55 protein-coding genes (1 of these 55 only partly in view) are annotated in these 56,958 nt (G+C 64.5%); 31 read left to right on the top strand and 24 right to left on the bottom strand.

The features are described from left to right. Positions 1-606, top strand: the 3' portion of a protein-coding gene (locus CXY70_RS04320) for an iron-siderophore ABC transporter substrate-binding protein (RefSeq protein WP_104191156.1). 402 nt of this gene lie to the left of the window's left edge; the window shows 606 of its 1,008 coding nt (coding positions 403-1,008); its start codon lies beyond the left edge, outside the window; the stop codon is at positions 604-606. Positions 607-753: 147 nt separating this feature from the next. Here CXY70_RS04320 and CXY70_RS04315 read toward each other — a convergent pair whose 3' ends face one another. Continuing rightward, positions 754-1,281 (bottom strand): GNAT family N-acetyltransferase, encoded by a 528-nt coding sequence (locus tag CXY70_RS04315; protein ID WP_233205732.1) that lies wholly within the window; start codon positions 1,279-1,281, stop codon positions 754-756. 161 nt (positions 1,282-1,442) lie between these two features. Here CXY70_RS04315 and CXY70_RS04310 point away from each other — a divergent pair, with 161 nt between their 5' ends. The 3 genes from CXY70_RS04310 to CXY70_RS04300 are packed head-to-tail and all read left to right on the top strand — an operon-like array spanning position 1,443 to position 4,120. Continuing rightward, entirely contained in the window at positions 1,443-2,336 is an 894-nt protein-coding gene (locus tag CXY70_RS04310) for an ABC transporter substrate-binding protein (protein WP_104191154.1), read from the top strand. Between the two features lie 21 nt (positions 2,337-2,357). After that, on the top strand, positions 2,358-3,353 hold the full coding sequence (locus CXY70_RS04305; protein ID WP_104191153.1) for an amino acid ABC transporter permease: 996 nt from the start codon (positions 2,358-2,360) through the stop codon (positions 3,351-3,353). Between the two features lie 14 nt (positions 3,354-3,367). Continuing rightward, entirely contained in the window at positions 3,368-4,120 is a 753-nt protein-coding gene (locus tag CXY70_RS04300; protein WP_158250908.1) for an amino acid ABC transporter ATP-binding protein, read from the top strand. A 108-nt stretch (positions 4,121-4,228) separates the two neighbouring features. Here the strand turns inward: CXY70_RS04300 and CXY70_RS18255 are convergent, their stop codons facing one another. Next, positions 4,229-8,341, bottom strand: coding sequence for a DUF3418 domain-containing protein (locus tag CXY70_RS18255; protein ID WP_104191151.1), 4,113 nt, complete (start codon positions 8,339-8,341; stop codon positions 4,229-4,231). 101 nt (positions 8,342-8,442) lie between these two features. Between CXY70_RS18255 and CXY70_RS04290 the strand changes: the two genes are divergently transcribed. The 4 genes from CXY70_RS04290 (at position 8,443) to CXY70_RS04275 (ending at position 14,245) form a co-directional block, all read left to right on the top strand. After that, positions 8,443-9,276, top strand: a complete 834-nt coding sequence (locus CXY70_RS04290; RefSeq protein ID WP_104191150.1) for an aldo/keto reductase — start codon at positions 8,443-8,445, stop codon at positions 9,274-9,276. A 120-nt stretch (positions 9,277-9,396) separates the two neighbouring features. Next, positions 9,397-10,062: a nicotinamide riboside transporter PnuC gene (gene pnuC / locus CXY70_RS04285; RefSeq protein ID WP_104191149.1), complete on the top strand. Its 666-nt coding sequence runs from the start codon at positions 9,397-9,399 to the stop codon at positions 10,060-10,062. Between the two features lie 47 nt (positions 10,063-10,109). Next, a complete protein-coding gene (locus CXY70_RS04280) occupies positions 10,110-12,092 on the top strand; it encodes a thioredoxin domain-containing protein (protein WP_104191148.1) in 1,983 nt (660 codons plus the stop codon). Positions 12,093-12,448: 356 nt separating this feature from the next. Continuing rightward, positions 12,449-14,245 carry a stealth family protein gene (locus CXY70_RS04275; RefSeq protein WP_104191147.1) on the top strand — a complete coding sequence of 599 codons (1,797 nt, stop codon included), beginning with the start codon at positions 12,449-12,451 and terminating at the stop codon, positions 14,243-14,245. On the opposite strand, the gene CXY70_RS04270 is transcribed toward CXY70_RS04275, so the two are convergent. After that, on the bottom strand, positions 14,175-15,113 hold the full coding sequence (locus CXY70_RS04270; protein ID WP_104191146.1) for a phosphodiesterase: 939 nt from the start codon (positions 15,111-15,113) through the stop codon (positions 14,175-14,177). The genes CXY70_RS04275 and CXY70_RS04270 overlap by 71 nt on opposite strands. 141 nt (positions 15,114-15,254) lie before the next feature. On the opposite strand from CXY70_RS04270, the gene CXY70_RS04265 reads away from it, so the two are divergent. From CXY70_RS04265 to CXY70_RS04235, 7 genes are all read left to right on the top strand, one after another. Next, positions 15,255-16,172, top strand: coding sequence for an NADP-dependent oxidoreductase (locus CXY70_RS04265; RefSeq protein ID WP_104191145.1), 918 nt, complete (start codon positions 15,255-15,257; stop codon positions 16,170-16,172). Positions 16,173-16,266: 94 nt separating this feature from the next. Next, positions 16,267-17,127 (top strand): phosphatase PAP2 family protein, encoded by an 861-nt coding sequence (locus tag CXY70_RS04260; RefSeq protein ID WP_233205731.1) that lies wholly within the window; start codon positions 16,267-16,269, stop codon positions 17,125-17,127. Positions 17,128-17,177: 50 nt separating this feature from the next. Further along, positions 17,178-18,392 carry a type III polyketide synthase gene (locus CXY70_RS04255; protein ID WP_104191144.1) on the top strand — a complete coding sequence of 405 codons (1,215 nt, stop codon included), beginning with the start codon at positions 17,178-17,180 and terminating at the stop codon, positions 18,390-18,392. Further along, positions 18,393-19,121, top strand: a complete 729-nt coding sequence (locus CXY70_RS04250; RefSeq protein WP_104191143.1) for a class I SAM-dependent methyltransferase — start codon at positions 18,393-18,395, stop codon at positions 19,119-19,121. Then, positions 19,114-20,346 carry an NAD(P)/FAD-dependent oxidoreductase gene (locus tag CXY70_RS04245; protein WP_104191142.1) on the top strand — a complete coding sequence of 411 codons (1,233 nt, stop codon included), beginning with the start codon at positions 19,114-19,116 and terminating at the stop codon, positions 20,344-20,346. The genes CXY70_RS04250 and CXY70_RS04245 overlap by 8 nt, the downstream gene beginning before the upstream one ends. Positions 20,347-20,386: 40 nt before the next feature. After that, positions 20,387-21,940, top strand: a complete 1,554-nt coding sequence (locus CXY70_RS04240; protein WP_104191141.1) for a methyltransferase — start codon at positions 20,387-20,389, stop codon at positions 21,938-21,940. Between the two features lie 29 nt (positions 21,941-21,969). Continuing rightward, positions 21,970-22,773 carry an SDR family NAD(P)-dependent oxidoreductase gene (locus CXY70_RS04235; RefSeq protein WP_104191140.1) on the top strand — a complete coding sequence of 268 codons (804 nt, stop codon included), beginning with the start codon at positions 21,970-21,972 and terminating at the stop codon, positions 22,771-22,773. Here CXY70_RS04235 and CXY70_RS04230 read toward each other — a convergent pair. From CXY70_RS04230 to CXY70_RS04220, 3 genes are read right to left on the bottom strand one after another with little or no spacing between them, the layout of a single operon-like run. After that, complete coding sequence (locus tag CXY70_RS04230) at positions 22,770-23,552, bottom strand: hypothetical protein (protein WP_104191139.1); 783 nt, start codon at positions 23,550-23,552, stop codon at positions 22,770-22,772. The two genes, CXY70_RS04235 and CXY70_RS04230, sit on opposite strands and share 4 nt — an antisense overlap. After that, complete coding sequence (locus CXY70_RS04225; protein WP_104191138.1) at positions 23,549-24,463, bottom strand: ABC transporter ATP-binding protein; 915 nt, start codon at positions 24,461-24,463, stop codon at positions 23,549-23,551. The genes CXY70_RS04230 and CXY70_RS04225 overlap by 4 nt, the downstream gene beginning before the upstream one ends. Continuing rightward, complete coding sequence (locus CXY70_RS04220; protein ID WP_104191137.1) at positions 24,463-24,831, bottom strand: GntR family transcriptional regulator; 369 nt, start codon at positions 24,829-24,831, stop codon at positions 24,463-24,465. The genes CXY70_RS04225 and CXY70_RS04220 overlap by 1 nt, the downstream gene beginning before the upstream one ends. Before the next feature lie 184 nt (positions 24,832-25,015). Between CXY70_RS04220 and CXY70_RS04215 the strand changes: the two genes are divergently transcribed. Next, positions 25,016-26,431 carry an NAD(P)/FAD-dependent oxidoreductase gene (locus CXY70_RS04215; RefSeq protein ID WP_104191136.1) on the top strand — a complete coding sequence of 472 codons (1,416 nt, stop codon included), beginning with the start codon at positions 25,016-25,018 and terminating at the stop codon, positions 26,429-26,431. On the opposite strand, the gene CXY70_RS04210 is transcribed toward CXY70_RS04215, so the two are convergent. The 3 genes from CXY70_RS04210 to CXY70_RS04200 form a co-directional block, all read right to left on the bottom strand. Next, a complete protein-coding gene (locus CXY70_RS04210; RefSeq protein WP_104191135.1) occupies positions 26,428-27,093 on the bottom strand; it encodes a Pr6Pr family membrane protein in 666 nt (221 codons plus the stop codon). The two genes, CXY70_RS04215 and CXY70_RS04210, sit on opposite strands and share 4 nt — an antisense overlap. Before the next feature lie 72 nt (positions 27,094-27,165). Next, positions 27,166-27,495, bottom strand: a complete 330-nt coding sequence (locus tag CXY70_RS04205) for an acylphosphatase (protein WP_233205729.1) — start codon at positions 27,493-27,495, stop codon at positions 27,166-27,168. 166 nt (positions 27,496-27,661) lie between these two features. Beyond that, on the bottom strand, positions 27,662-29,446 hold the full coding sequence (locus CXY70_RS04200; protein WP_104191133.1) for an HNH endonuclease signature motif containing protein: 1,785 nt from the start codon (positions 29,444-29,446) through the stop codon (positions 27,662-27,664). A 174-nt stretch (positions 29,447-29,620) separates the two neighbouring features. Between CXY70_RS04200 and rraA the strand changes: the two genes are divergently transcribed. Continuing rightward, positions 29,621-30,088, top strand: coding sequence for a ribonuclease E activity regulator RraA (gene rraA, locus CXY70_RS04195; RefSeq protein WP_104191132.1), 468 nt, complete (start codon positions 29,621-29,623; stop codon positions 30,086-30,088). Positions 30,089-30,148: 60 nt separating this feature from the next. On the opposite strand, the gene CXY70_RS04190 is transcribed toward rraA, so the two are convergent. Both CXY70_RS04190 and CXY70_RS04185 read right to left on the bottom strand, forming a co-directional pair. Then, a complete protein-coding gene (locus tag CXY70_RS04190) occupies positions 30,149-30,745 on the bottom strand; it encodes a PepSY domain-containing protein (protein ID WP_104191131.1) in 597 nt (198 codons plus the stop codon). A 160-nt stretch (positions 30,746-30,905) separates the two neighbouring features. After that, positions 30,906-31,784 carry a hypothetical protein gene (locus tag CXY70_RS04185; RefSeq protein WP_104191130.1) on the bottom strand — a complete coding sequence of 293 codons (879 nt, stop codon included), beginning with the start codon at positions 31,782-31,784 and terminating at the stop codon, positions 30,906-30,908. A gap of 264 nt (positions 31,785-32,048) precedes the next feature. On the opposite strand from CXY70_RS04185, the gene CXY70_RS04180 reads away from it, so the two are divergent. After that, complete coding sequence (locus CXY70_RS04180) at positions 32,049-32,849, top strand: nuclease-related domain-containing protein (RefSeq protein ID WP_146066050.1); 801 nt, start codon at positions 32,049-32,051, stop codon at positions 32,847-32,849. Positions 32,850-32,985: 136 nt separating this feature from the next. Here the strand turns inward: CXY70_RS04180 and CXY70_RS04175 are convergent, their stop codons facing one another. Continuing rightward, a complete protein-coding gene (locus CXY70_RS04175; protein ID WP_369851733.1) occupies positions 32,986-33,711 on the bottom strand; it encodes a DUF1524 domain-containing protein in 726 nt (241 codons plus the stop codon). A 75-nt stretch (positions 33,712-33,786) separates the two neighbouring features. Then, positions 33,787-33,930 carry a hypothetical protein gene (locus CXY70_RS17740; RefSeq protein ID WP_158250904.1) on the bottom strand — a complete coding sequence of 48 codons (144 nt, stop codon included), beginning with the start codon at positions 33,928-33,930 and terminating at the stop codon, positions 33,787-33,789. Positions 33,931-34,089: 159 nt separating this feature from the next. Here CXY70_RS17740 and CXY70_RS17490 point away from each other — a divergent pair, with 159 nt between their 5' ends. Beyond that, positions 34,090-34,782 carry a hypothetical protein gene (locus CXY70_RS17490; protein ID WP_146066049.1) on the top strand — a complete coding sequence of 231 codons (693 nt, stop codon included), beginning with the start codon at positions 34,090-34,092 and terminating at the stop codon, positions 34,780-34,782. A 52-nt stretch (positions 34,783-34,834) separates the two neighbouring features. Next, positions 34,835-35,305 (top strand): heme-degrading domain-containing protein, encoded by a 471-nt coding sequence (locus CXY70_RS04165; RefSeq protein ID WP_104191126.1) that lies wholly within the window; start codon positions 34,835-34,837, stop codon positions 35,303-35,305. Positions 35,306-35,309: 4 nt separating this feature from the next. Here CXY70_RS04165 and CXY70_RS04160 read toward each other — a convergent pair whose 3' ends face one another. Beyond that, complete coding sequence (locus tag CXY70_RS04160) at positions 35,310-35,519, bottom strand: hypothetical protein (protein ID WP_134526146.1); 210 nt, start codon at positions 35,517-35,519, stop codon at positions 35,310-35,312. 261 nt (positions 35,520-35,780) lie between these two features. On the opposite strand from CXY70_RS04160, the gene CXY70_RS04155 reads away from it, so the two are divergent. Continuing rightward, entirely contained in the window at positions 35,781-36,659 is an 879-nt protein-coding gene (locus CXY70_RS04155; protein WP_104191124.1) for a nuclease-related domain-containing protein, read from the top strand. Positions 36,660-36,668: 9 nt separating this feature from the next. Here the strand turns inward: CXY70_RS04155 and CXY70_RS04150 are convergent, their stop codons facing one another. Beyond that, on the bottom strand, positions 36,669-37,331 hold the full coding sequence (locus CXY70_RS04150; RefSeq protein ID WP_146066048.1) for a hypothetical protein: 663 nt from the start codon (positions 37,329-37,331) through the stop codon (positions 36,669-36,671). Between the two features lie 266 nt (positions 37,332-37,597). On the opposite strand from CXY70_RS04150, the gene CXY70_RS04145 reads away from it, so the two are divergent. Continuing rightward, the gene (locus tag CXY70_RS04145; RefSeq protein ID WP_104191122.1) at positions 37,598-37,915 is read left to right on the top strand and encodes a hypothetical protein; all 318 of its coding nucleotides are present in this window, start codon (positions 37,598-37,600) and stop codon (positions 37,913-37,915) included. A gap of 189 nt (positions 37,916-38,104) precedes the next feature. Here CXY70_RS04145 and CXY70_RS04140 read toward each other — a convergent pair whose 3' ends face one another. The 4 genes from CXY70_RS04140 to CXY70_RS04125 form a co-directional block, all read right to left on the bottom strand. After that, complete coding sequence (locus tag CXY70_RS04140) at positions 38,105-39,031, bottom strand: carbohydrate ABC transporter permease (RefSeq protein ID WP_104191121.1); 927 nt, start codon at positions 39,029-39,031, stop codon at positions 38,105-38,107. Continuing rightward, positions 39,028-39,918 carry a carbohydrate ABC transporter permease gene (locus CXY70_RS04135; protein ID WP_104191120.1) on the bottom strand — a complete coding sequence of 297 codons (891 nt, stop codon included), beginning with the start codon at positions 39,916-39,918 and terminating at the stop codon, positions 39,028-39,030. Before CXY70_RS04135 ends, CXY70_RS04140 begins: the two co-directional genes overlap by 4 nt. 81 nt (positions 39,919-39,999) lie before the next feature. Further along, on the bottom strand, positions 40,000-41,277 hold the full coding sequence (locus tag CXY70_RS04130; protein ID WP_104191119.1) for an ABC transporter substrate-binding protein: 1,278 nt from the start codon (positions 41,275-41,277) through the stop codon (positions 40,000-40,002). Positions 41,278-41,476: 199 nt separating this feature from the next. Then, positions 41,477-42,454 (bottom strand): NAD(P)H-quinone oxidoreductase, encoded by a 978-nt coding sequence (locus tag CXY70_RS04125; protein WP_104191118.1) that lies wholly within the window; start codon positions 42,452-42,454, stop codon positions 41,477-41,479. A 269-nt stretch (positions 42,455-42,723) separates the two neighbouring features. On the opposite strand from CXY70_RS04125, the gene CXY70_RS18470 reads away from it, so the two are divergent. Together CXY70_RS18470 and CXY70_RS04120 are read left to right on the top strand one after the other, a co-directional pair. Then, the gene (locus tag CXY70_RS18470; protein ID WP_255412010.1) at positions 42,724-42,846 is read left to right on the top strand and encodes a hypothetical protein; all 123 of its coding nucleotides are present in this window, start codon (positions 42,724-42,726) and stop codon (positions 42,844-42,846) included. A 41-nt stretch (positions 42,847-42,887) separates the two neighbouring features. Further along, a complete protein-coding gene (locus tag CXY70_RS04120; protein ID WP_158250903.1) occupies positions 42,888-44,030 on the top strand; it encodes an MFS transporter in 1,143 nt (380 codons plus the stop codon). Between the two features lie 119 nt (positions 44,031-44,149). Here the strand turns inward: CXY70_RS04120 and CXY70_RS04115 are convergent, their stop codons facing one another. Further along, positions 44,150-44,644: a DNA alkylation repair protein gene (locus tag CXY70_RS04115; protein WP_104191116.1), complete on the bottom strand. Its 495-nt coding sequence runs from the start codon at positions 44,642-44,644 to the stop codon at positions 44,150-44,152. A 249-nt stretch (positions 44,645-44,893) separates the two neighbouring features. Here CXY70_RS04115 and CXY70_RS04110 point away from each other — a divergent pair, with 249 nt between their 5' ends. The 5 genes from CXY70_RS04110 (at position 44,894) to CXY70_RS04090 (ending at position 50,776) form a co-directional block, all read left to right on the top strand. Continuing rightward, positions 44,894-45,874 carry a LacI family DNA-binding transcriptional regulator gene (locus tag CXY70_RS04110; RefSeq protein ID WP_104191115.1) on the top strand — a complete coding sequence of 327 codons (981 nt, stop codon included), beginning with the start codon at positions 44,894-44,896 and terminating at the stop codon, positions 45,872-45,874. 82 nt (positions 45,875-45,956) lie between these two features. After that, positions 45,957-47,261: an ABC transporter substrate-binding protein gene (locus CXY70_RS04105; RefSeq protein ID WP_104191114.1), complete on the top strand. Its 1,305-nt coding sequence runs from the start codon at positions 45,957-45,959 to the stop codon at positions 47,259-47,261. Between the two features lie 40 nt (positions 47,262-47,301). Beyond that, positions 47,302-48,276, top strand: coding sequence for a carbohydrate ABC transporter permease (locus CXY70_RS04100; RefSeq protein ID WP_233205728.1), 975 nt, complete (start codon positions 47,302-47,304; stop codon positions 48,274-48,276). Next, positions 48,273-49,169: a carbohydrate ABC transporter permease gene (locus tag CXY70_RS04095; protein WP_233205727.1), complete on the top strand. Its 897-nt coding sequence runs from the start codon at positions 48,273-48,275 to the stop codon at positions 49,167-49,169. Before CXY70_RS04100 ends, CXY70_RS04095 begins: the two co-directional genes overlap by 4 nt. Then, complete coding sequence (locus CXY70_RS04090; RefSeq protein ID WP_104191113.1) at positions 49,166-50,776, top strand: alpha-amylase family glycosyl hydrolase; 1,611 nt, start codon at positions 49,166-49,168, stop codon at positions 50,774-50,776. The genes CXY70_RS04095 and CXY70_RS04090 overlap by 4 nt, the downstream gene beginning before the upstream one ends. A 117-nt stretch (positions 50,777-50,893) precedes the next feature. Here the strand turns inward: CXY70_RS04090 and cycA are convergent, their stop codons facing one another. After that, positions 50,894-52,360 carry a D-serine/D-alanine/glycine transporter gene (cycA, locus tag CXY70_RS04085; RefSeq protein ID WP_104191112.1) on the bottom strand — a complete coding sequence of 489 codons (1,467 nt, stop codon included), beginning with the start codon at positions 52,358-52,360 and terminating at the stop codon, positions 50,894-50,896. Positions 52,361-52,664: 304 nt separating this feature from the next. On the opposite strand from cycA, the gene CXY70_RS04080 reads away from it, so the two are divergent. Beyond that, a complete protein-coding gene (locus CXY70_RS04080) occupies positions 52,665-53,873 on the top strand; it encodes a CdaR family transcriptional regulator (RefSeq protein WP_104191111.1) in 1,209 nt (402 codons plus the stop codon). Between the two features lie 90 nt (positions 53,874-53,963). Here CXY70_RS04080 and CXY70_RS04075 read toward each other — a convergent pair whose 3' ends face one another. The 3 genes from CXY70_RS04075 to CXY70_RS04065 all read right to left on the bottom strand — a co-directional run bounded on the left by CXY70_RS04075 (position 53,964) and on the right by CXY70_RS04065 (position 56,302). Then, positions 53,964-54,467, bottom strand: coding sequence for a hypothetical protein (locus tag CXY70_RS04075; RefSeq protein ID WP_233205726.1), 504 nt, complete (start codon positions 54,465-54,467; stop codon positions 53,964-53,966). A 47-nt stretch (positions 54,468-54,514) separates the two neighbouring features. After that, entirely contained in the window at positions 54,515-55,138 is a 624-nt protein-coding gene (locus tag CXY70_RS04070; RefSeq protein ID WP_104191110.1) for a LysE family translocator, read from the bottom strand. A 108-nt stretch (positions 55,139-55,246) separates the two neighbouring features. Next, complete coding sequence (locus CXY70_RS04065; RefSeq protein ID WP_158250902.1) at positions 55,247-56,302, bottom strand: transposase; 1,056 nt, start codon at positions 56,300-56,302, stop codon at positions 55,247-55,249. A 114-nt stretch (positions 56,303-56,416) separates the two neighbouring features. Between CXY70_RS04065 and CXY70_RS04060 the strand changes: the two genes are divergently transcribed. After that, entirely contained in the window at positions 56,417-56,653 is a 237-nt protein-coding gene (locus CXY70_RS04060; RefSeq protein WP_104191108.1) for a hypothetical protein, read from the top strand. Positions 56,654-56,958 lie beyond the last annotated feature (305 nt).

The following is a 56,958-nucleotide window of genomic DNA, read 5'->3' as shown; positions in this document are numbered from 1 at the left end:
GCCTACTCCGGTATCACCGAACCGGAGTACGACCTGCTGAGCAAGATTGCCCCCGTCGTCGCCTACCCGGGCGACGCCTGGGCCACCCCGTGGCGCGATCTGATCGAGATCACCGGAACCGCACTCGGCAAGACCGACGAGGCGAGCGCGCTGCTAACCTCGATCGACACCGAAATCGCCGACCAGGCCGCCGCGCACCCCGAATTCGCCGGCAAAACCATCGCCCTGGCGAGCGACAGCGCCGGCAGCTTTTACGTCTACAAGAAAGACGACCCGCGCGTCGACTTCACCCTCGACCTCGGCTTCGTCAGCGCGCCCGCCGTTGACGAACTCGCGACCGACGAGGCGAGCTTCTACTACACGCTCAGCTACGAGCAACTCGACCAGCTCGACAGCGACCTGCTGGTGAACTTCGGTTCCACCCAGGAAGAGTCCGACGCGTTCCTTACCGCGAGCTACGCCCAGGCCATGCCGCAGGTGCAGGCCGGCACGGTCGCGTCCCCGGTCGGCGCGGCCTTCATCAGCTCGGTCTCCCCGCCCACCGGACTCTCGCTGTCCTGGGGCCTCGAGGACTACGTTGCCCTGCTCGCGGCCGCGGTCAAGTAAGGCCCTTTTAAAAAGCGGATGCCGCAGCGCCAACTCGCTGCGGCATCCCTGTGCCTCTTTACCGATCAGCGCCTCTTCACCGATCAGCGCCTCGGCACCGACCAGCGCCTCGGTGGCGTGCACCGGCGCCCTGTTTAGCCGACCGGTCTACGGCTCGACAGAACCGCGTTTGGCGACGCCAGCATCGAGTTGCTTGCGAAACTCCAGATACCCGATCGACTCCCGGTCGGCGTCAAGGTCGAACTGCGGCTCATAACCGAGCGTGAGATACAGCGCCACCGCCTCCGGCTGGCGCGGCCCCGTGGTCAGCACAATAGAACGGATGCCCCGCCGGGCAGCTTCGGCCTCCAGCTCGGCCATCACTTGGCGGGCGAGGCCGCGCCTTCGGTGCGCCGAGTGGGTCCAAACTCGCTTGATCTCGACGGCACCAGCATTCTCGGCCCGCATGAACGCTCCGCCGGCAACAGCGCTGCCGTTCTCCACCAGCAGGAGAAACGTGCCACCGTCGATCGGTTGAAAGCGCCGGGCCGGATACCGGCTGAGCTCGATCGACGACGGAATTCCGTCGTTCAGGCCGTAACGCTCGTCGTACTCCCGCGAGAGTTCAGCCACCAGCGCGGCCGCGAGCGGGTCGGTCGGTGACGTGTACAAAATATTCGGGGTTTCGGTAGACACCTCTCGACGATAGATCCGCGGCATCCGCTCGTCAAAATTTCCCTGACGGGTTAGCGCTCGAATTTGCCGCGCCGCGCTTGCACTAGGCTCGTTAGGTCTTACCCGCGTGTGGGCTCATCGTCGAACCCGCGCATTTTCGACCACCTAGAGAAGGAAGTGCCATGCGCGCACGCTACGTTATTCCGGCATTCGCTGCCGCCGCCGTCTTGCTGCTGACCGGCTGTGTCGACAACTCCACTCCGACCGCAACGACATCGCCCGATGCCGCGAGCACCATCGAAGCGGATCCCGCAGCGGTCGCGCTGCTCCCCGCGGACATTGCAAGCGCGGGCGTGCTCGTCGTCGGAACCGACGCGGCCTACCCGCCAAACGAGTTCAAGGACGAGTCGGGGGCACCGATCGGCTGGGGTATCGAGCTCGCCAACGGTATCGCCGCCAAGCTCGGCCTCACCACGAAGTACCAGATCGCGTCGTTCGACACCATCATTCCAAGCATCACCGGTGGCACCGTCGATATCGGTGAATCCTCCTTCACCGATAACCTCGAGCGCGAGAAGCAGGTTGACTTCGTCAACTACTACAACGCCGGAATCCTCTGGGCCGCGCCCGTTGGCAGCACCGTCGACCCCGACAATGCCTGCGGCCTCACCGTCGCCGTGCAGGACAACACGGTTGAAGAGACCGATGAGTTGCCCGCCAAGAACGCGGCCTGCGTCGCAGCCGGCAAGGAGCCCATCGACGTGCTGCCCTACGGTTCGCAGGACGAAGCGACCAACGCGGTCGTGCTCGGCAAGGCCGATGCGCTCAGCGCCGACTCGCCCGTCACCCTCTACGCCATCTCCAAGGCCGACGGCGAGCTACAGCCCGCCGGCGAGAGCTTCGACACGGCGCCGTACGGCATCACCGTCGACAAGGGATCCGAGCTGACGGCGGCCGTGCAGGCCGCCCTGCAGTCCATGGTCGATGACGGTTCCTATGGCAAGATCCTCGACGCGTGGGGTGTCACCGATGGTGGCATCGACACCATCACCATCAACGTCGCCGCCAACGGCTAGAAAGAGTAAGCGACCCACATCATGACGAACACGACGGCGACCGGCGTCAAGACAGAGCCCGGTATCAAGGCCATTCGCCTGCGCCACCCGTGGCGCAATACCTTCGCGGTCGTGTTGCTGCTCATCGTGGCGCTGTTCATCGCCGATGCGGCGATGCGCCCGGCCTACAACTGGCCGGCGGTCGGCAAGTACCTGTTCGACCAGCGCATCTCGCAGGCGGCGTTCATCACCCTGCAACTCACGGTCTACTCCATGGTCATCGCGATCATTCTCGGGGTGACCCTCGCCATCATGCGGCTCTCACCCAACACGGTCGTCAGCAGTATCGCCTGGGTCTACCTGTGGATCTTCCGTGGTACCCCGGTGTACGTTCAACTCGCATTCTGGGGCCTGATCGGCACGATCTACCAGACCATCGACATCGGGTTGCCCTTCACCGAACCGTGGGTGTCTTTTCCGACCCGGGTCGCGCTGAGCGCGTTCATTCTCGCGATCGTGGGACTTGCCCTCAACGAGGCCGCTTACATGGCCGAGATCGTGCGCGCCGGCCTGCTCTCGGTCGACAGCGGGCAGGAAGAAGCGGCGACCGCGCTCGGTATGAGCTGGTTCCAGACCATGGTGCGCGTGATCGTTCCGCAGTCGATGCGGGTGATCATTCCGCCGGCCGGCAACGAGGTCATCTCGATGCTCAAGACGACCTCGCTCGTGACGGCCATTCCTTTCACCCTCGAGCTGTACACGCGCTCCCGCGACATTGCCGCCGTGACTTTCGAAACAGTGCCGATGCTCATCGTCGCGTCGATCTGGTACCTGTTCTTCACTTCCATCCTCATGGTCGGCCAGTACTTTCTCGAGAAGCGGTTCGCCCGCGGCATCGGCGACCGCCGCCCAGATAAGAAAGCGGATGACGCGACGGCGTCGATCACGGGCACCATGACCGGGGTCACCCCGGTCGTCGGCAGCGGTCAACCCACCGTTGTGCTGCCCCCCACCGACCCGCACAAGGAAGACCGCTGATGCTAGACACCCCTATGGTGGTCGCCGACCGCGTCTCCAAGAGTTTCGGCTCTAATGAGGTGCTCAAGAGCATCTCGCTCGAGGTCAAGCGCGGCGAGGTCATGTGCCTGGTCGGGCCAAGCGGCTCGGGCAAGTCCACCTTTCTGCGATGCATCAACCATCTCGAGGTCGTCTCGTCCGGACGCCTGAGCGTGGATGGCGAACTCATCGGCTACCGCGAGGCCAACCACAAGCTCTACGAGATGCGCCCTAAGGAGGCGGCGCGGCAGCGCCGAGACATCGGCATGGTGTTTCAGCGCTTCAACCTGTTTCCACACATGACCGCTTTGCAGAACGTGATGGAAGCGCCCATCCGGGTCAAGGGCCTGTCGAGGGCAGGGGTCGAGGCCAACGCCCGCGCCCTCCTGGCCCGGGTCGGTCTCGCCGAACGAGCCGACTACTACCCCGCGCACCTCTCTGGCGGACAGCAGCAGCGGGTCGCGATCGCCCGTGCCCTCGCCATGGAACCCAAGCTCATGCTGTTCGACGAACCCACCAGCGCGCTCGACCCCGAGCTGGTCGGCGAGGTGCTCGACGTCATGCAGGTCCTGGCCCGCGACGGCATGACCATGATCGTGGTCACCCACGAGATGGGTTTCGCCCGCGAGGTCGCCGATTCGCTGGTCTTCATGGACGGCGGCGTCGTCGTCGAGAGCGGCGTACCCACCGAGGTGCTCGCCAACCCCCAGCACCACCGCACCCAGGCCTTCCTCTCCAAAGTGCTCTAGCCCCACTCACCCCTTTCCGGGCCCGGGCCCGGAAAGGGGGCCCATGATCTATCGTGGGCCCGGTTCCGTAAGGTGGGCCCGGCGGCAACCCGTGGCAGCAGAGGCCCGTTATCCGGCAAGCACTTTCTGGATTCGTTGCAGTGAGACAGACTCCGCCGCTTTGAGTTCCTGTGCGAACAGACTGATCCGCAGTTCCTCGATCATCCAGCGGGCGCGCAGAACGGAGACGTCAGCATCCGCTTTAAGCGGCATGGTACCGCCGGCGTTCTCGAACCGGGTGGTTGCAGCCTGGGTTTCGTTCATCCAGACCCGGTCGCGGCTCGGGTTGTCGACGAGTTTTGGCACCCGGGCACTGATGCCACCGAGGTAGCGCGGCAGATGACGCAACTGGACGAGACCGGTTTCGCTGACGAAACCGGGATAGACCAATGCGGTGAGCTGCTGGCGCGCGTCGCTGATTCCCGGCAGCAGTGCCATGCTGGTTGCAGCCTTGAGTGCCTTATCAGCCAGGCGTTGAGCGGTGAGAATACGGGCGACCAGACCCACCGTTTCGAACATGGAGTCCATCACCACCCCCGATACTCGATCGCGAATGGTGTCGAACTCCGCCTTCATGAACACCTGGCCGCCCGGACGCACCCGAAAGAGCACGTCGTCGACCGCTGCGGCGAGGCAATCCTCGAACAGGGCCTGCGTGGTCTTGTACGGGCTGGTCGCAAGGCTCAGCTTTTCGGCGGCGGTCAGGTGCTGCTGCACATACGCGGCTGGCGACGGCGTCGCGAGCAGCAGCAGCCGGCGCACCCCGCGGGGCAGCGCGCGGGCCTGCTCCAGTTCGGTGCTCATCATGCGAATAGAAACGGATGCCCCATCATCGACCAGCGTCGGATACCCGCGAATCGTGTTGTCGCCCTGTTTGGTGTCGAGGAAGCGGGGGAGCTCGCCGAGGTCCCAGGTGGTGAGGCCGCCGCGTTCGATCGCGTTGCTCGGCGCTGCAGCGCTCGTTGCCTTCGCAACGCTCTCGCGCACCCGGGTGCCGAGCCGGCGCTGCAGGTCGCTGAGGTTCTTGTCGGCGGCGACGGTGCGTCCGCGCTCGTCGGTGACGACAAACGTCATGCGCAGGTGTGCGGGAATCCGGCCGAGCTCGAAGTCGCGCGCGCTCACCGGCACGTAGGTCAGCTTCTGGATCAACGCCGCGAGCGTCTCGGCGAACGACGCGTCGGGGATAGGTGTCGGCAACGCCATGACGATGCCGGGCTCGCCGGGCAGTTCGCCCAGTAGTCGAGTGGCCCAGTCGGCGGCGGGAACGACATTGCGGCGGATGCTCTTCGGCAGCGACTTGATCATGGCGGTCACCAATTCGGCCCGGAGGCCGGGCACCTGCCAGTCGAAACCGTTCGGCGAGAGACGGGCGAGCAGCGCGAGCGGGATGCGCACGGTCACGCCGTCGTCTTCTTCGCCGGGTTCGAACCGGTAACCGAGGGCCAGGCGCTGGTCGCCCTGCTGCCAGCTCGGCGGAAAGAGCCCCTCATCGATCTCGGGGGAGTCCTCGGCCACGAGCGCGTCGGCGGTCATGGTGAGCAGGTCGGGGGTGTCGAACCTGGCGGCGCGCCACCAACCCTCGAAGCTCTTGGTCGATGATACGTCGGCTGGAATGCGGCGCTGGTAGAAATCGAAGACGGCCTCGTCATCGAAGAGGATGTCCCGGCGCCGGGTGCGCTCCTCCAGCTCGGCCAGTTCCTCCCGCAGCCTGGCGTTGGCCCGCTCAAATGCCCACATTCCGGGGTCGCCGGTCTGGCCGGGCCGCCCACCGCGGCTCGCGCTGCTGCCAACCATCGGTGCGCCGCGGCCGGAACCGCGCCCGCCCGAAGCCGTGCCGCCGTCGACCGAGATGTTGACACGTTCGTTGCGGGACGGTCCCCGCGCGCCGCGATCGGCTTCCTTCTCTGCCGCCGACGTTTGCGGCCCCGACGCGCGGTCCCACTCGCCCTCCACCAGTGCGTGGCGAATGAACAGCTCCCGGGCGTAGGCAGGGTCGATCCGCGAGAACTGCACTCGGCGGCGGGCCACGATCGGCACGCCGTACAGCGTTACACGTTCGTAGACCACGGCGGCGCCCTGCTTCATTTCCCAGTGCGGTTCAGAATAGCTGCGCTTGCACAGGTTGCCGGCGAGGGGTTCGGCCCAGGCTGGGTCGACGACCGCGTTCATGCGGGCAAACAGCCGGCTGGTCTCGACCAGTTCGGCGCTCATGACCGCGCTCGGCTGCTTCTTCGCCAGCGTCGACCCGGGAAAGAGTACGAAGCGTTGCTGACGAGCACCGACGTAGTCCTTCTTGGCGACGTCTTTCAGGCCGATATGGGACAGCAGCCCGGCCAGCAACGATCGGTGCACGCCGTCGGGGTTCGTGCTCGGCTCACCGAGATGCAGGCCGAGCGGCTTGGCCAGCTGCCGCAACTGCCGCAGCACGTCCTGCCACTCGCGCACTCGCAGGTAGTTGAGGTATTCGTTCTTGCACAGGCGTCGAAAGGCACTCGAACCCAGCTCGGACTGCTGCTTCTCGAGGTAGTTCCAGAGATTGAGCAGGCTGAGGAAGTCGCTCGTCGGGTCGGCAAACCGGGCATGAAACTGGTCGGCCTGGGCGCGACGCTCGAGCGGGCGCTCTCGCGGGTCCTGAATGGTCAGCCCGGCCACGATCGCCATGACTTCCCGGCTGGTGCCCTGCGTCTTCGACTCGATCACCATGCGGCCAAAGCGCGGGTCGATCGGCAGCTGCGCGAGCTGCTGGCCGATGCGAGTGAGGCGCGGGGTCGCCGGGGACGCGGGGGTCGCCGGGGCGGCGGCCGGAGCGATGGTATCCGCCTCGCTGCTGGTGGCCCGAGCGGCGGCGCGACCGCTCTTGGTGCGCCCGGCGCCGTCGGCCTCGATGGCGCCGAGCTCGGCGAGCAGGTCGAGGCCGTCCTTGATGTTGCGGCTGTCCGGCGGGGTCAAGAAGGGGAACGAGGCGATGTCGCCGAGGCCGAGCGAGATCATCTGCAGAATGACGGCGGCGAGGTTGGTGCGCAGAATCTCCGGTTCGGTATATTCCGGACGGCGCATATAGTCTTCTTCGGAGTACAGCCGAATCGCGATGCCATCGCTCGTGCGGCCGCTGCGACCGCTGCGCTGGTTGCCGGAGGCCTGCGAGATCGCTTCGATCGGCAGTCGTTGCACCTTGGAGCGCACGCTGTACCGGCTGATGCGCGCGGTTCCGGCGTCGATGACATAGCGGATGCCCGGCACGGTCAGGCTGGTCTCGGCCACGTTGGTCGCGAGCACGATGCGCCGTTTCACCCCGGCCACGGTCGACGGCTGGAACACCCGGTGCTGGTCGGCCGACGACAGCCGGCCGTAGAGTGGCAGCACCTCGGTGGGGTTGCGGCTGGCCGAGGAGGCGTACTTGCCCTGCAGCGCGTCGGCGGCATCGCGAATCTCGGTCTCGCCGGAGAGAAAGACGAGCACGTCGCCGTTGGACTCCCGTTCGAGCTCATCGAGGGCGGCGGTGATGCCCTCGATATAGTCGCGGTCGACCGGGGGAGCGGCATCCGTTGTGTCGTCGTCATCGTCGATTCCGGGCTCCGCGACGAGCGGCCGGTAGCGAATCTCCACTGGAAAGGTGCGGCCGGACACTTCGACGACGGGCGCCGGGGTGCCGTCCGCAGCCGCGAAATGCTTCGCGAAACTGGCCGGGTCGATGGTGGCCGAGGTGATGATGAGCTTCAGATCGGGGCGCTTGGGCAGCAACTGCCGCAGGTAGCCCAGCAGAAAGTCAATATTGAGGCTGCGCTCGTGCGCCTCATCGATGATGATCGTGTCGTACTTGCGCAGCATACGATCGCGGTGAATCTCATTCAAGAGGATGCCGTCGGTCATCAACTTGATGCGGGTGTCAACACCGACCTTGTCCGTGAATCGCACCTGGTAGCCGACCAGCTGCCCGACTTCCTGCCCGAGCTCCTCGGCGATGCGTTCGGCGATGGTGCGCGCGGCGAGTCGGCGCGGCTGGGTGTGGCCGATGTTTTTGCGGCCGAGTTCGAGGCAGATCTTGGGCAACTGGGTAGTCTTGCCCGACCCGGTCGACCCGGCGACGATCACGACCTGGTTGTCGGCAATCGCGCGGGCAATGTCGTCCCGACGCTGGCTGACGGGCAGTTCGGGCGGGAAGGTGATATTCAGCGTTTCCATGAAGACTTAATATTACGTCGGTCATATCAACGCTTTCGCGGTCAGTGAACATTGGGTGTTCAGCGGGGTGGATGCTGAACAGCAGCCAATAGGCTGACGGGATGACGAAATCTGTTCCCACCATCACCCTCAACGACGGCCACACGATTCCGCAGCTCGGTTTCGGAGTGTTCAAGGTCGAACCCGACGAAACCACCCGCATCGTGGCGGACGCGCTGTCGGTCGGTTACCGCCACATCGACACCGCCGCCATCTACGGCAACGAGGAGGGCGTGGGCAAGGCCCTCGCTTCCTCCGGCATCGCCCGCTCCGAGCTGTACATCACCACCAAGCTCTGGAACGACCGTCAGGGCACCCAGTCGGCTTTCGACGCGTTCGAGGAAAGTCTCGAGAAGCTGGGCCTCGACTACGTGGACCTCTACCTGATCCACTGGCCGGCTCCGGCCAACGACAAATTCGTCGAGAGCTGGAGAGCTCTCGAAAAGATTCAGGAGTCCGGCCGGGCCCGCTCCATCGGCGTCTCCAACTTTCTGGTACCCCACCTTGACCGCCTGCTGCACGAGACGGCCATCGTGCCGGCCATCAACCAGATCGAGCTGCATCCGGCGCACCAGCAGCTTGAAGTCACCGCTTTCGCTCGCGATAACGGTATCAACATCGAGGCCTGGGGCCCGCTCGGCCAGGGTAAATACCCCCTGTTCGACGAGCAGGTGATAGCGGATGCCGCCGAGACGCACGAAAAGTCGCCCGCGCAAATCGTCATCCGCTGGCACCTGCAGATGGGCAACATCCTGTTCCCCAAGTCGAACCGTCTCGCACGCATGACCGAGAACTTCGACGTCTTCGACTTCGAACTGACTCGCACCGAGGTCACCATGATCTCCGCGCTCGAGCGTGCCGGCCGCGTATCCGCGCACCCCAACGAGGTGAACTAGTCCGCAGCATTCACTGATGAGTGGGGCCGCTGGCGTCATCACGCTGCACCTCCCCACGCAGCGGCGTAGATTGGGATGCGTTGTGCGTCACCGGGCACGTTGTCCTGCAGAAAGATCTCCATGAATCCGATTGAATGGCTGTTCGACGCCCAGTTGCAGATCGGTAACCAGACCATTCTCTGGCGCGAGATCGTCGGCAATGCCTTCGGTATTGCCAGTGCGGTCGGCGGCATGCGCCGCAAAATTTGGGCGTGGCCAGTGGGGATCATCGGCAATGCGTTGCTGTTCACGGTGTTCCTCGGGGCCGTGTTCGGCACGCCCAACCCGGTCAACCTGCTCGGTCAGGCCGGTCGTCAGATCATGTTCATCGTCGTGTCGATCTTCGGGTGGGTACAGTGGCAGCGCAGCCGCAACTCGGCCGTGCATGTTGCCGTGGCCCCGCGCTGGGCCGGCAACCGTACCCGCATCCTGCTGGGCCTGGGCCTGGTTGCCGGCACCCTCGTGCTCACCCCCATCTTTCGTGCCCTGGGCTCGTTCGAACCGGTGTGGGCGGATGCCTGGATCTTCACCGGCTCGTTGCTCGCGACCTACGGCATGGCCAAAGGCTGGACCGAATTCTGGCTCATCTGGGTGGCGGTCGACATCGTCGGCGTGCCGCTGCTGATCAGCGCCGGCTACTATGCCTCCGCCTTTCTCTACCTGTTCTATGGTGCCTTTACCCTCGTGGGCTTCGTGGTGTGGGTGCGGGTGCAGCGTCGGCGGAACGCCCTGCTCGGGGCCGCCTAGCTTTTCGTTTCGCTCGCCCGAAACTGCAACCGGGAGCAGAATGGAGCATGACCAACCGCCTCGCCGATGCCATCAGCCCCTACCTGCGCAGCCACGCCGACAACCCAGTGGACTGGTTCGGCTGGGGTGAAGACGCGTTCATTGAAGCGCGGGAGCGGGACGTGCCGGTGCTGGTATCGATCGGCTATTCCACCTGCCACTGGTGCCACGTCATGGCGAGGGAGAGCTTCAGCGATCCGGCGATCGCCGAGTACCTCAACGCCCACTTCGTGAGCGTCAAGGTTGACCGGGAGGAGCACCCCGACGTCGATGCGAGCTACCTGGCCGCGGCAAGTGCGTTCGTCGAGGGGCTCGGCTGGCCGCTGAACGTGTTCGTCACCCCCGACGGCCAGGCCTTTCACGCTGGAACGTACTTTCCGCCGGTGGCTATCGCGGCGCATCCGTCCTTTCGCGGGGTACTGACCGCGGTGACGGAGGCGTGGCAGACCCGCCGCGCCGAAGTGACGGCCGGCGCCGGCAGGGTGGCCGAGCTGCTCGCCGACTCGGCGCGGGAGCTCGCCTCCGGCGCGGCTCGCTCCGCGGCAGGCGGGCAGCTGGGCGGCGAAGCGCTCAACCGGGCCGTCGCCGAACTGGTCGGATACGAAGACCCCCGGTTCGGTGGCTTCGGCGGTGCGCCGAAGTTTCCGGTTGCCCCTGCGCTCTCGTTTCTGCTCGGGCACGGCAACGCGCTCGACGGCGACGGCCCCTCGCTCGCCCTGCGCACCCTCAAAATTATGGGCGCGTCACCGCTGCGAGACCCGATCGAGGGCGGTTTCTTTCGCTACGCGGTCAATCGAGATTGGAGCGACCCGCACTACGAACGGATGCTCTACGACAACGCTCAGCTGCTCAGCCTGTACACCCGTGCGTGGATGCTCAGCGGCCAGCCTTGGGCCCGTCAGGTCGCCGAGAAAATCGCACGTTTTCTCTGCGATGTGATGCAGCTTCCGGGAGGCGGGTTCGCGAGCGCGCAGGACTCAGAGAGCACCGTCGATGGCCGACGAGTCGAGGGTGGCTACTACGCCCTCGAGCAGAGCGACCGCTCGAAGCAGACCCCGCCGGCCCTCGATGAGAAGGTGCTGACGGGCTGGAACAGTCTGGCCATCCAAGCGCTGGCCCGAGCCGGCTTCGCCTTCGACCAGCCCGACCTCGTAGCCGCGGCCCGCCGGGCAGCCGATTACCTGCACGCGCACCACGAGCGGGCCGACGGCACCCTCGTGCGAGCCTCGGTTGATGGGCGCACTTCGACCGCGAAAGCCACCCTGGAGGACTATGGCATGTACTCGCGTGGACTCCTCGAACTCGCACTGGTCACCGGTGACGTGACCTACGCCACTCGGGCTCGTCACCTGCTCGACAGCACGCTATCGGCAGCCACCGACACTCCAGTTTTCCGCCCGCCGCACGGCGCAGATCCGGTGCTCAGTCGGCAGGGTCTGGTCAGCACTATCGATCCCTCCGAGGGTGCCTACCCCTCTGGACTTTCCGCCAGTGCCGATGCCGCACTGCTTGTGCACCGCCTCACCGGCGATGACCGCTACCGACGGGCCGCGCAGGCCAGCCTCGGCCTCGTCGCCGACCTGGCTCCCGCTCGACCACTCGCCTATGGCGCCGTGTTGCGGCTGTTCGACGAAGTCAACGCTCCGATTGAGCAACTCGTCATTGTCTCGCCGGACCAGCCGCGCCGGAACGACCGGGCGCCCGCTTCCCCGTACCCCGTCACCCTGCAGGACCTCGCTCGTCGCCATCTGGCGGGAGTGGTTGCATCCGTTTCAGAATCTCAGGCGCGGGCATTCACCGCCGCCGGATTCGACCTTTTCGCGGCCCGTACGGCGCCGAGCGGCCAGCCCACCGCGTACCTCTGCCGCGACTTCGTCTGCCAACTGCCGGTCACCGACCCAGCAAAACTGCCGCCGTTCGACGCCACCGCCGTACTCCTTGGCCAAATTGGCGCTGAGGAGCAACAAACCGTTCGACCGCACAAGCACTAACATCGGGATATCACCTTCGCCCCACACCCCTGGGCCCGCCGAAAGGATCCCTCGTGGTTCCCGAAATCCGCACTCTGACACGGTTAGACCGGTTAAACGGATGCCGCAGCGTCCGTTGATGGCGCGGCCCGGTCGCCCGGTCGCCGCAGCAAATTAACGACTTCGAGACGTACACTAAAGACAAATGCCACCGCGTTTCACCAAACGCCAGTCGCTCATCGAGAACCTCGTCGCTTCTCGAGCAGATCGTCGCTGCGAAACACTCTGAATCATTTACGCCGGTAATTTCGACGCACTCCGCAGTGTCAGCCCTGGCTGGACCACGATCGAGTGCACCACTTTTCTCAAGGAGGACCATGGCGACACGCGACATTCCGGAGGCACAACCGGAGACTTCACTCCAGGGCTACGCCGATACTTTCGTCGGTGACATCTTTGACACCGACGCGTTTCGCCCGGACACCGTCGGCTTCGACTCGAGCGACCCGGAACCCCCCACCAACACCGGGCTGATCCCGACACTGTCCCTCAGCAGTGAGCCCGAGTTGGTGTTGATCACACCGGATGCCCGCACCCGTCGCTTCGACCGTGACGATCTCGTCGTGCGCAAGGGCGAGATCGCCCTCATCAACGGCCACTACACGCCGCACGAGTCCATGGTGAAGGACCTCGTAGCCGTCTATGACGCCCTCACCGCTGCCGGCATCGACTTTCTGCTCGTGCGCGGCGACCACAAGCGGCCGGTCATCGCCGTCGACCGCAAGCGGCGCAAGGAAATCACCAGGGTCTTGAGCCGGGCGTTCGCCAACGAACCCTTCTACGCCAAACCGCTCGATGGCGCTGTCAGCCAGCAATTTTTGCTCGCCGACGGCGCTCTCACGACGCTGCGCAAGTCCTCCGTGTTTCGCGTCTACCGGCCGCGCATCGAACCGATCGGCCGACTGCGCTATGGCGCCCAGACGGCATTCCAGCTGGAAATGTGGCGCTTCGGCGAAGACGAAATCATCGCCCCCGTCGAAAACGCCCTCATGCGCACCCGGCTGCCGCGCTCCGAAGCCCGTGAAACGACCATCGACATGTATGGGCGCACCTGGCTGACCCTGCAGAACATGTTCGACGACCTGGCGAGCGACGTTTCCTTTGACATTGACCTTGTGTTCAGCTGGGTCGACGGGTCGAGCGACGAATTTCAGCGGGAACGTGCCAAGCGGATGAAGGCTTACGTAGTCGGCGAAGGTGACGATTCCGACGCCCGTTTTCGTCAGATCGATGAGCTCAAGTATGCGCTGCGGAGCGTCTACATGTTCGCCCCGTGGATTCGACGTATCTTCATCGCGACCGATTCACCCGCGCCCGAGTGGCTGGCCGAGCACCCACGCGTCACGATCATGCGCAGTGAAGACTTCTTCGTTGACACGAGCGTGCTGCCCATTCATAATTCGCACGCCGTGGAAAGCCAACTTCATCACATTCCGGGCCTGGCCGAGCACTTTCTGTACTCGAACGACGACATGTTCTTCGGTCGCCCGGTCGGCCCGGAGCTGTTCTTCTCGCCGGGCGGGGTGACCAAGTTCGTGGAGGCGGCCACTCGTATCGGGCTGGGCGAGAACGATCCGACTCGCAGCGGGTTCGAGAATGCCGCTCGGGTGAATCGGGCGCTGTTGCGCGGGCGCTTCGGCAAGGTGACCACGCGGCACCTGGAACACACGCCGGCGCCCATGCGCAAGAGCGTGCTAATTGAACTGGAACAGGAGTTTCCCGAGGACTTCAGTCGCACAGCCGCCAGCCGGTTCCGTTCGGCGACCGACATCTCGGTCACCAACTCGCTGTATCACTACTATGCCTTGATGACCGGTCGCGCGGTTGCGCAGACGCAGGTGCGCTCGCTCTATATCGAGACGACACTGCGCATCGCCCTGCGACAAATGAATCGTCTGCGCAAGCATCGCGACCAGGACATGTTCTGCCTGAACGACGGCAGTCACCCGGAAATCTCTACCGAGGTGCGTCGCGCCGCGGTCACCGAATTTCTCGAGCTGTACTTTCCGATCGTGGCACCGTGGGAACGGGCCAGTGTAGCCTCTAGTGCAGTACCGGGATCGGCCGGGTCATTGGCGGCTCGCGCAATGCAGGCAGAGTCTCCGACGGCGTGATCTCGACGCCGGAAGCGCGCAGGCGCCTGGCGCTTTCAGCGGCATCCACGTGTTCAAGCGTGGGAAACTGACCGAGCGGCACGACCGAGTGCAGCACAGTGCCCGGGTAGACGTGCACGAGATTAAAGGCTCGGGCGCCGTCGCGACCGAGGGTGCCACCGACGGGAACGTTGAGGTCCTGCGTGTAACAGGTTGCTGACGACACGGATACGGGGATGCCGGCAAACGTCGCCATCGAGGAATAGTGCAGGTGTCCGGCGATGATGCTGCGCACGTCCGAGCCGCGAAGCACGGTGGCCAGGCGATCCTGGTCGCGCAACTCGACAACGGCCGCGAGGTCGAGCACGCTCGGGATCGGCGGGTGATGCATGGCGAGAATCGTACCGTCGGGAGCTGGTACGCGCAGTTCCTCAGCTAGCCAGAGCAGCTGCTCAGCGGATACCGCGCCGTAGTGGTGGCCGGGCACCGAGGTGTCGAGGGTGATCACCCGTAAACCGTTGAGGTCATACGATCGGTCAATCGGCGCCTCGCTGGAAACCTGGTCGAGCAGCTCAGCGCGAAACGCCGAGCGGTTGTCGTGGTTGCCCATCACCCAGATCACGCGGGCGCCAAGGCGTGCCGCGGCCGGCTCGACGATCTCACGCAGCAGTTCGTAGGCTCCCGGTTCGCCCTTGTCGGCGAGATCGCCGGTGAAGACGATGGCCTGGGGCCGGACGCCGGAGGCCTCGACCTCGGCGAAGAGATCGGCCAGATGGTTTTCAGCGTTGACGCTGCCGTAGAGCTTCGAGCCCCCTGCAAGCAGGTGGGTGTCACTCAGGTGCAACAGGAAGTGGTCCGGCCGGGGGTATTCAGCCGTTCGAATGCTCACAGAGCGTCCATTCGTTTGTCGCGGGCGTACTCTCGCTGGCACACCGTCACGATTCTTCCCACTATTCGATCAGAAGTTCTTGAACAACGGGTGTACGCCACGCATCAATCGGGCATCGGCGGGTGGCCCTAGGCTGGCGGTATGGCGCGCTACGTACGCATTGACGAATTTGGTGGACCCGAGGTGTTGAGCATCGTGCGCGATGAGCAACCACAGGCTGGGCGTGGTGAGGTGCGGGTGCGCGTGCACGTCGCCGGCCTGAATCCCGTCGACTACAAGATCTTTCACGGCGGCCCGGCTGCATTACGTTACGAGGCGGTTCCGCCCTGCGGCAACGGCAACGATTTCTCCGGTGTCATCGATGAGGTGGGCGATGGTGTCTCGGGTTTTCACATCGGTGACGCCGTGTTCGGCGGCAAGCGGATGCACGCCCAGGCAGACTTCGTCGTCGTTGACGCGACGCGAATTCTCAAGAAGCCGGACGCCCTCACTTTTGAACAGGCTGGGGGTCTCGACATTGCGGGACGGGCCGCCTGGGCTAGCGTTGCGTCCCTCGGCCTGACCATCGACGACACCGTGCTGATCGGTGCTGCCGCCGGTGGTGTCGGCATCCTCGCCTGCCAGCTTGCCGTGCGCACCGGGGCGACCGTTGTGGGCACCGCGAGCCCTGTCAATCACGAATTTCTGCGCGGGCTCGGCGTCATTCCCATCGCCTACGGCGACGGCCTGGTCGACCGGGTACTGGCGACCGGCCTGACGGTGACGGCTGCCCTCGACTACAACGGCGCCCCTACGATCGACGCGGCCCTCGAACTCGGCGTTCCCGGCACCCGCATCAACACGATCGCCGCGCGCGGCCATCGTGCGGATGTCGGAATCTCCGAGGTGGGCGGTCAAGCTGCAAGCATCGACGATCTCGACTCGCTGGCCGGGCTGATTGCGGCCGGAGAGATCGTGTTGCCCATCGACCGGGTCTTTCCGCTCGAGCAGGTACAGGACGCCTACCGGTACCTCATGGCAGGGCACCTGCGCGGTAAGGTCGTGCTCGCCGCCACGTAGCAGGTACGCGCAGACACCGTGCTTGCCGAAACACGTGGCATGCTTGAATGTGCGCAATCGGTCTCCTCGAAGCTCCCCCAGACAGGGGCCGCTGGTGTACCTTGTCGGGGCGTCGGTGACCGCGCTGGCTTTCCTCGGCCTCTATCTTTTCTTCGTGCGTAGCCACGCCGGCCAGGAGGCCGACCAGCTCGCCTATGACGGCGCCGAATTCGGTCGTCACAGCATTACGCCGTTCACCGGCCGAGTGCTCGACTCCGTGCCGGATATCGCCGTGGTATTCGGGGTGGTTTTGACCGCGGTCATTGCGGGGGTGCGCCGCAACTGGCGCACCCTCATCGTTGCGCTTGGCGCAGCCGCGGCGGCGACGGCCTCGGCCCAACTGCTGAAATATGGCATTCTGGCCCGCCCCGACCTCGCGGTCGAGGGGTATGCCGGAAACTCATTCCCGTCGGGGCATACGACGGTGGCGGCGGCATCCGCTCTTGTGGTATTTCTGGTCGCGAGCCCGCGCCTGCGCCCGATGGTCGCCGGCTGGGGTACAGCTTTCGCCGTGCTGGCCGGTGTGGCAACGCTCGCCAACCAGTGGCATCGGCCGAGTGACGTCATCGCAGCCCTGCTCTGGGTCGCCGTGTGGGGGTGCCTCGCCGGTGCGGTGCTGGCCTGGCCGCGCCCGGGCATCGTGAGCCGAGCGGATACCCCGGCCGCGACGGACCGGCGCCGGGCATTCACCGGACTGCGCCACTCGACGATTCGCGTTGTTCGGTGGGTGTCGATCGGTTGTGGTGCGCTCTCTGGCCTGGCCCTCATCGCAACACTCGTGCTGGATAGCAGCCTGTTCGAGCGCGTCGGCACGCTCGGAACGGTCATCGCCTACCTCGGCGGAGTTGCGGCCATCGTGACCGCCGGTCTGCTGCTCGCTCTCAGCGGAACCCGGCTGTTCGCCCGCCTGCCCTAGATTCGGCGCGGAGGGGTGTACTCAATCAAAGCCACGTGCGACACTGGCTCATGGCCGTCACTCTGAGAGCGCTCCAGACCGTAGTTCCCCCGACGATTCTGATTCAAGAACAGGTGCGCGACATCTTCGCCGCCCAGCCGGGGCTGAGCCGACTAGCCCAACGGCTGGTCAGCACGAGTTTCAACGTGTCGGGCATCGAGACCCGACATACCGTCATCGCCGAACTCACCCTCGACAACGACGCAACCGAAGCACAGTTCTTCGATGCGCGGCAGCAGCTGCTATTGGTGCCGAGCACCAAAGTGCGCAACGAGCTCTACATCACCGAGGCCACCAAACTCTTCGTTGAGGCCGGCTGCCGGGCGCTTGCCGCCTGCCCCGATATCCGTCCCGAAGATGTGACCCACGTCGTCACCGTCTCCTGCACCGGGTTTTACGCGCCTGGCCCCGACTACATGCTGGTGCGGGAGCTCGGGCTGAAAGCCAGTACCCAGCGTTACCACCTTGGATTCATGGGATGTTACGCGGCGATGCCGGCCCTGCGCACCGCGAAGCAGTTCGTCGAGGCCGACCCGAACGCGGTCGTGCTCGTGGTCAGCGCGGAACTGTGCTCGCTGCACCTGCGCACCTCGAGCGACCCGGACACCATCGTTGCCTCGTCGCTGTTCTCTGACGGCGCCGCCGCCGGAATCGTCAGCGCCAGGCCCCCGCTGCCCGGCGAGAAGGCCCTCGGCCTCGACCTGTTTGAAACGGTGATCACCCCGGTCGGCGAAGGCGACATGGCGTGGAAGATCGGCGATGAGGGCTTCGAGATGATTTTGAGCACCTATGTGCCGCACATCATCGACGAGCACATCGAGGGGGCCCTCGCCCCGCTGTTCGCCCGCGATGCGTCGATCACCGCGCAACTTGCCGCCCCGCTCTCCGAGGACACGAGCGCTGTCGGAGGCAGTGTGGGCGCCCGGGTTCTCACCCTCGCGCCGCCGGCCTCGCTCAGCTCGGTGATCGAGCACTGGGCGATCCACCCTGGCGGTCGAAGCATTCTCGACAAGACCGAAGCCAAGCTCGGACTGCGCACCGACCAGCTAAATCCATCGCGGGAAACTCTGCGCACCAACGGCAATATGAGCAGCGCGACCATTTTGTTCGTGATGAAGTACATTCTTGACGACGCTGCCACCGCCGATGGCGAACGGGTCTGCTCTATGGCGTTCGGCCCCGGCCTTACCGTCGAGTCCGGACTGATGACCGTGATCGAGGGCTGAATGGCACTTCCCTCGCTCCGCGTGCGAGCACACAGGGCCGTGGAGCTCATGGATTCTCCGCTGTGCGATCCGGCCATGCTCACCCGCACCTATCAGGATTTTCGCGTTGTGAACGCGGTCGTGTCTGGCTGGTGGGGGATCTATCGCCGCAGCATCCGCCCCGCTCTGTCGACGACGACCGAGATGACCCTGCTCGACGTCGGTTCCGGGGGCGGCGACGTGTCGCGGGCGCTGGCTCGCTGGGCCGTGCGCGACGGTCTGCGACTCACGGTGACCGGCATCGATCCGGATGCCCGCGCGCACGTGTTCGCGACCAGCCAGCCTAAAATCGTGGGGCTGTCATTTCAGCAGGCGCTCAGCTCTGACCTCGTGGCGAACGGTGAACGCTTCGACTTCGTGGTCTCCAATCACGTGCTGCACCACTTGAGCGTCGACGAGCTGAAAGGGTTGCTCGTGGACTCGGAGGCGCTCGCCCGTCGCCGGGTACTGCACGCCGACCTCAAGCGGTCGAATTTCGCCTATCTCGGGTTTGCGGCGGCGACCTCGCCATTCTTTCGGCACTCCTATATCCGCCCCGACGGGCTCACCTCGATTCAACGTAGCTACACCGCCGAAGAATTGCGGGCGGTTGTGCCGGCCAACTGGACCGTGTCGCGCGGCCTCCCCTCGCGGTTGGAGCTGCGCTGGGAGGCTCCGAGGCAGCTGGCAGCTCCTGCGCCGGATGCGTGACATTGTCATCGTCGGCGGAGGGCCGGTTGGCACGATGCTCGCCTGCGTGCTCGCCGTCGGCGGGCTCGACGTAGAGGTACTCGAGCAGCGTTCACAGCCGTCTCTCCGCTCGCGGGCGATTGGCATTCACCCGCCGTCGCTGCGGGCCCTCGCAGCAATCGGCGTTGCCGACGCCCTCCTCGATCGAGCCGTGCGCATTCGCGAGGGGGAGGTGCGCTCCGACGGCCATCGGCTCGGGCAATTGTCATTTGAGCGGGCAGCGCCGGGATATCCGTTCGTGGTCGCCCTGCCGCAGTACGAGACGGAGTCCCTATTGCGCGCGCGGTTCGAGACGCTCCGGCCCGGACGGTATCGCAGCGGCGTGACGATGATGGGGGTGCGCGACCGCGGTGACGCCGTCGTGGTGTCAACCGATTCCGGCACGATCGAGGCCCGCTTTGTGATCGGGGCGGACGGCGCCCGGAGCCGGGTGAGGGAGGCGGCGGGCATCGACTGGCGGCAGCTCGGACAGAGCGAGACCTATCTCATGGGCGACTTCGTCGACCCGGCATCGATCGGTACGGCATCAATCGGTACGGCATCGCTCGGTACTGCCCCGATCGGTACTGCCCCGGTCAATGCCGGCGCGGTGCTCTATTTCGAGCGTGGCGGCGTGGTCGAGTCGTTTCCGCTGCCCGGCGGTCGTCGGCGATGGGTGGCAATGACCGATTTTCTCGCAACGGATGCCGACAGCGCCGACCTGGCCGCGCTCATCCGTCATCGAACGGGGGTGAGACTGCCCGAACCGCTCGGGGCCGCCAGCGCGTTTGCCGTGCAGCAAAGACTGGCGCGGAGTATGCAATCGAAGCCGGTGCAGGTTCCGGGCGGGCCGATGTCCCGCCCGCCCGCTGTGGGCCGCATTGTGCTGGTTGGCGACGCGGCGCACGAGATCAGTCCGATCGGCGGGCAGGGCATGAATCTCGGCTGGCTCGACGCCGTTGCACTCGGGCCGGCGCTGCAGCGGGCGTTGCTCGAGCCGGCGGTAGCGGCATCCGTTCTGGCGCATTACGACCGCAGCCGTCGCAGTGCCGGGCGTCGCGCTGCCCTGCAGGCCGGATTCAACATGAGTATGGGCCGCCCCGCCCACGGCGTGCGGCTCCGGGCCCGCAACGCCCTCGTGCGCTCCCTCACACTGCCGCCGGCCAACCAGATCGTCGCCCGGGCGTTCACCATGCGGTGGCTATGACTGGTGCGGGCACCGGCCGCGCATCGAGTTGAATAGACGGGTGACTTCTGCAACTCTCATTCCTCGCCTGCGCACCGACCTCGCTGCCGCCCACTTCTCGGTTCCCGGCCTGACCGGTTTGTGGGGGATCGAAGCGGATGCTGCGCTGCACCGCAACCAGCGGGTTCCTGCTCGGCGGGCGCTCGCCGCCCTCGCTGTCAAACTCGGCCGAAACGAGCCCGCAGCGACCCTGGCCCGGCTGTTCCTGCTCGGCGACCCGGTGTCGCGCACTGAGCTTGACGCCGCGCTGCCGGCGCTCGGGGCGGCCGGCGCTCTCGAGCTCGGTCTTGTGGCCGACGACGACTCGGGTATGCGCCCGCTCGTCGACCTGCGCCCGTACAGCTTCATCGACGCCCACGGCGCCGACAGCTGGTGGATCGTGAGCGATCTGGGGGAGCTGGCGCTTGGGCATGCGCTCGGCGAAACCCATGTTCTCGGCATCGGCGGGGCGTCCCTCACCCTGAGCGGACTCATGATGCCGCGCGAGGTGGAGCGCGTGCTCGATATCGGCACCGGCTGCGGAATCCAGGCCATGCACGCCTCCCGGCACGCCGAGCATGTCGTCGCGACCGATATCTCGGTGCGGGCGCTCGAACTCGCGGCGCTGAACGCGAAACTCAACGAGATCGACAATATCGAGTTTCGGTTTGGCAGCCTGTTCGAGCCGGTGGCGGGGGAGCGGTTTGATCACATCATCTCGAATCCACCGTTTGTGATCACGCCTCGGGCCGAGGGCGTGCCGAGCTACGAGTATCGCGACGGCGGAATGGTCGGCGACGCTCTGGTCGAGGCCGTCGTGCGCGGGGCGGTGGACCATCTCACTCCCGGCGGCGTTGCGCAGTTGCTCGGCAACTGGGAGTACTACGGCGACACGGATGCCTTCGAGCGGCTCGAGCACTGGCTCACGCCGGCGGCTGGCGAGTCTTTGCTCGACGCGTGGATCATCGAACGCGAAGTGCAGTCGCCGGGCGAATATGCCGAAACCTGGATTCGCGACGGCGGCACCCGGCCCGGTCCCGACTTCGATCGGCTGTACGACGCCTGGCTGAATGACTTCGACGCGCGCGGCGTGCGCCGGGTCGGCTTCGGCTACCTGCTGCTGCGGCTGCCGCACGCGAAACTTGCCGCCCCCGTGCTGCGTCGCCTCGAACGGATGCCCGACGCCCTCGGCCACAACCCGGCTGGCCTCGGCGCGCACCTCGCCGAGTGCCTCGCCGCCCACGACTGGCAGGTGCACGCGGATGACGCGCGCCTGTTGCGCACGCAGCTCACCGTGGCCTCCGACGTCACCGAGGAACGCCACTACTGGCCCGGTCAGCAGGATCCGACGCTCATGACCCTGCACCAGGGCAGCGGATTCGGCCGTTCGGTGCCGCTCGACACGGCCCTGGCCGGGCTGGTCGGCGCCTGCGACGGCGACCTCGCCGTCGGCGCCATCATCGGCGCTCTCGCCCAGCTGCTGGGCGCTGACGAGCGGGCGCTGATCGCCGAACTGCTGCCGAAGGTGCGTGACCTCGTGGTCGACGGCTTCCTGTCGTTGCCCGAGCCCGCCTAGCCACTCGCGCGGGGCGCTAACCTGACGGCATGACTCCTGCACGCCCGCTCCCGGCCGCCTTCGACCTTGGCGGGCGCACCGCGCTCGTCACCGGGGCGGGCAGCGCCACCGGCATCGGCTTCGCTGCAGCACGGATCCTCGGTGAACTCGGCGCCCGGGTGATTCTCACCGGAACGACGGCGCGGGTATTCGACCGCGCGCGGGAACTCACCGCCGACGGCCTCGACGCCGTCGGAATCATCTGCATCCTCGACTCGGCCGTGGGCGCTGCGGGGTTGGACGCGGCGCTCGCCGAGGGCGGGCACGAGCCGACAATTCTCGTGAACAACGCCGGCATGGTCGCCGTCGGCGACGCCGAGATGGGCCACGGCGACATTCTCACCAGCCCCGCCGAATGGGATCGGGGCCTGGCCGTCAACCTGTCCACGGCCTTTCACGCCACGCGCGTCGTGATCGGTTTCATGCGCGCGGCCGGCTGGGGCCGCATCGTGACGGTATCGAGCGTGAGCGGAACGATCATGGCGAGCCGCGGTGACGTTGCCTACGCCGCGGCCAAGGCCGGCTTGGTCGGTCTGACCCGGGCCCTCGCCGTCGATGAGGCTGAGTTGGGCATCACCTCCAACGCCGTTGCCCCCGGCTGGATCGCGACGGGCTCCCAACTCACGAGCGAGGCCCTGGAAGGTGCGCTCGTACCGGCTGGCCGTAGCGGTACGCCGGGAGAGGTCGCATCCGTCATCGCCTTTCTCGCCTCGCCCGGAGCGGCCTATGTCACCGGGCAGGTGCTCGTCGTCGATGGCGGAAACTCCGTGGCCGAGGAACGTCGTGACCGCTAGTTCTTGGGGGTGGCCCGGCGCAGGGCCAGGAAACCGCCGAAGCCGGCGACAGCGGCCGGGACCAGCAGCCAGGCGAAGATCCCCGCGATGCCCTGCGCGCCATACCACTGGCCGACCGCCGGCCAGCTGCTCGTGAATGTGATGATCGTGACGGTGCCGACCAGGCCTACGGCCAGCGCGCTCCAGAACACGAGCATGCCGGGCATGCGCCAGCGCATGTAGATGGTCGCAATCGACGCGCCGATGAAGAACACGAGCAGTTGCATGACGAAGAATGAGAACAGGTCGACCCAGAACCCATCGAGCCCGAGCCAGAGCGCGTTAAACATGTAGGTGTCAATCCACCAGCCTTCCGTCACCTGTTCGAGCTGCGTCAGCACGGCGAAGGCCAGTGCGTTGCCGGCCGAGATCAGCACGAACAGTAGCGCGGTGCCGAGGTAGAAGTCCCGGCGGGTCACGCCGAATCCAAGGGCGAGCGGAAACCCGAACGAGATCGCCTGCACGCCCACGATTGCCAGATACCACTGCGGCGACAGTACGGCCCAGCTGTACCGCTGGCCCTCGATCGCGTCGGGGGTGCCGAGGCCGCCGGTCGTAAAACCAACGATCTGCGCGATGAAAATGGTGACCACGAAGGCCATACCGACGATCAGCCAGGGAATGCCGATGTAGGTGCGGCGGTCGACCAGGTGTAGCCGCACCACGTTCCAGATGCGCTCCGGGGCGCTTCGCGGGTGCACGGATGGCGCGGTGCCGGTCAAGAAATCAGTGGCAGTCATGCGCTTGCACTCCAGGCGTCGGTTTTGGTCTCGGCTTCTTGGGTAATACTCGTTGTGCGCTGCACGATCAGCTGTTGCAGCGATACGGGGGAGAGTTCGAGCCCGGCAGCGCGGGCGGCGGCGCGTTCGGCCTGGCTGAGGCCCGTGACGGTCACCGAAGCCAGCCCGCCGATACCATCTCGAGAAATGATGTCGCGGCCGGCGACGAAAGCATCGACATCCGTTCGCTTGCCTACGACGGTACTCGCGGAGCCGCGCAGCTGCTCGGCGTCCTGGTCCATGAGAATGCGGCCTTCGTCGATGACGAGAACATGCTCGAGCAGGTTGCTGACCTCATCGATGAGGTGCGTTGACAGAATGATGGTGCGCGGATGCTCGACGTAGTCCTCGAGCAGGCGGTCGTAAAAGATCTGCCGTGCGACCGCATCGAGTCCGAGGTAGGGCTCATCAAAGAAGGTGAGTGGGGCGCGCGAAGCGAGCCCCACGATCACGCCGACGGCTGAGAGCTGCCCGCGAGAGAGCTTCTTGATCGGGCGCATCAGCGGCAAGCGAAAGTCGTCGACCAGGCGGGCCGCCAAGGCGGCGTCCCAGTTGGCGAAGAACCACGGCGCGCTCGTCAACACGTGTTCCGGCCGGAAGCTGTCCGGATACTTCTGGCTCTCCTTGATGAAGCACAGGGACTGCAACACCCGCGCATTTTCGACGGGGGAGGCACCGAATACTTCGAGGGTGCCGCTCGTGGCGAACTGCTGCCCGGTGAGAAGCTGCATCAGGGTGGTTTTGCCGGCGCCGTTGCGGCCGAGCAGACCGTAGATCTTGTTGCGTTCGACCGTGAAACTCACATCGTCGATGGCGGTGAAGGCGCCAAACTTCTTGGTGAGGCCGGACACACGTACGGCGGTGTCAGTCATCAATTGCTGCCCTTTCTCTCGGATTCGCTGATCATTCCGGCTACTTGCTCGAGGGTGATGCCGAGCTTGGCGGCCTCACTCAGCAGCGGACCGACGAAGTTGGCCCGAAACTGCTCGGTGCGAACTCCGACGAGTCGCTGCCGGGCTCCAGTTGCTACAAACATTCCTATTCCTCGCCTTTTGTAGAGAATGCCGTCTTCCACCAGGCGGTTGACGCCCTTGCCGGCGGTGGCCGGGTTAATGCGGTGGAAGGCCGCGAATTCGTTGGTCGATGGCACAGGTGTTTCTTCTTCGATGATTCCATCGATGATGTCGTTCTCGATCTGCTCGGCGATCTGCACGAAGATCGGCTTGCCCGCTTCGATCAAGGACTGCCTGCTTTCATTGAGTGGATGCTGCCCCCTGACCACCAGTCGGTTCACTGGTTAGTTGGTCATGTAACTAACTAACTACCTTTAGTCGTAAATGTCAATAACTTCGTCGCGGTGGCGGTCTGCGGTAGTTTGGTGTCATGACTGGTGCCCGACTGATTAGCCGTTCTGGGCGGGGCCGATGATGAAGCGGCGCACTTTTCTGCTCGGCACGGCGTCGGGTTTTTCAGTCTTGGCGCTCGCAGCGTGCGTGACGCCGCAGCCGCTGCCGTCGCCGTCCGTTGCACCATCCACGCTGACACCGTCGCTGGTGCCCCAGCCGCTCGCGGTCTCCCGCACCAACTGGTCGACCGACCCTTTCTCCCGCGGATCCTTCAGCTACGCCGCCGTCGGAGCCACTCCCGAGCATCGGGCGGCTCTCGGTCAGGCCGTCGATGCCCGGGTGTTCTTCGCCGGTGAAGCCACCGCGGCCGACGAGCCCGGAACCGTGCAGGGCGCGCGCGCCTCTGGCCTGCTGGCGGCCAGCCAGGTGCAGGACGTCGCGGCTCCGGGGGAACGCATCACCATCGTTGGTGCTGGAATCGCCGGCATCACGGCTGCTCGTCAACTTGTCGACGACGGCTTCAACGTGGTCGTCATCGAGGCGCGCGACCGTATCGGCGGTCGTATCGACACCGTCAGCGGCGACTGGCCGTTCCCGATCGAACGGGGCCCCTCGTTCGTACACGGCACTGCGGAGAATTTTCTGGACGACGAACTGACCGCCCTCGGGGTGCGGCTCTTGCCGTTCCCGCGCACGCCGGAGGTGCGCACCCGGGCCGGGGCTGTCGTCGAGGTATCGCCACTCGGGCCCCAGGCCGTCGCCGGTGCCCTCGGCTGGGCGGCAAATCAGCAGCAGGATGTCTCGGTCGAACGCGCCCTGATTGATTCGGGCGAAGCCAGCCTGTCGAAGACCCCGAACGCCGAAGGCCTCTCGGATGCCGATTGGCTCGAGTACGAAATCGCCACGAAACTCAAGATCGAATCCGGGGCTACCCCGAGCCAGCAATCGGCCTGGTATACGACCGACATCGCGAGTACTGACGACGATCACATCGTGATCGGCGGGTACTCGACCCTGCTCACCAGCGACGCTGAAGGCCTCGAGGTGTTGCTCTCCAGCGTGGTCAACCGTGTGGCCCACGACGACCGGGGTGTGAGTTTGCGCCTCGGCACCGGAGAGTCGCTCTCGGCGGATCGCGTCATCGTCACGGTGCCACTCGGTGTGCTCAAGAATGCGGCGATCGAATTTTCGCCGGCACTGCCGTTTGCGCATCGCGGGGCGATTGCTGCCCTCGGCATGGGGGTGGTCGACAAAATCTGGTTGCAGTTCGACGAGCCGTTCTGGGACACTGCCGCGCGACTGTGGACCATCGTCGGCGAAGACGCCGACTTTCCAGTGTGGGTAAACATGATGCCGCTCACCGGGGAACCTATTCTCATGGGCATGATCGCTGCCGAAAACGCGGCCCGGCTGTCCGAGCTCCAGGATGACGAATTCCTGTCCGCGGCACTGGCCGCGCTCGAGCCGTTCCTCGCCGTTGCAGACGCCGGCTAGGGTTCAGAGCGCGGTTCCCACGGCGGCAGCAGGTGTTTGGGCATCCGCTTGAGGCGGGTGATTCCGGTGAGCAACGCCGCGATGCCGGTAATTATGGCCACGATGATCAGGCAATAGAACACCGTCTCTCCGGGGCCGCTGACCTGCCGGGCGTCGAGAAAAAAGTACGGGTACCAGCCGACGATCGGTCCCCGAATGAGCGTGAAGACCAGCCAGAACACCGGAAAAACGATGGCCCAGCCCAGGTATTTCCACGGCAGGCGTGCCTTGAACGGGTCGATCATCCAGTCGATCAGGGCGCAGGCCGGGATGATGAAGTGCAGTAGCTGGCTCGACCATGGCACCTCGATTGAGTAATTGGCGCTCGAGGACTGCCAGACGATAATGCCGTAGACCACGCCCGACACCAGAATGTAGGTCGTCACCATGGCACGCAACATGTCGAGCCAGGCCGGGTCGATCGGTCGCCGTAGGGCGACGATAGCTGCCGTCAGGATCACCGCGACGGAGGCGATGGCGCTCTGCACGGTGAAGTAGCTGAAGAAATTCGCCATCGCAAACGATGCCACACCGAGAGTGTAATAGAAATACCCGATGAGACCGCATAACCCGGCCGCCGCCAGGCCGAGGCGCGCCACAGCAAACGCAGTGCGCGTCGTCATTCCCGTCCCCAGGCGGGGCTGTCGCGCGCGGTCATGATGCAACGCTACGCCAGCCCCGGGCGGCCCCCGACCTTAGTCGCTGATCTGAAAGTCACTTTCGCCGGTCGCGGCAACGTCACTCACCTCAAGCGCGGTCACGACGGCGTAGCGCGGTCCAGATTCAAGCCAGTGCAACATGCGCGAAACGGATGCCTCCCGCCCCTCGACTTCGAGTTCCACCGACCCGTCCGGCCGATTGCGAGCGTAACCGCCGAGCCCAAGCTGCTGGGCCTCGGCTCGAGCGTGAAACCGAAATCCCACGCCCTGCACCTCACCGCGGGCGAGCACTCGTTTGCGAATCACTCCACCATTGTGCGCCGAGTGGTGCCGCAGCGCGAGTCTCGAGTTGGGCGTCGTGCTCACGTTCTAACCGTGGACGAGCTTGTCGCCGCGGGCCCTCGTCGTGAGCCTTAACTGGCTCGCGGCCGGATTCGTCTCTCTGATCGTGCTCACGCGCGACTTTCGCCGACCGACGCCGACGCAGACCGACCGACGCCGACGCCGATGCTCGACCACAGGGAGTAGCAGGTTAGAACGGTTGCGGGTTGGGGTCGGCGGTGTTCCAGCCGGTNGGTTGCGGGTTGGGGTCGGCGGTGTTCCAGCCGGTGTTCCAGGCGGTGTTACACGGGTTGTTCAGGGGCTCGTCTGGTGGGGTGGGCGGGACTGGCGCCCGCGGTGGCGTTTCGGTTTGTTGCAGGTGGGGGCTGATGCGCGTGACGGGGTCGGTGGCGTAGTGTTTGCCGGCGGGGCTAATCCAGTGGAGGGTGCCGTCGGGATCGGGGATTGCTTTCCAGTCGCTGAAGTGCTTCAGGTTGTGGTCGGCCGGGCAGAGAAAATGCAGGTTGGTCGCGGTGGTCGGTCCACCGAATTGTTTATCGACGGTGTGGTCGAGGTCGCTGTGGCCGGTGGAGCGGTTGCAGCCGGGGAACCGGCAGGTTCCATCCCGTAGCCGGAGGTATTTCTTCAAGGCCGTCGGCACCCGGAACGGTGTGCTGCTGACGTCGAGGACGATGCCGGTGTGCGGGTGGGTGAGGATGCGCAGAAAACTGGTCGCGGTGCCGGCCAGCTTGCGGGCGGTCTCCGGGTCGATCGGCCCGTACCCTTCCAGCTCGCCGGGTTCGTCACTCTGACCCATCAGGGTGAGCACCGGCACGGTCACGTTGACGTTCGCGGTGAGTCCGGCACCAAGTCCGCTGCCGGTGACGCCCTGCTGGAGGAGGTCGACGGCGACATCCGCTCGCAACTGGCTGAGGGTGCGGGGTTCATCGGGGCCTTGCAGGCTGAGGGCGGTGTCGGTGACGCGGGTGTAGATACCCTGCAGGTCCTCGCCGGCGGCACGCAACCAGAGCGTGGCCATGCCGTCTTTATCCGGGTAGAACATGACGTTGCGGTCGGCTAGGCATTTCGCCCGGCGAACGGTGATGCTGTCGGGGTGGAACCGTTCCCGCAGTTTGCGGGCTTTGCCGTCGAACTGCGCCGCGGTGAGCTTGCGAGCGTGCGGCAGTAGCACTGCTTCCAGGTCGGCCTGCGCGGGCTGGGGGACGGAGTCGAGTTGGTCGAGTAGTTGGCGGGCGTGCCGGAGGGAGATCTGCCCGGTGCGGAGAGCGTCGAGGGTGCGGGGGCGGGATTCGACCAGCACCCGACTGTCGTGCAGGAGGCCGGAGGCGGTTCCGGCGGGGATGCGCAGCGCACACGCCATCTCCGCGACCAGCCCTTGTTGGGCGGCGAAGGTGGCGTCCCAGTCGTGCTCGTGGTTGGGTCCGGCCTGCGGGCGGCCGGTCTCGGCGGTGTTGGTGGTGTAATCCCAGGCCTCGGTGAGGGCTTCGGCTTTGCTGGCCTGCGCCCAGGCAATGATCTTTTCGAAGTAGAGGACGCGGTCGACGAACTGCGCCTGGCGCCGCTGAAAACCCGCAGCCGGGTCCTCGGCGGCGGGGCTGCCGTCGGTCTGGAAGTAATCGGCCGGGAGGAAATTGGCTGCGAGGTAGTCGGTATAGAGGAACTCCTCGCGGAAGTCCTCGTCGAACAGGTGCTCGGGCGGTACCGCGACGAATACCTCGGAAAGATCGAGGCCGGCCGGGATGGTCGGGCCGTCAACGAACAGCTGACCCTGAGCAGCGGCCGTTCGTGCGTTAGCTTCTTCTGCGTCGGCTGCTTCTTCAGCCTCCCAGGCCGTGCGACATTCCTCCCGGAAGGCATCAATCCACACGTGGTCTTCGTCGGAAAACGCCCACCGCTCGAACTCGCTATCGGTCAGCATCGCCAGAAAACGATCACTCACACCGCGCTGCTGGGGAGTGTCGCCGCTCTGGCTCATAGAATAAGTGTACCAATATCAAAGATAAAAGTCGAGATATTCTCCGATGTAATGGGATTTCCGTGCGAAGACGCATTCGAGCATCGAGAGGCACTTTTTGGAAGGTCGGCGGCAGTCCGATCCAGTGCAGCGTGGCGGGGCCTACTCTGGAGGCAACGAAACCCTGGAGGAACAATGACCGTATTGACCGCTGAGCTGTACGACGAGCGTGGCGACGAGCTGCAATCCGTACCCCTGCAGTTTCAGACGATCGGCGGACGAGCCCAGTTCAGCGGCCCGATCCGTACCGTCACCTGCTTTGAAGATAACGCGCTGCTCAAGTCGATCCTGTCCACGCCGGGTAATGGGGCCGTGCTCGTCATCGACGGCGGCGGCTCATTGAACTCGGCACTCATGGGCGACATGATCGCCGACCTCGCCGTAGCGAACGGCTGGTCCGGCGCGATCATCAACGGTGCCGTGCGCGACCGCATCGCGATCGGTGCCCTCGACCTTGGGGTGAAAGCCCTCGGCAGCAACCCGCGCAAGAGTTCCAAGACCGGGGCCGGCACAGCGGATGCCGTCGTTGAGATCGCTGGCGTCGTCTTCACTCCCGGGCGCACCGTCTACTGTGACGAAGACGGCATTCTGGTCGAGCGCTAACGACGTTAAACGCGTGAGGCGCTGAGCGAATTCGCTCAACGCCTCACGCGAAAACGGAACTTACTGCTGCACGTCGTCGATGCTGACGACGACGAAGTTGGCGTCGAGGTCGACGTCGCGGTCGCTGCCGTCATCGAGGGTGACCTCAACCTCGTAGAGGTGGTCCCAGTCGGTGTCCCGGTCGAAGTCGGTCACCCGACCGCTGCCGATCGCAGCGAGGGCTGCGGCCTCCGCGCTGGCACGCTCGCTAGCGGCCTGGTCGACGGCACTCGAGTCGGCTTGAGCGCTCGAGGTGGCGCGGGGGGTGACACTCGGCGCGGATGAGTTGCCGCTGTTACTGGAATTATTGGAGTCGTCAGTGTCGAATTCGCTAACCCACACCACGTCGAATGCATCGTTGAGCTCAACGTCGACGGTCGTGCCGTCGTCGAGACGCACCTCAAGGTCATAGGCGCTTCCGCCGTCGTCATTGCGTTCGGCCTTGGTCACGGTACCCGGGCCGACCTCGGCCACGGCTGCGTTGCTTGCACGGTCGAGGGTTTCGCCGGTGAGTGGGCCGTCATTGTCGTTGTCACTCACGGCGAGGGCAATGCCAGCGCCAGCGAGCGCGAGAACTGCGCCTGCGGCGGTAGCGATGAGGATATTCTTCTTGTTCATTGTGCAGTGCCTTAAGTCGGTGCCCCCAAAAGCCAGAGACCGAACGGCCGTGCCCAAGTTGCTGGCTTCAGCATAAGCGAAGAAATGTACGCCCCCTGATGTGCCGGTACAAGCCTCAGCAAATTCCCGGGTAGATCATCAAAACGCTGGCAACCCGCGTTCAGACGCGATTCAACGCATCCGTTGCAGCAAACTGTTCGAGCACGGCCCGCACCTGAATGGATGCCTCGGTGCGCCCCGAACGCACGTCCGGGATGCGCAGGACCGGAAGCTCGCTCGGCGTCGGAAAATTCGTGTACGCGTCGCGCATGAATTGGTCGAGGCGCTCGCCGACCTTAGGATCCTCGGTCCACGTCCGCGGAAGTCGGGCCGGCTCGCTGAGCGGATCGAACCCGAGCAGGGCTATGCGCGTAACGGATGCTGCTGTTGCGTCTGAGCCGTCAGCGGGCAGCGGGCGAGCCATGCGCACCCCGGAGAAGACCACTCCGGTGCCGAGCAGCAGCCAGGCGATGGGAAGGATCGCCTGCATGCTAACTTCACCGCCGGTGACCAACACAAAAAAGTAAGCGAAGACCCAGACTACCGGGGACAGCAAAATGAGAGCGATACCGCCTCGACGAATGGATCGTGAACGCTGTGATCGAGACGCAGTCGCGCCCAACTGACTAGTGGTGAAGGATTCGCGATGTTCCGACGAGATGATTTGGCTGGCATCGAACCGCCAGGCGGCGACGATTGCTTCATTGCGAGCGGCGATGGCTTGGCTCAGCAGGGAGGCTCGCGGGGCCCAATCGCAGTACTTCTGACCATCGAGCGACTGTACCCAGAGCCGATAGTTGATGTGACGCTGCTCGCTGACTCCTTGCCGGGTGGCGTAAGACGTCGCCGAAGCAGCAGCGGTCGCTCGGGCGTTCGTCGTGAACGAGGATTGCTGACCCTCCGAAAATTCCCGTGACGTGCTCGCATTGAATGCCGCTACTGCGGCCGTGGCTGCAGCCTGAGTGTTTGTGACAGCGCGCGACAGATCATTATCGATCATGGACTTCCCCCGGACATTTTTACGACCAACGGCAACATGCCTTGCTGGTCGTGCCGTGGGGTTGCTGTCGAACAACCGGGCCGTTTTATCGTTGCACAATCCGTGGGGTGATACGCCAACCGGACCGATGCTTCCCCCGTACTGGGGTGGACGAAGCTCTCTGAATACGATAGATCAGGCACCTGACCTTCGCGCAACCTCCCCATTGGGGGCTGCTCCGGCTGGCTGCAAGGGGCTAGATTCAAGCACCCGAACAGGAGAACCGTGACAATCGATGCGCCCATAATGCGACTGCGGTGCCCCGCGCAGTCGATCATAGAAGTGCTCCTGCTGGAGCAACGCCTGATCGCCCCCCGCGGGCTGCTGGAGCGCCTGTTCGGTCGATCGCCGCTCGGCGCCGACAGCGTGCGCTGCTTCGACGCTGCCCGCGCGGAAATCGCCGTGGGGCTTGCGCTGGCCGAGCTGCCTCGGGAATGGATCGTCTTTCACTCCCTGCCGGTGGGCGACAGTGGCGCCGACGTCGACCACCTCGTGATCGGACCTGGCGGTGTATTTGCCCTTCATTCCGACCGCCAGGCGCGCAAATCTGTTTTGGTCGCCGGACGCAGTGTGCTCGTCGGCGCCCGAAAGATTCCGTATATAAGGGAGGCCGAGTACGAAGCGGTCAGCCTGACCACTCTGCTTTCCGAGCGGATGCCGCGCGCAGCGACGGTACGGGGCGTCGTCGTACTCGTCGATACCAAGCGTGTGACCGTGAAGACGCAGCCGTCGCGGGTAAAAATCGTCGAAGCCGCCGACCTGTGTGCCTGGTTGCAGGGGCTCCCTCCTGCGCTGACTGCCCTCGACCGGTTGGAAATTACCCGATTCGTCGAGAACCCCGCACTCTGGCAGGCGCTCGCAGCATTAGAGCCGGCCAAGATTCTGCAGCGCTTCGACGAGCTGGAGTCAGAAGTGACCCGTGCCAGGCAGACCCGTTTTCGATGGATGATGCTCGGAATGGTTCTCAGCACACTCGGTGCCCTGCACGTACTGCTGCTGATTCCGCAGATCGTGAGCGGGCTGTAGCCGTACCGGACCAAACCACATTGCCGAGCCCTGCAGAAGTCGCGCGGCACTGCGCGACTGTGCGACTGTGTGGCTGTGTGGCTGTGTGGCTGTGTGGCTGTGTGGCTGTGTGGCGCCGAGCGGCTTCTGCTCGGGTCTATTCGCAGCCGATACCGTCGCCGTCGCGGTCCAGGTGGCGCCCGTACCCGGGTTCACCGGTATGCACCGGGGACGCGCCGGCATCCCTGGCTGCGGTGCAATTCTGAAAGTAGACGTCGCTCGGGGTGTCGGCGACCAGCGCCGACTCCGGCGCCGGCGCGATGACGGGGTCGGTGGCCCTCGCGAGCTCGTCGGGGCAGTCCGACAGGATGCGCGTCATGGCCTCGTGCTCGGCCGTCGTCACCCACAGCGCGTACGTCGCCTTCACCGAAATCTGCCTGGCCACATAGGCACATCGATAGCTTTTCAGCGGCGGTAACCAGGTTGCCGAATCGCCATCCCCCTTGCGCGAATTAGTGACGCCGTCGACGGCGAGCAGGTTCAGCGGATCGTTGGCCAGCGCCACCCGCTGCTGCTCCGACAGCTGCTGCGCGCCGGTCTGCCAGGCGTTCGAGAGAGCGACGATGTGGTCGATCTGCACGAGCGACGATGTCGTCTGGCCGCGCACGAAGCCGATCGCTAGGCCGGTATACGGGCCGAGCAGGGTGCCGCTCTGCACCTCACAGGCAGGGTCCACCACGAGCATGGTCAGGTCGCGGGCGAGGATATCGTTGCGGGTGTCGCATCCGTTTTCGTCAACGTCTAGCCAAGCCGATCCGAAGCTTCCCTCGCGGTCGTAGCCGGTCTGGGGCGCGCGTCCCTTCACTGGCAGGGTCGCCAGCACGGCGAGGGCCGCCGTATCGATCGTCGGCGTGGTTGTTACCGTCGGCGCTGGCGTTGGCGTGGGTTCGACGGTCGTTTACGGCGTTCCGCCGCTCGTCGGTTCGGCCAGATTCGACGAAACGGATGACCGCGCCACCGACGTTCCTATCAGGATCGCCCCGAGCACGCCAACGATCAGCCCAATCAACAGAAACGATCGGGTCTTGCGTCGGACGGTCATGGCGCTCCTTCTGGCCGCACGGCACGACCCTTCGAATATACGTGGTGCTACCCGGTCGCCGTGAAACGTGGCGGCGCACGCTTGGTAAAAAGTCACCTATTCTGGGGGTCCTGCGACCGGGTCGGCACTGGCAAGATATAAAACCCGGCGAGGAGCACGATGACTCATATACTCTCCACGCGGCGGTGTCTGACGACGCCTCCGGAACTACCCGAATCGAATCGCACCGGAGCGTCTCGACCATCAACCGGCCCGGCCTGGCTACTCGGCCGTGCGCACCGCACTGCGGCTACGCCGACCGACCTGGCGCTGTCCCGCGCGCGCAGTGAATGCGCTGTCGACACGCTGCTCGCGACGTTGCCGCAACACTGGGCCGCATTCACATTGCCCACACTCTGCGGTGCTGGGCCGAGCGCGATGCGCCTGCTGGTCGGCCCTGGCGGGGTTCTCGCCCTGCACGCGCAGCTCTGCGACGGCCAGATCGCCTGGGTGCATCGCCAACGCGTGTTCGTCGCCGGGCAGCGCTCGCCGGATCTCGCGGTCGCCGCGGCCGGCGCGAATCAGCTCACCATGCTGATTCGCGGGCGGCTGCCGCTGCGCACCGCGGTGCAGCCGGCGCTCGTGCTTCTGGGTGCTCGATTGCTGGCGGTCACCGGCCGCTCGGGTGGGGTGTCGGGCAAAACAACGCTCGTGCCGGTAGTCGGCGCGGCCGCGCTCGGCGACTGGCTGGTAGCGCGCCCGCAGGTGTTGCGCCCGATCGAACGCATGGAACTCGCCGCCGTGATCGACAACCCGCTCACCTGGGGTAGTCGTCCGACAATCCTGCCCCGGCCCGGTAGCGTAGGGGACTAGCCGCCAAGCGACTGCGGTGGCACGGCAACGACGCCCCCGGATTGGACCCTCGATGCATACCGACGACCTCGCCCAGCTGCAGACTCTGCTTGAACAGGAACGTACCCTGCAATTCGACGCGTTCAGCCACGACGATGCATGGGCCCTCGGCACCAGGCTCCGCACAATCGCCGCCGCCCGGGCGTTGCCGGTAGCGATCTCGATCGTGCTGGGTGACCAGCGGGTGTTCCATACCGGCCTGGCGGGAGCATCCGCTGATAATGACGGGTGGCTGGAGCGCAAGTTCGCCGTCGTGCGCCGCTACGGGCATTCCTCGCTTGCCGTCGGCACGGAATGTCGCAGCCGCGGCGTCGACTTCGACGTTGATGCCCGCCTCGACCCCACGCGTTTCGCGGCGCACGGCGGAGCGTTTCCGTTGTTCGTACGCGGATCGATGGTGGGCGTCGTCGGCGTCTCCGGACTGCCGCAGCTCGACGATCATGCCCTCGTCGTTGAGGCGTTGCGGGCGCAGCTGGCGGCGTGACCTGTTAACGCTTGGCCGGGCCGTGACCCTTGCCTGAAAGCAGTCGGGCGCGCACCGAGAACGCGCCACCGACGACGAGCGAGACCACGGCAGCCGGCAGGATCACGTCGACGAACTGGTTACCCGAGAGCAGGTTGGCCAGCAGCAGAAGCACGGCCAGGCCGCTGAAGGCGAGTCCCGCGATCGCGCAAACGTTGAAAGTCAGGTGCTTCACGAGTGAATCCAATCGGTGGGGTGGTTTCAGGCTAGCTGACGTTGCCCTACTTAGTGGGGGAGGCCCCGGCAGGGTCGCCGCTCTGGATTGGCAGCGGATGCTCCGCGCCAGTCTCGCGCGTCGCCTCGGAGCGTGAATGAGTATTACTTACGATTTGCTAACTAAAGCTGCGGCGCGGTCGATTGTGAACACGGAATCGGCAGGCGTCGGTGACGGGATAATACGGGGTACGACCCCGTGGTGAGGCAAGTGAACGTGGTTATGACAACTCTTGGTGCTGGAATGCAGGCTCGTGATCACGAGCCCGTCGTCTCCGTGGTGACCGGCATGCCCCCGATATCCATCGCCCCCGGTCGGTTTGCCGGTCAATCCGTCGTCGAGGAACTGCTGCGCCAGCACGAAAGCCGGCCGCTGCGTTCCCGGCTCGCACGCACCCTGGGTGCCGCGCCGCTCGACGCGAATGAGCTGAGCTGGCTGCGCGCTGCGCAGGCCGAGATGATTGTCGGCGACATTCTCACCCGCCTGCCCGATGGCTACAGCGTCTATCATTCCCTGCCCATTCGCAATACGGCGTTCTGGGTTGACCACCTCGTTGTGGGTCCCGGAGGGATCTTCTCGATCAATGCGAAAACCCACTGGGACCGCGACCTGCTCGGGTCGCCGCGCTCGATTCCGATCGGCGACCACGCCATGCCATATCTGCGGGATGCTCGGTTTGAATCGGCCCAGATCACCGCGTTGTTGGCGGCGGTGATGCCAGCAGCAGCCGTGGTTGAACCCCTGATTGTGCTGGTCAACCCGCACAAAATTCTGCTTAACCGCAAACCCAATGCCGTCACGGTCATCGATTCACCTCGACTGCGCCGGTGGCTCGTGGCGCGCCCGCGAACGTTCAGCCCCGAGCAGCAGGCTGCGGTCACCGCGCTCATCGACGCCCCGGCAACCTGGCGCGCAGCTACCGCGCTGCTCGCACCGGCGCATCTGCACGCGCGGTTCACTGCGCTCGAACAGCAGGTCGCGGCCGCCCGAAGCCGGCGTACGACGTTCACGGTACTCGCTGCCGTCGCGGGCACGACCTTACTTGCCGCCCTGACCTCGCCCCTCATCGTCGCTGCCGTTGAGTACCTTGCCGCGCGCTGAGCCAACGGGTTAGGCGATGCGCTCGAGTACCGTGCCCTCGCGCATCCGCTCGACGCGTACGACGTGGTCGCGCAGGTCGCGCACCCCGCGCGGGATGGCGAGTTCGGCGATGTCCTGTCCCTTGGTGACCGCGTGCGAACGAGTGGGGTGCCGGTAGTCCTCGATCGATTCGAAGGTGTTCCGCCCGCGCGGCTCCTTGCTGTGCCGCTGCGCGAAGCCGGAGTTGATCGCGCTCAGCTCGATTTCGTCTTCGTGGGCGGCCACCAGGCTCTTGGTGTTCACGGTGATCACCGTGTGGGCATCGTCGCGATATGACCGGGCATTTAGCAGGTCGTGCAGCAGCCGTGGCTGCAGGTGAAAGAACACGCGGTCGTTCAGCGCCGCGTACCACTCGGTCAGTGTCATATCTTCGAGGGCGTCTTCGAGCGACGGCTCATGAATAGCCTTTTGATGACGGATGACCGCGGTACCGAACTGGGCATGTTCCAGCACGCGCGACTCGCCACGTCGCTTGCCGAGAATGGCAGCTTGTGGGGCGCCCTGTTTGACGCCCCACCGGGTCACGAGCCCGGCCGGGCTAAGCAGCCCGTGCCTCTGGATACCGGGCCAGCTTCCATCGGCGGCCACATGGTAGAGCTCAGGGTATAGACGAATTAGATCGCGAGACAACACCGTTTAAGCGTACTCGCCGCCGGAGTGGCGCCGAGACAGCCCGAAAGTTCACCGTCGGCACTGCACCGTGCGTGCATTCGGCGCAGTCACCGCAGTCGGCCGGGCAGCAGGTCGAGCGTCGCGAGCACCGTGCGGCGTAGCGGCTCAACGAGAACGAGAACGAGAACGAGTCGGGGCAGGCGCCGAGTCTAAACGGGCCGGTATCTCGCCAGGGTGTAGCCGACCCGCGCTTGGAGCGGTACACCTGACTCCTGACGAGTTCGCCCTTGATTCTCGGCCCGATCATGCGGTACGTCGACGATGTCTCGGCGAGCATCTGGTGCGAGACTCGGGATGCCGCTCGGGTTGTGGTGACGGCCGCTGGTCGGTCGTGGGCGGCGCGCAGCTTTGCCGTGCATGCACACCATTACGCCCTCGTGCAGGTTGATGGCCTACAACCCAACTCGAGTTTGCCGTACACCGTTGACATCGATGGAACGCGGGTGTGGCCCGCAGAGGACTCCGGCTACCCGGCGGCCGTCATTGCAACGCTCGGAGGGGGCATCCGTTTCGCCTGTCCTTTGGTTCCTGCCGAACCAGTGTGAGTCACGACGCAGACGGCAACGGCACGCACGGCGTCGACTACGAGACCAAGCACAGCGGGCGGGACCGCGTTCAGGCGGCCCAACCTCTTGCGGTGGCGATTCCCTAGCTCGCCACCGCGAGCGTCGTCGTCAGGCGACAGCGATTGCTCAAGGCTTGACGCCTCTCCAAAAAGGAGGGACTGAGCGCGGTTACTTAACGGATCCGCTCATGAGCCCGCCAATGAAGTACTTGCCGAGGATGATGTACACGAGCAGGGTGGGCAACGATGCGATGAGCGCCCCGGCCATGGCCGTGCCGTAGTTGGCCAGTTGTGCGCCCTGGGCGAGGTTGTTTAACGCGAGGGAGACCGGGCCGCCGCCGGTGTCCGAGAGGAACATGGCGAACAAGAAATCGTTCCACGCGTTCGTGAACTGCCAAATGATCGTGACGACGAAACCCGGCAGCGACAGGGGCAGCACAATGGAGGCGAAGGTGCGCAACATTCCGGCGCCGTCCATGCGCGAAGCTTCCATAAGTTCCATGGGGATACTCACGTAATAGTTGCGAAAGATCAGCGTGCAAATCGGCAGCCCATAGATGACGTGCACCATGAGCAGAGTCGAAATATCGCTCGGCAGGCCGAGGGCCGTCTTCATCTGCACGAGCGGCGTCATGATGGCCTGGTACGGAATGAACATGCCGAAGAGGATGAATGTGAAAACGATGTCGGCGTGCGGGAACCGCCAGCGCGACAGCACGAAGCCGTTCATTGCGCCGACGAACGATGATATGAGCGCTGCCGGAATGGCCAGGAGGAACGTGCGACCGATGGACGGGGCGAGGGCCGACCAGGCCCCGGTCCAGTTGTCGAAGCCGGTCGGTCCGCCCGGGGTGGCGCTCTGCCAGGGCCACCGCACCGGCAGCCCCCAGGACGTGGACGCCGTGACGTCAGCGGGTGGTTTGAAGCTGGTCACGATGAGCACGTAGACGGGGATGAGTACCACGAAGACGAAAATGACCAGGAGCACGTACTTGAGAGTGCGACCCATCCTGGTGCGATGCACCGGCTTGGGCGTGCGCGGGGCCGTTTCAGCGCGGGGTGGTGCGATCGGGGGCGCTTCTTCGGTGATGGTCATCGGTCAGCCTTCTCTGAACGCCACGTTTGAATGAGGTAGGGAATGATGAAGAGTGACGCCAGCAGCAGCAAGATCGTGGCGATCGTGGCCGACTTGGCGTAGTCGTTCGAGGTGAGCGTGACCCACATGTATGTGGCGGGCACCTCGGTTTGGTAGATCGAGCCGGTGACCGACATGATCAGGTCGAAGACCTTGAGTGACATGTGGCTCACAATGATGAGCGCCGACAGCGCGATCGGGCTCAGCTGCGGGAACACCACGAAGCGGTAGAGCTTCCACTCAGAGGCGCCATCCATTCGCGCGGCCTCGCGCAACTCTTGGGGGATACCGCGGAAGCCAGCCAAGAATAGCGCCATGACATAGCCGGACAGCTGCCAGATGGCGGGCATGGCGATGGCCGCCATGCCCCAGATGGGTTCGTTCCACCAGGCGTTCTGCAGAAAGCCGAGCCCGAGGGTCTCGAAAATGCGGTTGAGACCAGACGCCCGATCGCCCTCCGCGCTGTTGAGCAGCCACCGCCACACGACGCCGGAGGCGACGAACGAGATTGCCATCGGAAAGAGGAAGACTGAGCGGAACATGCCTTCGGCATTCACGCCCTTGTCGAGCATCCAGGCCCAGATGAAGCCGAAGAGCATTGTGCCCGCGATGAAGACGACGGTGAACACGACGAGGTTGAACAAAGAGTGCAGAAAACGATCTTCGCTGAGAAGAGCGAGGTAATTCTCAAGCCCCACGAACTCGGATTGGGGTGAGAGGCTGTGTCGATTGGTCGTGGACACCTGAATGTTGGCGGCGATGAGACCGTACACGAAGATGCCCAGGATGAGGATGGTGGGGGACACCAGCAGAAGCGGGGGTCCCCAGTTGCGTACTCCCTTGCGCACAATGCGCCTTTCCGTGCGTTAAAACGTTAGAGCACGGGGAGGTGAGGCCTGGGCGACACCTCCCCGTGCAGGTGGAGCAGATTAGCCCAGTGCGCTCGAAGCAGCCGAGACCGTCGCAGCAATCAAAGCGTCGCCGTCACGGTCGACGCCGAACCTGCCAATGGCTGAGGAGAGGTCAGCCGACCAGGAGCTCGCCGCTGCAGCACCGTGCGCGAGGGAGCTGACGACGGTGTCTTCGCCGAAGGACTTCAGCGCGGTCTGCTGGTAGGCGGGGTAATCGGAGGCGATGGCATCCGTTCTCGCCGGAATGGAGCCCTTGGCAATGTTGAACGCCTTCTGGCCCTCGGCGGAGCTGACGGTGGTCAGCCAGTCGATGGCCGCGGCCTCATGTGGCGCGCCCTCTGGCAGGGTGAAGGAGTCGGCGAGGAAGTCGAAGACACCCTCGGTGCCCGGGGTCGCCCAAGTGGTGTACTCGGTGCCGTAGGTCTGACCTGCCTGCACGAAGGCAGCCTCGGCCCAGTCGCCCATCACGTTGTAGCCGGCGTTACCGTCAAGCACGAGCTGCGTGGCGGCATCCCAATCGAGTCCGGCATAGTCAGTGTTGACGAAGTCGAGCAGCTGATCGTAGTGGTCGACGGCCGTTGCAACGCCGGGTCCATCCCACGCAGTGGTGCCGTCCCACAGGCCGGTGTACCCCTCGGCGCCGAGATCGGCGATGAGCACGTTTTCAAACAGCTGCATCTGGGTCCACTCGGTGCCCAGAGACAGGGGCGTTTCAACGCCCGAGTCCTTGAGTTCGGTGAGGTCGTCAATCCAGGCGTCCATGTCGGCTGGCGCGACATTCGGGTCGATGCCCGCGCTCTCGAGCACCTCGACGTTCACCCAGGTGACATTCGCGCGGTGGATGTTGCTCGGCACCGAGTAGATCTTGCCGTCAGAGGTGAGCTGGTCGATCAGTGTGGGCGGCAAGGCCTCGTTGAGGCCATTCTCTTCGTAGAAGCTGCTCAGATCCTGCAGTTGGCCGGCCTCAATGTAGTCGGTGAGTTCGGCGCCGGCGTGGGCTTGGAACGTGTCGGGCGGGTTGTTCGCCTCGAGACGGGACGCGAGGGCAGCCTTGGCGTTCGAGCCAGCACCGCCGGCCACGGCAGCATTGGTGAAGTCCACGTCGGGGTTCTGTTCGTCGAAAACGGAGACGAGGGCATCGAGCCCGACCTTTTCCGATCCTGAGGCCCACCACGTGAAGACCTCGACCTGATTGGCGTTGCCGTCGTCGGTGCTTCCGCCTGCCGGTGAACAGCCCGCCAAAGCGAGGCCGGCGAGCGCAGCGCCCGCGATAAGAGACAGTCTTCTTTTACGCATGCGATGTTCCTCCAGTGGACAACCTGCCCCCCAATCTGCTGTGGTCGGGAGTGCATGAGGTTCCGCGCATGTGCCTGGAGCAGCCGACATACGTCGGCGCGTAAGCGACACGCGTACGAGCCTCGCCTTAAGACTACGTTCGCGGCACGCTGCGTCTCACGAAGGAAAGCTCATCTGTAGAGTAAAAAACGCGGTCAGATCAGGGCACCAGCACGATCTTGCCGACGTGAGTGGATGCTTCCAGCCGGCGGTGCGCATCCGCTGCCCTCTCAAACGAGAATCGTTCGTCGATCACCGGTCGAAACTCGCCCGAGGCGATCCATGGCCAGACTGCCGACTCGAGCGAACGCATGATGGCGACCTTTTCGGCGTGCGACCGGGCGCGCAGGGTGGTGCCCCAGTAGCGGGCGCGCTTTTGCATGAGGCGAAAGGGGTCGAACGTGGCCGGTTCACCACTCTGGTTCGCGAGCACCATGATGCGCCCGTTCACCGCGACCGCCTCGATATTGCGCGCCGCATAGGAGCCGCCCATGATGTCAAGGATCACGTCGGCGCCCCGCCCGTCGGTGGCGGCGGTGATTTCGGCGACGAAGTCCTGCTCGCGATAGTTGATCAGAATTTCTGCCCCAAGGCCCTCACACACGGCGAGTTTCTCGGCTGATCCGGCCGTCACGGCCACTCGGGCATCGGCCAGTCGCGCGAGCTGAATAGCGGTCGTGCCGATTCCACTTCCGCCGCCATGCACAAGCAGTGTTTCTCCGGGCTGGAGCTCAGCGCCCATGAACACATTCGACCACACGGTAGCCAGGGCCTCCGGCAGAGCCGCGGCGTCGATGAGGTCCATCGATAGTGGTACGAGCAGCGCCAGGTCTTCGTGCACCACGGCTTCGGTGGCGTAGCCGCCGCCGGCGAGGAGGGCGCATACGCGATCGCCGATGCCGAAACGAGTCACGTCGTCGCCCACCTCGGTGACTACGCCAGACACCTCCAGTCCGGGCCAGTGTGGTGCGTCGGCGGGCGACGGGTATAGGCCCCGTCGCTGCATAACGTCCGCCCGGTTCACCCCCGCCGCAGCGACCTTCACTCGAATGTCGTGGGCCCCGGCCTCCAGGTCGGGCAGGGTCGCCAGGGTGAGGGCCTCTGGCCCGCCGGGTGAGTTCACGATGATTGCGCGCATACCCGCAGCCTACGCGCGAGCAACTCAGGAACTGGGCATACCGACCGCCGAGTGCGCCACTGCGCTCGTGCGGACCCCCTAATCGTTAATGCTTCTTGACCAGGTGGCCTCGTACGGCAGCGTGCGATCCACGAAGTCGCCGGCATCGCTCATCCGTTTATTCTGCCCCGCGCACCGTGCCAGGGCTTTGCATGGATCATTCATCGGATGCCCCGACCTCGCCGGTCATGTGGCCCGGACGATGCTGTCCTCCGGCCTACGATGGAAGCATGTGGCTAGATGTGGTGCCCGTCGACGCGGTCGATTCAGCGAATGGCACCCCGCTGCACAGTCAGGTGGGGACGAGCATCCGTTCTCGCAGCGCCAACATGCGGGCGCTCGTGCGCAAGTGATGCTCCGGCGCCAGTCGGGCACTCGCGCGGTGGTTCTCGCAATGGGTTCAACCATCACGGGCGGCCTGCCGGTGTTCTTGCTCGGAGCTTTGTTCGTGCAGATTCAAGGTGATGTCCCCGCATCGCAGTGGGTGCTGGGCGCGGCCGTGGCCAGTTACTGGGCCGCCGCCGCCATGATGTCAGTGCTCGCCGGGCGCGTAGTGTCGTGGTTGGGAATTCGTTCCACAACGTTGTTCGGGGTGGCGGTCGGCGCGTTGAGCCTGATCGGGGCGGCTTTTCTGGTGCCGTCGTGGGCGTGGCTGCTGGTGTGGGCCGCAGTCGGCGGGGTGTGCAACGGCATCAGCCATCCCGCCGCGAATCAGCTGATCAACCTGCGGGTGCGGCGGGGAATGCTCGCGACCGCGTTCGGAATCAAGCAGTCGGCGATTCCGTTTGCCGCGTTCCTGGCCGGGCTGGCGGTACCGGCGCTCGCGCTCACCTTGGGCTGGCACTGGGGGTTCGGCCTCGCCGGCCTGTTCGCGCTCGCCGTAGGGGGCCTGTTCTGGTGGTCTGTGCCACGGGGGGAGCTCGCGCGTCCCCGGCTCGGCGGAGCCCATGTTCCGCTGACCCCGCCGCTGATGAAATACCTGCTGCTGATGGCCAGCGTCACCACGCTCTCGGCGGCTGCCACCGGTGCCGTGACTGCGTATGCGGTGATCACGGGCATTGAGCGCGGGCTGCCGGTGGCCGGGGCAGGGATTCTGTTGAGCGTCGCCGGGCTGCTCAGCGTCGTCGTGCGCGTTGTCGTCGGCCGAATCGCCGACCGGGCCAACAGCACGTTCGCGCTCGCCACCGTGGCCGCCATGATGTTTATCGGCGGTGCCGGAGTATTGCTAATGGCGGTGGACACCCAGTGGACGTTCGTGGCGGGCATGCTGCTGGCCCTCGGTGTCGGCTGGGGCTGGCCGGGGCTCACGCACTTCGTGGTGTCCCGGGTGGCGGGTCCGGCCACCCCGAGCGCGACCGGCGTCGTGCAGATCGGTACCTATGTCGGCAGCGGCGCCGGCCCGCTCGCCTTCGGCCTGCTCTACGCGGCCCTACCGCAGACGACGTTGTGGATCATCGTCGGCGCGGTGCAGATCGTAGCCGGGTATATCGCGTTCGTGCTCGCCCGAAAGACGCCGCCCGCTGTGCCCGTCAGCTAAGCGCGATTCGCCCGCCTCAGTAAAACCCCTGGCATCATCCAGACCTTGTTGTTCCAAGAATTTCTCACGGATCCCGGCAAACCTCATTCCCGATGATGAGTTCCCCGTGATGTTGGCAGTTACGCGCGAGTGATTTTCGCGTTGACGGCATGGGCCGCGCGGCGCAGCCATGGGTCGTCGTCGCCGGACCACCGAAGCAGGGACGCATCCGCTCGGGCACGATTCGCGCCGGTCAGTCCCTGCATCAGGGGCAGCACAACGTCGACCGTGAGTGGATCTACGAGCTCTGGCAGCCCAGCGCCGCGCAGGAACCCCTCGATGCGGGTGAGGTCGGTGTTGTCGAGCCGGCTCACGTTCGATTGCAGCAGCACGATTGCGGCGAGGCGCCGCTCGAACACCGGCACATTCCAGAGCTCGGAGCTCAGTGCGGTCACCTCGTCGTGGCTCATGTTCGTATACCGGCGAGCCAAATCGCGGATGGTTCCCCGCACGGCGCCCACCGAGGCGCCATAGAACTCGAGCTCGTTCCCAAACCGGGCCTGCGCCTCAGCCGCCCGCTCCCAGGTTGCTTCGTACTGCAACGTGCGGTCCACGAAATCGCCGGCATCGCTCATTCGTCTATTCTGCCTCGGTCAGCCGCGCCTTACTTGTGGCCACTGCGTCCGTGGCGCCTCCGTTCAAAGACTCGCGTCGTTTAAGGAACCGGGCCCGAACTGCCATCAAGGTCTGGGCCGTCGCACGGGCGACGCGGTCTGTCACCCTTGGCTCGTTTAGTAAACGTTTGCGTAACCCCAAACGCGCATTTAGTCTCGAAATATCGATTCACGCAAACGGTTACGTAAACTCACCCAGGGGAGGGAAGAATGGCGACAATTCGCGACGTTGCCCGCTACGCCGGGGTGTCTCCGGCTACCGTCTCCCGCGTCGTTAACGGCCTCGTTGGCTACTCGCTCGCGACACAAAAGCGCGTCGAAGGGGCCATTCTTGCCCTCGACTACGAGCCCGACACACTTGCTCGCGGACTCAAGACCAAGCAGACCTCTGTCATCGGCGTGCTCGCGCCCCTCGTGTCCGATGCCCTCGCTTCCGAGGTCATGACCGGGGTCGAGAACGCGGCCCGCCAGCGCGGGTACTCCGTGATGCTCGGCAGAACAGGACTCGGTTCCGCGCACGTTGCTGGCTATTTGCGTACCCTACGCACTTACCGATCGGCGGGTGTCATCCTCATCTCCGCCGCGATCACCCCCGACATGCGTCGGGCCCTAGGCGCGAACGTACCGCTTATTGCCGTCGCCATCCGTGACCAGTCCCACTTTCCCAGCATCGCCATCGACGACGAGCAGGCCGCGTATGACGGCACTCGGTACCTCATCGATCTCGGCCATCGACACATCGGTCTGCTGGCCGGGGACCCAAACTCCGTGCTCGTGAACACCGTGCGCGAACTTGGGTACCTGCGGGCCATGACAGATGCCGGACTTCCCACGGTTCTCGAGCAGGGAAACTCCCTCTACGACAGCGGCCCGCCTGCCCTGCGGCGTCTGCTCGAGCGCGACCCCCTACTGACGGCGGTTTTCGCGTTGAGCGATGAGATGGGCGCATCCGCTGTGAACGAGCTGCAGCGGAGCGGCCGACGCGTGCCGGACGACATTTCCGTGCTTGGCTTCGACAACACGCGCACGTCGCAGCACGTGTATCCGGCGCTGAGTACCGTCTCGCAACCTCTCGAAGAGATGGGCGAGCTCGCAGTCGAGCACCTCCTCTCCGCCGGAAACTCTCGCTCTCGCATACTGCTGCATGCCCTCGTGACCCGCGGCTCGACCGCTCCAGTACCTCCAGGCTGACCCGCCTCGTCCAGATCTAGCGCCAGAGGCATGCCCACGGCCCCATAATCCACCCCTGAAAACACTCACCGAAGGAAGCATCATGAAGCAACGACGCCCAGTGCGACGCGCCCTCTCCGGCATTACCCTGCTCACCGCAGCTGCCCTGTCATTGACCGCGTGTTCCAGCGCTGGCCAGGCCGAGAAAGCGGATGTGAGTCTCACTGACCGCGGGCCCATCAGTTACGTCAGCAGTCCCGACGCTTCCGGCGCGGCGCAGCAGTCCATCGATGCATGGAACGACACGCACCCCGACGAGCAAGTCTCCTGGATCGAGCTGCCGCTCGACGCCGACCAGCAGCGTCAGCAGATGGCTCAGAATGCTCAGGTCAAGGGTTCGACATACACGATCCTCAACCTCGACGTGGTGTGGACCTCGGAGTTCGCGGCGAATCGCTGGATCACCGAGCTACCCAAAGACGTTATCGCGATCGACGACGCGATCCCCGCTACGATCGCGGCGGCGTCGTACCGCGACACGCTGTATGCGGCGCCGTACTACACCGATGGCGCCCTGCTGTACTCTCGTACGGACTTGCTGACCGCAGCTGGCGTCAACTCGCCTCCCGAGACTTGGGCGCAATTGGAGGAAGCCTGCACGGCAGTGCTGGCGCTCCCCGAAGCAGCCGACATGTCGTGCTATGCCGGGCAATTCGACAAGAACGAAGGTCTCACCGTTAACTTTAGCGAGGCGGTCAACTCGGCGAACGGTTCGCTCTTCGACGCCGAGGGCACTCCCACGGTTGACACTCCCGAGGCTCTCACTGCGCTGAACTTTCTGGTGGACGGCTTCGCGAGCGGCATGATTCCACAGGCCGCGATCACCTACCAGGAGGAACAGGGCCGACAGGCGTTCCAAGATGGGAACCTCGTGTTCCTGCGCAACTGGCCCTACGTCTACGCATCATTCAACGCAACCGACGGATCGAGTAGCGTACAGAGCAAATTTGCGACAAGCCCGATCCCTGGCGAAAACGGCCCCGGCGTCTCAACCCTCGGCGGACGCAATATCGCCATCTCGAGCTTCGCCGAGAATAAGGCCACGGCGCTCGAGTTCATCACATTCTTCACGGGACGCGACCAGCAGTCCGACCGCCTCGAGCTCAGCTCACGGGCACCGGTGTTCTCGGAGTTCTTTGCCGACGAGACCGTGACGGAGCGCCTGCCTTACCTCCCCGATCTGCTCACCTCGCTGGAAAAGGCCCAGCCGCGCCCCACCGTGGTGAACTATGGCGCTACTACCGCCGCGATCCAAAACGAGATCTATGCAGCCCTCACCGGCGTCAAGACGCCCGAGGCTGCCCTGGCCGACCTGCAGGTCGCGCTCAGCGACATCACGTCCAACTAAGACCCCGGCCATCGCGAATGACGGAAAGACGGAAAGACGCATGATGACGACGACCCAGATTGAGCGGCAGACGACCGCCCGCCGGCCGCAGACGGTGAAGGTTGGCGACGGCCGGATGGCCGCGCTGCTGCTCTCACCGACCTTCCTCGTGCTCGCCCTCGTGGTGGCATATCCGCTGCTTTCCGCCTTCCGGCAGTCGCTCTACCGATCGCAGTCGGGGCTCGACGACGACGGCTTCGTGGTGACCGGTGACGTGTTCGTGGGGCTCGGCAACTACGTGAACATCTTCACCGGAACCGAGGCCGGGCGTTTCTACAACGCCCTGTGGAATACCACGTTCTTCACGTTCACGACGGTCGGCCTCGAGGTGATCATCGGTGTAGCGTTCGCCGTTGCCATGAACCGGGCATTCCGGGGCCGGGCGTTGCTTCGCGCCAGTATTCTCATTCCGTGGGCCATTCCCACCGCCGTATCCGGGCTGCTGTGGCGGTGGATCTTCCAGGCCGACGGGGTTGTGAACAGCATCACGGGCGTCGAGGTGCTGTGGACCGCCGAGGGATTCGCCGCCCAGGCCGCCGTGATCGTGGCCGAAGTGTGGAAAACTGCGCCGTTTATCGGGCTGCTCGTGCTCGCCGGCATGCAGATCATCCCTGGGGAGATTTATGAAGCGGCCAAGCTCGACGGCGCCAACGCTTGGCGTCAGTTCATTGGCATCACGTTGCCGCTCGTGCGGCCCGCGCTGCTCGTAGCGGTGCTGTTCCGAATGCTCGACGCGCTGCGCATGTTCGACCTGCCGTTCGTACTGATCGGCCCGCGCAAGAGCTCGGTCGAGACGCTGTCGATCCTCGCATGGGACGAATCCAATCAACTCAACTACGGCACAGCATCCGCTTTCTCCATAATCCTGCTGATTTATGTAGCGGTGATCGCGTACGCCTTCATCAAGATCCTCGGTGCCGACATCGTTGAGGCCAAAGCACGCCGGGCAACACCGAAGAAAAAGGCCACGCGATGACCGACACCCTGCAACGCCCCAGATTTTCCGAGCGGATGCTGCCGCCTGACCCCGTGCGTAAGCCCAGGAAACGCGGGTGGGGCGCCGCGTCACTGGTGCTGGCTATCACCGCAATCTCTGTGTACTGCCTTGCACCGTTCTTCTGGATGCTCGTATCGAGCTTTCGGCGCACGTCCGACATATTCGAGACCACGATTCTGCCCACGACGTGGTCGATCGAGAGCTATCGGCAGGCCCTCGACGGCTCGTCGATGTTCGGCCGGGCGATGCTGAACAGTCTGCTCGTTGCGGGCACCACAACGGTGCTGGCCCTCGTGTTCGCCATCTTCGCGTCGTACACCCTCGCTCGGCTCAACTTCCGGTTTAAATCCGCCGTACTCGCCATCATCATCGCAACGTCGATGTTCCCTGGTATCTCCGTGGTGGTGCCGTTACTGCAGTTCTTCTCGGACATCGGCTGGATCAACACCTACCAGTCGATGATTGTGCCTAACCTGTCGTTCGCGCTTCCGCTTGCAATCTGGATACTGACCACGTTCATGCGGCAGATCCCCGTGGACCTCGAGCAGGCCGCCATGATCGACGGATGCACGAAGTGGCAGGCGTTCCGCCTCGTGCTGTTACCGCTCGCTGCTCCGGGGGTGTTCACGACGGCCATCCTCACGTTCATTCAGAGCTGGAACGAATTCATCATCGCACTGTCCATGGTCAATGACCCCGCAGTGCAGACCGCTACGGTCGCGGTGTCCAAATTCACCGGTGCTACCGACTTCCAGTCGCCGTACGGGGTGCAGATGGCAGCCGGTGTGCTCGTCACCATCCCGTTGATCATCGTCGTGCTGCTGTTCCAGCGCCGTATCGTGGAAGGCCTCACGGCGGGCGGTACCAAATGACGGATGTCCGAACTCAACCCTGGTGGACGACCGCCGTGATCTATGAGGTCTATCCGCGATCCTTTTCCGACTCGACCGGCGACGGTGTGGGCGATCTTCGGGGAATAACGGCGCGACTCGACTACATCGCTGACCTCGGTGTACAGGGTATTTGGCTCACCCCGTTCCAGACCTCCCCTCAGGTCGATCAGGGCTACGATATCAGCGACTACTGCAACGTTGACCCGTTGTTCGGCACGATGGACGACTTCGACGAGCTGCTCGCGCAGGCCCACGCCCGGGGCATCCGTTTACTCGTTGATATCGTTCCAAACCACACGTCTACCGAGCACCCGCTCTTTCAAGAGGCGCTCGCGTCGGAGTCCGGGTCGGAGGCTCGGCAGATGTTCCATTTTGCCGAGGGACCACGGGGGAGCTTGGACGATGGCCTAGTGCCGCCGAACAACTGGATCAGTGTGTTTGGGGGGTCGGCCTGGGCTCGGGCACACCCTGAGTCGCTAAATGACCGGGCGTGGTTTCTGCATCTGTTCTCGTCCGGGCAGCCGGACTGGAACTGGCAGAATCCAGCCGTGGCCGACTACTTTATTGGTGTGCTGCGCTTCTGGTTTGATCGCGGGGTCGACGGCATACGCATCGACGTGGCGCACGGTCTGTTCAAGGCGGAGGGGCTACCCGATACCGAGACAGTACCCACCGTGATCGACGGGCTTCGTTCCAACCCGCTAGCCATGGACCAGGAACCCGTGCACGAGGTCTATCGACGCTGGCGCGCGCTCGCCGACAGCTACGATGAGCCCCGGCTACTGGTAGGCGAGGTCAACCTCGAGCCCGAGCGCGCCGGTCGCTATACGCGACCCGACGAACTGCACCAAACCTTTGCGTTCGCGTTTGCGCGGCTCGGCTGGAACCCGGCGGAATGGGTGTCTGTGGGACAGCAGTTCGAGCAGGTACGGCTCGCGACCGGCGCTGAACCCAGTTGGGCGCTGGAGAACCACGATTTGGTTCGCACGGTGACGCGGTTCGGCGGCGGCGTACTCGGGGCCGCGCGGGCTCGCGCCGGGCTCGTAGCCCTGCTCGGTTTGCCCGGGGCGACCTACATCTACCAGGGCCAGGAACTCGGTTTGCCCGAGGTTGAGGTGCCCGAAAGTCTTCGTGTTGACCCGATGTGGAACCGCGGCGGCATAAGTCGGGACGGTGCGCGCATCCCATTGCCGTGGCAAGCGGATGCGACGGACTCGCACGCGTTTTCACCGAAGAATGCCGAGGCCCCGCCATGGCTGCCGATTCCGGAAGGGTGGGGCCAGTGGGCGGTGAGCGGCCAGCAGCGGGATGCTGGGTCGGTTCACAGCGCCTTCACGGGAGCGATGCAGCTGCGAGCAGCCCTTTTGGCGAGTGGAGTCTTTCGAGCGAATGAGTCGGCGACGTGGTCGCTCGATGCCGATGGTCTCGTTCAGTGCTCGCGTGCCGGAGGCGTTACCGTGGTGATTGCCATGGGGGATTCACCGGTGCCGGTGCCCGCAGGACGGGTCCTCATTAGTTCTGCACCCGTACGGGCGGGTGGCTTTATGCCCCCCGACTCCGCGGCCTGGATCTTGCCTACTCCCTGACGTCGTCGCTCCCAGCGCGAATGATGACAGGCAGTCGACGCGCGAGCATTCTCAGGCTGTTGACCGAGGTGCAGCGCGAACTGGCTTGAGCGGTGCGGCCAACGTTCGGCTCGGCCGTCAGCGGCGAAAGGCGAGCGCGGCAACCCTGTCGGCCTGCACGTTCGCCCGGTGAAGTTCCTGATGCGCGGCCAGTTCCGGGCGGCGCCGAATAATAAACCACGCCGCAGTGAGGCCGAGGAACCACAGTGGCGTCACGAGCAGTGCCTGCAGGGTGTCGGCCTTCTGGGTGAGCGCCCAGATCAAAAACCCGAAAAACGACAGCACCACGTAACACATGTACACGCCGCCGGGCATCTTGAACTTTGAGGCCGCGTGCAGCGCCGGGCGGCGCTTGCGATAGACGATGTAGCTGACCAGGATGATAGTCCACACGAAGATGAAGAGCACCGCCGACATGGTGGTCACCACGGTGAAGACGGCGATGATTGATGGGTTTGCATACAACAGCACGGCGGAAATGAGCAGAAAGCTACACGAGAACAGCAGCGCGCTGGCTGGCACCTTGTGCCGGGTCAGATGTTCGAAGCGTGCGGGTGCCGTGCCCTCGACCGCCAACCCGAAAAGCATTCTCGAGGTGGAATACAGCCCCGAGTTCGCCGAGGACGTCGCGCTGGTGAGCACGACGAAGTTGATCACGGCCGCGGCCGCGCCGAGCCCCGCGAGGGCAAACATCGCCACGAACGGGCTTACGTCGGCGGTGACCTCACGCCACGGAGTGACCGTCATGATCATGATCAGCGCGAGTACGTAGAACAGCATGATGCGAATGGGGATGGAGTTGATCGCCTTGGGAAGGTTCTTCTCCGGGTGCTGCGCTTCGGCGGCCGTGGTACCCACAAGCTCCAGCCCCACGAACGCGAACACGGCAATCTGGAAACCGGCAATGAACCCCATCGGACCGGTGGGAAACATTCCGCCGTCGTTCCACAGGTTGCTGAAACTCGCCGGAGTGCCGCCGGGGGACTGAAACTTTGTGAACACCATCACGAGACCCACGACGATAAGCGTGACAATGGCGATGATCTTGATCAGCGCGAACCAGAATTCGGTCTCACCGAACGCCTTGACGCTCGCGAGGTTGAGGCCCAGCAGAAGCAGCACGGCCCCGAGCGCCGGAATCCACAGCGGCAGCCCTGGCCACCAAAAGCTCGTGTACAGCGCGATCGCGATCAGCTCAGCGATGGCCGTGACGATCCAGCAGAGCCAGTACGTCCAGCTCGTGAAGAATCCGGCCCACGGCCCAAGCAAGTCACCGGCGAAGTCGCTGAACGACTTGTATTCGAGGTTGGACAGCAACAGTTCGCCCATGGCCCGCATCACGAAGAACAGCATGAAACCGATGATCATGTACACGAAGATCACGGATGGTCCCGCAAGTGAGATGGTCTTCCCAGAGCCCATGAACAGGCCTGTTCCGATCGCGCCGCCAATGGCGATGAGCTGGATATGTCGGTTTGACAGCGATCGGGCCAGGTGTGGCTGCGCGCTCACGGCGGGTTGAGTGCTGCGTTTCACTTGCGACATCGAGAATACTTCCTTGTAGTCCAGGGCGATTGTGCGAGATGTAGGGGTCTCGGCCAGCCTAAAAACGATATGCCCGGGTTTGGGGCGGCATCGCGTTTCTGGGGAACAGATGTCGAATGCCACAGGTCGCGTCGTCTGACCCCTCGCCGGCTTCCGGGGCGTGGAATTACCACTCTGCCAGGGTTTTTTCTCGTCCGAGACCGGCACGAGAAGGCGACAGTCGCTACCCCTGGCTCGACATTTGTAGCGTCACGAGGCGTCGATTGTCGCCGGATGTGCACACGGCTTGCGTAGGATGAATCTTATGAGGGGGGCCGATATCGATCAGGCGGTGGCCATCATCGCGGAGCACCTCGGACGTGCCCTGTCTCTGGCAGACCTCGAGGGCGGATTGCTCGCGTACAGTGCGCACCACGCGACGGCGGACCGTGTGCGCACGAATTTCGTGCTGAGCAAAGTGGTCCCGCCCGATGTCAGCGACTGGCAGCTCAGCCACGGTATCGCCACGGCGGTACGACCGGTTCCGGTTCCGGCCAATGCCGAGCTCGAAATGTTGGGCCGGGTATGCGTGCCGCTACTCGCCCGTGGATTCCGAGTGGGATATCTCTGGGTGCTGCAGCTCGATGACGAGCTCGAGCCCGATGCCATCTTGCAGGAGCTACGGGGCATCCGCTCGGAGCTGGACAGCCTCGCGGAGCTACTGCTCGATCGCACGAGCACGGATTCCGATGGTCGCCCGGCGAACGAGTCTCAGTTTCTCGCTGCCTGTTCGGGCGATCGCGATGCCCTCGTATCGGTTAAAGGTTGGCCCGGTATGCATGGGCGTGGACCGTGGCGGCTGGCCATGCTCGTGGAACGCGGCACGAACGCCGAGCGCAATCCTGCAGAGAGCATTCTGTTGCATCGGCTGTCCGCGCTTCAGGCCACGCTCGGCATCGACACGGTGCTGTTCTCCGCTGGCACCGAAACGCAGGCGGTGTTGTTGCTGCACGATGTGATTGACGGCGTTGACGGTTCCGAGGTTCTTCGACGCTTTGGCCTTGAGGTCTCACGCCGCGGCGGGCAGCCAGCCACGCCCGTTCTGCTCGGGCTGAGCGAGCCCTTTTCCGACCTTCGACGCTTGCCCGGCGCCTACGCCGAGGCGCGGAGCGCCGTGCAGGCAGCCTGGGTAGACGCCCAACTGGGACCACTCGTATCGTTTCGCGCTATCGGGGTCTACCAATTGTTAGCCGTCGAGGGTCGAGACGTTGTGCCGACCGAGTCGGCCCTTTTCCTGGAACTGCGCGAACTCGACCACAACAAGGAACTGTTGCCCGTACTCGAGCTGCTCTACGACAAGAACGGTTCCGTGGCCGAGGTTGCCGAGCAGCTGCATCTGCACCGCACCAGTATCTATAACCGGCTGAGGCGCATCCGCTCACTCATCGGTGTGGACCCGCTCGGCGGGCAGGCTCGACTCGAGCTGCACCTCGCCCTCAAAGCCGAGCGCTGGGCCTCTCGCCCCCGGCTGTAACGCAGGGCGCGCCAGCAACGACGACGTGACTCACACCGCGAAGCCACAAGGAGGCCCGCCGTCGACCGCGCCCAGCTATCGGCCATTCGTCTATTCTGTGCCGGCCGAGGCGGCGCGCGCAGCCCGAATGATCAGCACGATCAGGGCAAGCAGGGAAGCCGCACTCACCAGGTACAAAGCCATGCCCCACGGGGAGTGATCGGCGCCCGAAATCATGAACGTGTCGGCGAGCGACATGCCGGGGCCGAACGAGACGAAGAAATGCCCGGGAGCAGCGAACACCAGCAGCACGAGATAAGCCGCCACGACTGGTCCCACCCGACTGGTGCGGCGCATGGTCGCGACCAGCAGGATCACTCCGGCCAGCAGCAGCCCGATGCCAGCCCAGGTGACGACTCCGTTTGCGCTGAGGCTTTCATCGGCACGGGCCATATCCGCGCGAATCTGCCCGAGCGTCGCGCCGGGCACTGCGGCCAGCGGATTCCACACCAGAATCTGCAGCGCCCCGGCAATCACGTACACCATAACGACCGCGAAGCCCACGGCCGCCGCCCTGACTGCGCGTCGCGGTGGTCGTATCTCGGTGTTACTCATCAGGCAAGCGTACCGAGCATCCGTTCAGAGAAGCGGATGCCGGTGCCTCAGTGCACCAGCACCAACAGCAGCGCCACGGTCACGAACAGCGCGCCGAATGTGCGGTTGAGGATGAGCTGACCGCGGGCAGTGTTCGTGAAGCGCTGGAACGATTTCGCAGCCACCGCGAAGAAAAACCACATCACCACGATGTCGATCAGCACGACGGTGATGGTCAGCACCAGGTATTGGGGGAGCAGCGGCTGCTCCGGCCGAATGAACTGCGGCATGAACGCGAGAAAGAACACGAGCGCCTTGGGGTTGAGCAGGTTCACCCAGAAGCCGCGGCGAAACATCGACCAGGCCGGCTCCCTGGTTAGCGGCACGGTCGGGTCCCGCTTTGGGTCGGGCTTCTGTACAAACAGACGGATGCCGAGGAACACCAGGTAGGCGGCCCCGGCATAACGAATGACGTTGAACAGCACGGGGGAACCGGCGACCAGCACCCCGACGCCGAGCGCCACCACGATGATGTGCACGATGAGCGCAGCCTGCTGCCCGAAAATTCCCCAGATCGAGCGGCGAAACCCGCTGGTCAGCGAGTTGTTCATGGTGTTGATCGCGCCCGCGCCCGGGGTGAAGCTAATCAGCACGCCGGCGCCCGCGAGGGCCAGCCAGAGGGAAAGTTGCACACGCCAGCGTAGCGCGGGTGCGGCTCGAGGTCCTCATGCGGCGGATACCCGGGCTTGCGTCACGCCATTTTGTTGATTCCGGTGTATCGAGTCGATCCAAAGCCGTCGTTAGAAGCGCAGCGTCTCGGCGAGGTCCGAAAGCTGAGGGTAAAGCACAATGACGGGTACCGCGGCGATAGCAAAGGCGGTTGCGCCTCGAATCCAGCGCCAAGCCCGCTTTGCACGGCTGGAGTAGGACTGAATCGCGTCGGGATGTCGGGGGAGATCTTCAATTGTCCAATCTCGAAGGAACGTCATGTACATGATTGTCAGGAGTATCTCGACGCACTCCGTGTATGCGTCGGGCCCGCGTCTATGAAGTTGGGTCTCGACCCAAGCGATACTCGCGCCCGCAATGCGGCGCCGTTCCAGGTCGAATTCTCGGGCACCAAGCGTTGCATAACCTAGTCCCGGTGCCATTGACCGAGTTAATTGCCGCTCCGCTTTGCGCAAGGAACTGACGATTCTAAGTCTGGCGGGGAAGGTTCCCCACTCTGAGAATGATTGGCGCAATGGCCACGGCTTACGCAAGAATACGTCGCGGGATTGAAGCTCGGTGATGCGGTGAATGGCTTGGGCGAGGGCAGAGAGGCAGTATGCGAATGGCCCGAACACCCTCAAAGCCGCGTTAAAGATGACATCGAGGCCAAGAGCCAGAAGAAAGGTGAGTGCCGGTGCGAGGATGAGAGGGGCGATCCTAATTTGAAAGGGCATCTCGGCCGGGCTGGAGAATATTGCTACGGCCAAAATCAACAGAACCGCAGCAACCGCGAACAGAACCAGACCCGCGATGGTGGACAACGTTCGAAACGCGATACTGGTGATGCTGTGCAGATACCATCTAACTTCGAATTGATGGGCTGAACGTGCGTCGTGTCGGTCGAGTCTCTTTAGGACAGTGGTCAACATCTGGGCAATCTGTCGTCGCTCCAGGTAGCGTTGCTGACGCAGTCTTTGACCACGGGTCAGCGTTACCGAATTTTCCGACGCAGATAGCTCGTTGTCTCGCCACCGGCGAAGCGTACTTTCGGAGATGTGCAGATCGCGTGCAATATCCGAGACTCTTTCCTGCCCCACGACCATTCGTTGAACGGCAGAGTCTCGTATTTCAGGGGTGTACTTCACGTTAACTCTCCTGAGCTGAACTATCCCGGGTCTGCTAGTACTTGTCAGAACTATGTCCTGATCGCTAGTTTTGGGGAAGCTGTGCGGGCAAGTTGCCGTACGGTCACGACATCAGTGACTTCGCACATCGAGCCACCGAAGGCCTACGTCCGTGCGTTGCTCCAGAGTGCTATCTCGCTCTGGGTTCCCTACTTCGCCCCCATCCACGGCGGCATTAACGCTCGAGCACTCTCCGTGCTGCGCGATCCGGGACCGGTTACGCAGAGAGAAACCGGCAGTGGATTCATCAGCATCGAAAACGACGACCCACTGCCGAATGGCAGTGCAATCGCTTCGAGTCCGTCGGCCTGAGTGCCTACGACATCCTGCCGTGTAACGCCTACCCCTGGTACGTCAACCGTGCCCCGAAGACCGCCGAGTTGGAGGCTGGCGTCGACACGATCCTCGAAATGCTCCGCCTGGCCCCAGCGGTCCAGGTCGTGCTGCTTCAAGGTGGGGATGCCCACAGATCGTGGCGCCGGGTGCTGCGGCGCTCGCGTAGCCTTGCCGAAGTGCGTAAATATTCAACCGCGGCCGGCCCTACGTGCCAGGGTTGGGTGAGGCCAGTAGCTAACAGCAAGTCCGCCGTTTGACGTAGGGCGAGAATCAGGAATCAT

The organism is Cryobacterium sp. Y82 (genome assembly GCF_002929495.1).
GTDB classification, from domain to species: domain Bacteria; phylum Actinomycetota; class Actinomycetes; order Actinomycetales; family Microbacteriaceae; genus Cryobacterium; species Cryobacterium serini.
The sequence above is the reverse complement of the archived record's forward strand: the minus strand, read 5'-3'. Positions and strand labels throughout refer to the sequence as shown.

Bases quoted from the DNA above. Each gene is read 5' to 3' on its own strand.
- CXY70_RS04140 (WP_104191121.1), bottom strand. From the start codon at position 39,031: ATGACCATCACCGAAGAAGCGCCCCCGATCGCACCACCCCGCGCTGAA.
- CXY70_RS04155 (WP_104191124.1), top strand. From the start codon at position 35,781: ATGACAACTCTTGGTGCTGGAATGCAGGCTCGTGATCACGAGCCCGTC.
- CXY70_RS04290 (WP_104191150.1), top strand. From the start codon at position 8,443: ATGACGAAATCTGTTCCCACCATCACCCTCAACGACGGCCACACGATT.
- CXY70_RS04310 (WP_104191154.1), top strand. From the start codon at position 1,443: ATGCGCGCACGCTACGTTATTCCGGCATTCGCTGCCGCCGCCGTCTTG.
- CXY70_RS04075 (WP_233205726.1), bottom strand. From the start codon at position 54,467: ATGAGTAACACCGAGATACGACCACCGCGACGCGCAGTCAGGGCGGCG.
- rraA (WP_104191132.1), top strand. From the start codon at position 29,621: ATGACCGTATTGACCGCTGAGCTGTACGACGAGCGTGGCGACGAGCTG.
- CXY70_RS04245 (WP_104191142.1), top strand. From the start codon at position 19,114: ATGCGTGACATTGTCATCGTCGGCGGAGGGCCGGTTGGCACGATGCTC.
- CXY70_RS04095 (WP_233205727.1), top strand. From the start codon at position 48,273: ATGACCGACACCCTGCAACGCCCCAGATTTTCCGAGCGGATGCTGCCG.
- CXY70_RS04275 (WP_104191147.1), top strand. From the start codon at position 12,449: ATGGCGACACGCGACATTCCGGAGGCACAACCGGAGACTTCACTCCAG.
- CXY70_RS04090 (WP_104191113.1), top strand. From the start codon at position 49,166: ATGACGGATGTCCGAACTCAACCCTGGTGGACGACCGCCGTGATCTAT.
- CXY70_RS04130 (WP_104191119.1), bottom strand. From the start codon at position 41,277: ATGCGTAAAAGAAGACTGTCTCTTATCGCGGGCGCTGCGCTCGCCGGC.
- CXY70_RS04215 (WP_104191136.1), top strand. From the start codon at position 25,016: ATGATGAAGCGGCGCACTTTTCTGCTCGGCACGGCGTCGGGTTTTTCA.
- CXY70_RS04105 (WP_104191114.1), top strand. From the start codon at position 45,957: ATGAAGCAACGACGCCCAGTGCGACGCGCCCTCTCCGGCATTACCCTG.
- CXY70_RS04265 (WP_104191145.1), top strand. From the start codon at position 15,255: ATGGCGCGCTACGTACGCATTGACGAATTTGGTGGACCCGAGGTGTTG.
- CXY70_RS04120 (WP_158250903.1), top strand. From the start codon at position 42,888: ATGGGTTCAACCATCACGGGCGGCCTGCCGGTGTTCTTGCTCGGAGCT.
- CXY70_RS18470 (WP_255412010.1), top strand. From the start codon at position 42,724: ATGTGGCTAGATGTGGTGCCCGTCGACGCGGTCGATTCAGCGAATGGC.
- CXY70_RS17740 (WP_158250904.1), bottom strand. From the start codon at position 33,930: ATGACCGTCCGACGCAAGACCCGATCGTTTCTGTTGATTGGGCTGATC.
- CXY70_RS04235 (WP_104191140.1), top strand. From the start codon at position 21,970: ATGACTCCTGCACGCCCGCTCCCGGCCGCCTTCGACCTTGGCGGGCGC.
- cycA (WP_104191112.1), bottom strand. From the start codon at position 52,360: ATGTCGCAAGTGAAACGCAGCACTCAACCCGCCGTGAGCGCGCAGCCA.
- CXY70_RS04225 (WP_104191138.1), bottom strand. From the start codon at position 24,463: ATGACTGACACCGCCGTACGTGTGTCCGGCCTCACCAAGAAGTTTGGC.
- CXY70_RS04190 (WP_104191131.1), bottom strand. From the start codon at position 30,745: ATGAACAAGAAGAATATCCTCATCGCTACCGCCGCAGGCGCAGTTCTC.
- CXY70_RS04125 (WP_104191118.1), bottom strand. From the start codon at position 42,454: ATGCGCGCAATCATCGTGAACTCACCCGGCGGGCCAGAGGCCCTCACC.
- CXY70_RS04255 (WP_104191144.1), top strand. From the start codon at position 17,178: ATGGCCGTCACTCTGAGAGCGCTCCAGACCGTAGTTCCCCCGACGATT.
- CXY70_RS04110 (WP_104191115.1), top strand. From the start codon at position 44,894: ATGGCGACAATTCGCGACGTTGCCCGCTACGCCGGGGTGTCTCCGGCT.
- CXY70_RS04280 (WP_104191148.1), top strand. From the start codon at position 10,110: ATGACCAACCGCCTCGCCGATGCCATCAGCCCCTACCTGCGCAGCCAC.
- CXY70_RS04230 (WP_104191139.1), bottom strand. From the start codon at position 23,552: ATGACTGCCACTGATTTCTTGACCGGCACCGCGCCATCCGTGCACCCG.
- CXY70_RS04185 (WP_104191130.1), bottom strand. From the start codon at position 31,784: ATGATCGATAATGATCTGTCGCGCGCTGTCACAAACACTCAGGCTGCA.
- pnuC (WP_104191149.1), top strand. From the start codon at position 9,397: ATGAATCCGATTGAATGGCTGTTCGACGCCCAGTTGCAGATCGGTAAC.
- CXY70_RS04080 (WP_104191111.1), top strand. From the start codon at position 52,665: ATGAGGGGGGCCGATATCGATCAGGCGGTGGCCATCATCGCGGAGCAC.
- CXY70_RS04300 (WP_158250908.1), top strand. From the start codon at position 3,368: ATGGTGGTCGCCGACCGCGTCTCCAAGAGTTTCGGCTCTAATGAGGTG.
- CXY70_RS04115 (WP_104191116.1), bottom strand. From the start codon at position 44,644: ATGAGCGATGCCGGCGATTTCGTGGACCGCACGTTGCAGTACGAAGCA.
- CXY70_RS17490 (WP_146066049.1), top strand. From the start codon at position 34,090: ATGACTCATATACTCTCCACGCGGCGGTGTCTGACGACGCCTCCGGAA.
- CXY70_RS04305 (WP_104191153.1), top strand. From the start codon at position 2,358: ATGACGAACACGACGGCGACCGGCGTCAAGACAGAGCCCGGTATCAAG.
- CXY70_RS04100 (WP_233205728.1), top strand. From the start codon at position 47,302: ATGATGACGACGACCCAGATTGAGCGGCAGACGACCGCCCGCCGGCCG.
- CXY70_RS18255 (WP_104191151.1), bottom strand. From the start codon at position 8,341: ATGGAAACGCTGAATATCACCTTCCCGCCCGAACTGCCCGTCAGCCAG.
- CXY70_RS04210 (WP_104191135.1), bottom strand. From the start codon at position 27,093: ATGACGACGCGCACTGCGTTTGCTGTGGCGCGCCTCGGCCTGGCGGCG.
- CXY70_RS04165 (WP_104191126.1), top strand. From the start codon at position 34,835: ATGCATACCGACGACCTCGCCCAGCTGCAGACTCTGCTTGAACAGGAA.
- CXY70_RS04250 (WP_104191143.1), top strand. From the start codon at position 18,393: ATGGCACTTCCCTCGCTCCGCGTGCGAGCACACAGGGCCGTGGAGCTC.